Here is a 56,153-nt window from a genome sequence, read left to right as displayed (position 1 = left end):
GGCGCAGCGATGGGGTGCATTTCACCCTTGGCCAGGCTTGCGGCGAAAACATGCCCGGATCCGGGGGTCGCCTTGAAACCACCGGTGCCCCAGCCACAGTTGAAATACAGACCTTTAACCTTCGTTTTGGACAGGATCGGGCAAGCATCCGGGCAGGTATCGACGATGCCGCCCCACTGGCGGTTCATACGCACCCGAGAGAACATCGGGAACATCTCGACGATGGCCTGAAGGGTGTGCTCAATGGTCGAGTAGCTGCCGCGCTGGCCGTAACCGACGTAGCCGTTGATGCCCGCCCCGATGACCAGGTCGCCCTTGTCGGACTGGCTGATGTAGCCGTGAACGTGGTTGGACATGGTGACGGTATTGAGGACCGGCTTGAGCGGCTCGGACACTAATGCTTGTAGCGGATGGGATTCCAACGGCAGCTTGATGCCCGCCATGTTAGCCAATACGCCGGAGTTGCCCGCCGCCACGCAGCCCACGGTATTGGCTTCGATATCACCGCGGTTGGTGTGGACGCCCAGCACCTTGCCATCGCGAATCTTGAAGCCGGTGACCTCGGTATTTTGCAGAAGATCCACGCCGAGAGCATCGGCACCACGCGCATAGCCCCAGGCCACCGCATCGTGGCGCGCCACGCCGGCACTCTTCTGCCAGGAAGCGCCCATGATCGGGTAGCGGGCACGGCTGGAAATATCCAGTTGAGGCTCGATCTCCTTGATCTGTTGCGGAGTGACTACCTCGCTGTCGATACCGTTCAAACGGTTAGCATGAACGCGGCGCTGAATATCACGCATGTCCTGCAGGGTGTGGCCCAGATTGAGTACACCGCGCTGGGAAAACATCACGTTGTAGTTCAAATCCTGGGAGAGGCCCTTCCACAGATCCAGCGAGTGGTTGTAAAGCCGCCCTGATTCATCCCATAGATAGTTAGAGCGTACGATGGTGGTATTACGTGCGGTGTTGCCGCCGCCCAGCCAGCCCTTTTCAACCACGGCGACATTCTTGATGCCGAACTCTTTCGCCAGGTAGTAAGCAGTGGCTAGTCCGTGACCGCCACCACCGACAATGATGACGTCGTAGCGCTTCTTGGGCTCAGGGTTGCGCCACTGGCGCTCCCAGTTTTCGTGATGTCCAAGCGCATGTTTGACCAGTCCGAAGCCGGAATAACGTTGCATAAAGTTTCTCCTTGATCGGCTCCGCGGAGCCGGCTGGCGGCTATCGTCAGGCGATTGAGGCGCTATCGGCTACGTGCTCACTGGTGGTTTGGGCTTGGCCATATACCGGGTAGTGGGCACACAGGTCGGCGACGTTTTCACGTACCTGGTTTTCTACGTCAGTGGTGTCCTGCTGGTCGGCCAGTACGTCAAGAATGTCGCAAATCCAGCCTGCCAGGTGCTCACAGTCTGCCTCAACCATTCCGCGGGTGGTTACCGCCGGAGTGCCAATGCGCAGGCCCGAGGTAACGAAGGGGCTTTGCGGGTCGTTGGGCACGGTGTTCTTGTTGACCGTGATATGCGCGCGCCCAAGGGCTGCGTCGGCATCTTTACCGGTAATGCCCTGTTTGATCAGCGAGACCAGGAACAGGTGATCGTCGGTACCGCCGGAAACCACATCAAAACCACGCTCAACGAAGATGCGCGCCATCGCACGGGCGTTGGCGATAACCTGACGCTGGTAGTTAACGAAGTCCTGGTTCATGGCCTCTTTGAACGCCACCGCTTTGGCCGCGATCACATGCATCAGCGGGCCGCCCTGCTGGCCGGGGAATACCGCGCCATTGAGCTTCTTGTAAAGCGTCTCGTCGCCATCGGCGGAGAGAATCAGGCCGCCGCGCGGGCCGCGCAGTGTCTTGTGGGTCGTGGTCGTCACGACATGGGCATAGGGCAGCGGGCTCGGGTAGAGACCAGCAGCTACCAGGCCCGCTACGTGGGCCATATCGACCATCAGATAGGCGCCGACTTCATCGGCGATGTTACGGAAACGGCGCCAGTCGACCACGCGTGAATAGGCCGAGAAACCCGCAATGATCATTTTCGGCTTATGCTCTCGCGCCAGCCGCTCTACTTCGTCGTAGTCGATTTCGCCGGTGCCTTCGACCAGGCCGTACTGGATAGCGTTGTAGTGCTTGCCCGAGAAGTTGGGGGCTGCACCGTGGGTCAGGTGGCCGCCGTGGGCCAGGCTCATGCCCAGAATAGTGTCGCCAGGACTTACCAGCGCCATGAATACCGCCGCATTGGCCTGAGCGCCGGAATGGGGCTGTACGTTGGCATAGTTGGCACCAAACAGGCTGCAAGCCCGCTCGATAGCCAGCGCTTCCACCTTGTCGACGAATTCACAGCCGCCGTAATAGCGCTTACCGGGATAGCCTTCGGCGTACTTGTTAGTCAACTGGGTGCCTTGCGCTTCCATCACCAGCTTGCTGGTGTAGTTCTCAGAGGCGATCAGTTCGATGTGGGCTTCTTGACGCGCTGTCTCTTCAGCGATTGCCGAGGCAAGGGCCGTGTCGTAGTTGGCCAAGCGGGCTTCGGGAGAAAAGTTATTGTGAGTCATCTGGGTCTCCAGGCTAGTCGCTTATATTCGGTCTGGGAGTTTGTTAGCGTCAGGAATGGCATCACCATTCACGCTATCGTGCCGCGATAGTATCGCTGGGCTTGCCCCCCAAGATGCTTACCGACGTCACCGCTCGGCGTATTTGCGACATTGACGTGAATTTTTTATGGGCCTTTATAAGGCGTCGCTCATTTATTGCTCGACGTCGTTTATAAGTAATTGCGGGTAGGCCGGGTGCGTCATGCTGCGGCAACAGGCTAATCTTTAATTGGCCTGCTGATCAGGAAGCGTTTCTCGAAAGCGCTTCACATACGCCAGCTCGATTTAAAATAATGATGCCAGCGCAGTTGTTGGAGTGGCCCTTGATAGCGTCCTTGAGACCGCTCTCTGAGAAAACCTCTTGAGACTGCGCCAGCACCCGGAAGAGAGGATTTCGCATGTCCAACAATCGTGGTGTTGTTTATATCGGCGACGGTAAAGTCGAAGTTCAGGATATCGCCTACCCGAAAATGGAAACCCCCCATGGCAAGCCCATTGATCACGGTGTCATTCTGAAAGTAGTGTCCACGAATATTTGCGGCTCCGACCAGCACATGGTACGCGGACGCACCACGGCGCCTACCGGTATGGTGCTGGGGCACGAGATCACTGGTGAGGTGATCGAAAAAGGCAAGGGCGTCGAGTTTCTAAACATTGGCGATATTGTATCCGTTCCCTTCAACGTCGCTTGCGGCCGCTGCCGCACCTGTAAAGAGGGCCACACCGGTCTTTGCCTGCATGTTAACGATGACCGAGCGGGCGGTGCCTACGGCTATGTTGATATGGGTGGCTGGGTGGGCGGTCAGGCGCACTACGTAATGGTGCCCTACGCTGACTTCAACCTGCTCAAGTTCCCGGACCGTGATCAGGCCATGAGCCAGATTCGCGATCTAACCATGTTGAGCGATATTCTTCCGACTGGTTTCCACGGCGCCTTGAAAGCGGGCGTTGGTGCGGGTTCCACCGTGTACGTAGCGGGCGCAGGCCCTGTAGGGCTGGCCGCTGCCGCCTCGGCACGCCTGTTAGGCGCAGCGGTAGTGATGATTGGCGATTTCAACAAGGATCGCCTGGAGCACGCCCGCAAGATGGGCTTTGTACCGATTGATCTAAGCAAGCATGACCGTTTGGGCGAGATGATTGCCGCAGTGGTCGGCGAGCCTAGTGTGGACAGCGCCATTGATGCGGTGGGCTTTGAAGCGATCGGGCATGGCGGTAAAGAGCAGCCGGCAGTGGTGCTTAACCAGATGATGGAAGTCACTCGCGAAGGCGGTTCTATCGGCATTCCTGGTCTATACGTAACGGAAGATCCGGGTGCGACCGAGAAAGCTGCACAAACTGGTAGCCTGAGCCTGCGCTTTGGCCAGGGTTGGGCCAAGGGGCTCTCGTTCCATACCGGCCAGACGCCGGTAGTGCAGTACAACCGCCAGCTGATGCAGGCCATTCTGCACGGGCGTTTGAACATTGCCGAGATCGTTAACGCCCAGGTGATTTCGCTGGAAGATGCGCCAGCAGGTTACGAGCAGTTCGATGCGGGCGTGGCCAGCAAGTTCGTGCTTGATCCGCATGGATTGCTTGGTGTTGCCTGATTAAGCGCTAAAAGAAGCGGGTAACCAACGCTAATAACGCTCATGGCTACGTGCCATGGGCGTTTTTTTGTGTCCGCTTAAGGCGAGTGTACGGCACAAAAAACGGATACCGAGGAGCTCAGTATCCGTTTTGGGGTTGGGCTAGTGTTGTGGATGAATGAGGGGCTACCGCGTTAGAAATCGACCACGAGGTCGCCTTTCGGTTTGCTGCAGCAGGACAGAATGTAGCCCTCTTCAATATCTTCGTCGGTGATACCGCCGTTATGCTCCATTTCCACCTCGCCAGATTTCAGCTCCACTCGGCAGGTGCCGCAGATGCCCATACCGCACGCCTTGGGAATATGCAGCCCCAGCTTGGCGGCTGCGGCGTGAACCGTTTCGCCTGCTTGTATACGTACACTTTTGCCCGACTGGGCAAATTCGATGTTGATCAGATCCTCAGGCTCTGCTAGCTCGGCTTCCACTTCGGCCTGCTCGGCAAGCTCCAGGACGTCTTCCTGAACGTCAACCGGCGTCTCGCCAAACAGCTCTTCATGGTAGTGGTCCATGTTGTAGTTGTTGGCGCGCAAAATCGCTTTGATGGCATTCATATACGGTACGGGGCCGCAACAGAAGATCTCCCGCTCAAGGAAGTCCGGTGCCATTAGCTCAAGCATGGGCTGGGTTAGAAAACCGCGGTAGCCAGCCCATGCCTCACCGATATCTTCTTTCTTCTCGCACACGATATGGAGCTTGAATTCGGGGATGCGCGAGAACATGTGCACCAGCTCGCGATGGAAAATGACATCGCGCGGGGCACGGGCGCTGTGGATGAACTCCACATCGACGTTGGCGTTGGTATCGAAGAGCCAGCGCGTCATCGACATTAGCGGTGTGATGCCTACGCCGCCTGAGAGAAGCAGTACCTTTTCGGCAGGAAAGTCGATGGAGTTGAAGTTGCCCACCGGGCCATGGACCACTAGCTCGTCGCCGACCTTTAAATTGGCATGCAGCCAGTTGGAGACCTGGCCTCCCGGCACCTGTTTGACCGTGATTGAGAAGCTGTAAGGCACAGAGGGAGAGCTTGAAATCGTATAGGAGCGCATAACGGGCTGATTATCGATTTCGAGCTCTAGTGTCACAAATTGGCCCGGCTTGAAGAAGAACATTACCGGCTGTTCAGCCATAAAGCAGAACGTGCGAACGTCCCAGGTTTCCTGAATGATCTTGACGCACCGCACATGGTGGCGGCCGTTGGTCCAGGTTTGGGTCGTGACGGGATTAAAGAAGTTCGTTGTCATCGTCGTCTCAATATGGCCGTGCTATCGCGTTGCCTTCACCGGCCCGTCCTGTCTGCACGGTCCAGCACCATTAACCTGCATTCTGGGTACGCGCTTTATGACCAGCTTGCCTGTTAGCGACACGCACTTACCTTGCGGCACCTTCTGCCTATCAAAAATCTCCGCCCACGTCGTCGCCACGCCACATAGTGTCGTGGGCAGACAATTGAAAGCAAATGGCGTGGACCACAATCCATCAACAAGTAGCAAGCGCTGCGCGCTTCACACAATCGCCAGGTTCAGCAACTTAACAACAACACAATTACGTTTGGTTAATGACTCTGTCGCCACCCTGGGTAAGGGAGGCGGTATTTAAAAGGATATCTGGTATGAACAAGACAATGGATGACACACTCAACGACCCTCTGGCTGCCATGCGTGAAGCGACGGTTGATATGCTACAGTCCCGCGCGCACGCGTTTTCTCTACCCCAACCGTTCTATAACGACGCCCGCTTGTTTGCGCTCGACATGCAGGAAGTCTTTGAAAAAGAGTGGCTATTCGCAGGGATGACCTGCGAGATCCCGGCCAAGGGCAACTTTATGACCTTGGAAATCGGTGATAATCCCGTTGTGATTGTGCGTGGCGGTGAAGGTCAGATTCATGCTTTTCATAACGTATGTCGCCATCGTGGCTCACGGCTGTGCACCAAGGACAAAGGAAAAGTCGCTAAACTGGTATGCCCCTACCATCAGTGGACTTACGAGCTTGACGGTCGCTTGCTGTTTGCCGGAAGCGACATGGGTACGGACTTCGACCTTAACCAGTTCGGGCTGAAGCCGGTTAACGTGCGCACGGCGGGGGGCTTTGTATTTATTAATCTGAGCGATAACCCGCCCGCCATCGACGACCTCCTGGAGACGCTTGAGCACTACCTTGAGCCGTACCAGATGGATAACGTCAAGGTCGCTGTAGAGTCGAGTATTATTGAGCAGGCCAACTGGAAGCTGGTCATCGAGAATAACCGCGAGTGTTATCACTGTAATGGTGCGCACCCAGAGCTTTTGAACTCGCTAATCGAGTTTGACGATACCGAAGACCCGCGCGCGACGGACAAATATAAAGACCTGGTGACCCGCAAGCAGGCCGATTGGAACGGCGAGCAGGTGCCTTGGCGGCTCAAGCGCTTTGACAAGCGTAACCGCCTGACGCGCACACCGCTACTTGATGGCGTGGTGTCCATGACCATGGATGGCAAGCCAGCGTGTAACAAGCTGATGGGCCGGTTGACCAGCCCGGACATGGGCTCGCTGCGCATTCTGCACCTGCCCAACTCCTGGAACCACTTCATGGGCGACCATGCCGTCGTGTTCCGTGTATTGCCGCTTGGCCCGCAGAAAACCATGGTCACGACCAAGTGGCTGGTGCACAAGGACGCGGTAGAGGGCGTGGATTACGACCCGGAAAACATGCGTCGCGTGTGGGACGCCACCAACGATCAGGATCGCCAGCTGGCGGAAGAGAATCAGCGCGGTATCAACTCCAAGGCCTACCAGCCCGGCCCCTATTCACCAACCTACGAGTTTGGCGTCATCGACTTTATTGATTGGTACTCCGAGCGCATGCTCAGCAATCTGGGAAGCGATAGCGTATCGCTGCAGTTGGCGCAGGGCTAACTGCACGCTGATGATGGGCTGGCCCGCTTTGGCGGGCCAGCCTGCGTCTAGCAATTGCCAATCCGTTCATCAACGCATTAATCAATCAGCTCATGCCCTTACTCAAAGGGCAGAAAACGCTCAATAGCGTGGCGTACCGAAGGCAGCAGAATGTCCTTTTGATCGATAAGCTTGCGCACCAACGTTGGCAGCTCGACAATCTCCTGCTTGCGATGGGCCTCAGCGGCGATTTGAGCACATGTATCGGGGTCGGCGTTCTCTGGAATATCGATACCCAGCGCGGTCAGCTGTGCCCGAAAATCATCACCATCAATCAGTTCGACAATCATCATGACGGCATCCTCTCTTGTGTTGGTTGTTGGTCTGTCAGTGTACCTATAAATCGGCCGGCAATAGCGCTGGCAACGCGGCAATAGCTATGCCGGGGTCGGTTTTGAATAACTGCGCAAGTGAGTATCGCCTAAAAATTTAAACGCCCTATCCGCCACCTTGGCGGTTAGCGTACAGAAAAAAATAACAATGAGGATAACCTATGGACCATGATGATCCTGTTTTGACCCCCGGTCAGGATAACAAGCAGGTGATGGGGCTGGATTTCCATAACCCCGTCTTTCCGCTCTCCGCACTCGCCATTCTGCTGTTTATTCTTTATGCGCTGATCTATTCCGATGCTGCGAATACCCAGCTTGGCCTTGCCAAGAACTGGTCGATTGAGCATTTCGACTGGCTGTTCATGATTGCGGGTAATATTTTTGTAGTGTTCTGTCTGGCGCTTATCTGTCTTCCGGTTGGGCGGATACGCTTGGGCGGAAATGATGCCAAGCCGGAATACTCGCGCACCTCCTGGTTCGCCATGCTGTTTGCGGCGGGTATGGGTATCGGGCTGATGTTCTGGAGTGTTGCTGAACCAGTGGCCTACTACACCGATTGGTACGGTACACCCTTGAATATTCCCCCAGGTACACCGGAGGGCGCTAGCGCCGCTATGGGCGCCACCATGTTTCATTGGGGGCTTCATCCATGGGCGATCTATGGCGTTGTCGCGCTATCCTTGGCTTTTTTTACCTACAATAAAGGCTTGCCGCTAACCCTGCGCTCTGCTTTTTACCCGATTTTGGGTGAGCGAACGCGCGGCTGGGCAGGCCATGCCATTGATATTCTTGCCGTATTGGCAACCATCTTTGGCTTGGCAACGTCGCTTGGCTTTGGCGCTACCCAAGCGGCTGGCGGGCTTGCCTATCTTTTCGACATACCCAATACCCTTGGAACGCAGATGGCAATCATCCTGGTGGTTACAGTGATTGCACTGTTTTCGGTATGGCGGGGAATCGACGGCGGCGTCAAGCTGTTCTCGAACATCAATATGGTGGTCGCGGCAGTGCTGCTGCTGTTTGTGGTAATCGCCGGACCGACGCTGATGATTATAACGGGAATTGGCACCACGGCAGTGGACTATGTCAGCCATATCCTGCCGCTTTCGAACTGGATTGGCCGCGATGATGACGTCTGGTATCACGGCTGGACCATCTTCTACTGGGCGTGGTGGATCTCCTGGTCGCCGTTTGTGGGGATGTTTATTGCCCGTGTATCCCGGGGGCGCACGGTACGCGAGTTCCTGATTGCGGTGCTGTTGGTGCCGACGCTGGTCACGCTGGTATGGATGAGCACCTTTGGCGGCGCGGCACTGTTTCAGGCCGAAAATAGCATGGGCGAATTAGCCAACGGCATCAGCGACGTTTCGCTTGCCATGTTCCACATGCTGGAGCTACTGCCGTTCACTGGCATCACCTCGACGCTGGCGATTGTGCTGGTGCTGGTCTTTTTCATTACCTCGGCGGATTCTGGCTCCCTCGTCATCGACAATATCACCGCGGGTGGGAAAACCGATGCGCCCAAGGGGCAGCGGGTGTTCTGGGCCGCGCTTGAAGGTGTCATCGCTGGTGTGCTGCTTTACGGTGGCGGTAGCGCGGCGCTTAGCGCGCTGCAAGCAGGCGCGGTGGCGACAGGGTTACCCTTTACGCTGGTGCTTCTGCTGATGTGTTTCAGCCTTTACAAAGGGCTTCACAAGGAGTGGCGCGAGCTCAATGCGGTGCCCAAAATAGCGCGATAGTCAGGTTTGTTGCTGTACTTTGTTGTTGCCAATAGGGGCGCCATTTCAATGGCGCCCCTATTGGTTAGCGGATATCGTGTCGTGATTCCTGCATGCGTTGCCGCTAATAGCAAAGAGTAGACAGCCAAAGCATTGCACCATGGCTAAACAATATTAATAACCTGACGGCTATTCTCATGATTTACACCATCGCAATACTGCTCAGCCTGGTGGGCTACTTTGTTATCGGGCATCTCGCCGGACGGCGCGTCAAAGGTCTGGATGATTATCTGGTTGCTGGCCGCAATGCTCCCACGTTTTTTATCCTGGGTACGCTGGTAGCAAGCTATCTCAGCACCAGCGCGTTTCTCGGTGAAACGGGTTTTGCCTATCAGGGCTATCCGTTTGTGATGCTGATCTTCGCGGCCGTCAGCACCTCGGGATGCCTGCTGGGTGCGCTGGTGTTTGGGCGTTACCTTCGGCGCAGCGGGGCACGTACCGTGCCGGAATTTTTTGGCAAGCGCTTTGCCTCGCGCCGTGTTCAGGTGATTGCCGGGCTGACCACAATTATCGGCCTTGGCGCGTATCTGTTAGGCGTTATGCAGGGCGCGGGCATCATGTTCTCTGAGCTGACCGGTATGCCGTACTGGGTCGGGTTGGTATTGGTGTGGGCAACGTATACGGGTTTTATTCTCTATTCGGGATCGCCCGGTGTCATGCTCACCGACACCATCATGTTTGTGATCTTCTCGCTGGCAGCCTTGGGCGGTTCGATCTATGTGATTCAAGATTTGGGCGGGTGGAACGGTGTGGTGGAAGGCCTGCTTACCCAAACCGACAAGCCCGGCATTGCGCTATGGCACGGCGTGCTGGAAGGGCCTGAGGCCAACTTCTCCTCGCCTGGCGAGGCGCTTACCTGGGGACTAACACTCGGCCTTGTGTGGGCAGCGGTGCTGGCGGCGAGTCCTTGGCAATCCAGCCGTTACCTGATGGCCCGCAATGAGCACGTGGTAATGCGTTCGGCCATGTTGACGGCAGTGGCGCTGGCCATCTTCTACGCATTGATGATGATGACCGGGGCGGCCATCAATCTTTACGATGCCGGGCTGGACCCGGAGCGCTCCATGATTTGGGTGGCGCTCAACGTGCTGCCAACCTGGCTTGGTGTGGTCATTCTAACGGGCGTCTTTGCGGCGGGGCTATCGTCTTGCTCGACGTTTCTGTCGATCATCGGCTTTAGCCTCTCCAACGATATCCTCTCAGCCTCGCAAGATGAGACGTCGGCCATGCGAAAAAGCCGTATTGCGGTGCTCGCTGCGGGCTTGATAGCACTGCTGCTGGCGCTGTTTCAACCGCCTGCGGTTATGTCAGTGGTATGGTTTGCCGCCACGCTATTTGCCTCTTCCTGGGGGCCGGTTGCTTTGATGAGCATCTGGAGCAAGCGGATTACCGCCGCAGGCGCGGGCTGGGGCTTGGCGGTGGGCTTTGTGGGTAACGTCGCGCTGTCGATGATGATTCAGGCCGAGTGGCTTAGCCTGCCGGTATATTTGCACCCGGTACTGCTAAGCACCTTGATGGCGCTGGTGGCGATTACGCTGGCTTCCAGGTTTACCCATGTCAGCCAGGCCGAGAAAGAGTACCAGACGTTTCTGCATACATTTGATGCTCAGGCCGTCAGTGGCTGGGTGACAGGCACCCGTGTGATTGCCCTGTGCACCATGCTTTCCGGTGGCGCCATCGGGGTATTTCTCTGGCAACAGTACGCGGTCACGTTGGCCGGGTTCGCCGAGCAGTTTAGTGTGCCTGGCAGTGCCGTGCAGGGTGGCTATATGCTGGCGGTCGGCTGCGGGAGCATGTTGCTGATGGCGGGAGCCGTAGGGTTCTGGGTAGTTCGCCCTCGCCAGCAGAGGGCTTCAACTGCGCCGGTGGCCGTGTCACCTGGCCGTTAACACGGCCTGGGCCGTGAGCCTGCGCTCAACTGTTACGCTTAACCGCTCGCCCATGGGTGAGCGGTTATCTTTTTCTGCCAACCGGGAGTCAATATCATGCAGTTAAGTGGTTATCAGCGCGGTCTGTTGATGGTGGTACTGGGGGTGGTGTTTCTCAGTTTCGACGGCCTGCTGATCCGCCTTGCCGATACCGAGGGTTGGACCATCGTCTTCTGGCGCGGCTTTTTGATGTTCTGTGTGCTGGGGCTTGCGTGTTGTCGAGGCAACCGACTGGCCACGCTACGCGTGAACCCTTTTTCATCGCTGGTTTCGGCAATACTGTTGGGGCTGATTTCGGCGCTTTTCGTACTCGCGGTGATGAACGCCAACGTAGCCAACGTGGTGGTGATCCTTAGCACTGCGCCGCTGTTCGCTGCCCTGTTTTCACGGGTGTTTCTCAAAGAGCGTGTCGCTTTGCGCACGCTGGTTGCGATCGCCGTCTGCATGCTGGGCATGAGTTTGGTCTTTATGGGCGAGGGCGCTCACGGCATGCTGGTAGGCAATCTTTATGCGCTGGCGGCGGCAGCGGCGATTGGCGGTAATTTGACGGTGCTGCGCCGCTTTCCGAGCATTGATCGCATCGTGGTGATTGCTGGTGAGGGCTTGCTTTCTGCGGCAATCGCGCTGCCTTTGGCTTCGCCGTTTGCGCTGGATGCCCCGCGCTATGGCGTCCTCGCGGTGATGGGGCTTATTCAGATGCCGCTGGCCACCGTGCTGATCAACAGCGCGACCCGCTATCTGCCGTCGACGGAAGTGGCGTTGTTCTATCTGGTTGAAACCGCGCTGGGTACGCTCTGGGTATGGTGGTTGTTGGGCGAGCAGCCCACGGCCTCAACGCTTGCGGGCGGGGCGGTGGTGATCAGCGTGCTGATGGTACATGCGGGGATTGGCCTGCATTTGGAAAGGCAGCGCCTGCGGCTATACTCGGGCTTTATGGGAAAGTAGTACGTTTGCCGCTCATGAACCTGGACTAAAAAGCCCGCCGAGAAGGCGGGCTGACAGTATCGTTATCGTGAAGCAGTGCGCCTAGCGCAGTACTCCTTCCTCCTTGAGCAGTTTGAAGATCGCTTCGGCACCCTGTTCTGGGGTGACGTCGTTAAGCGTCTGCCCACCACCACCGCCGGACTTGGCAGCGGCGGCTTTGAAACGGTCACGCGCCGATGATGACTTAACGATCTTAAGCCGCTTGGGACGCTTGCGCGCTGGCTGGAACTGCCAAGTGCTTAGTGCTTCATCAAGCTCGCTGGCCGCTTTTTGATGGGCTAACTCGCCGCGCCTGGCGGGGCCAAAGGCACTTTGGCGGGCGGCGGGAGCGCTGCTGTCCACCGTGGCAAGCGCCGGTAGACGAATGCGCAGGCGCCGCCGCTTGCCGCGCGGCAATGCTTGCAGCACCGTGATCACTCCCTGCTCGACCTTTTCTACCGCCGCTAGACCGGTAATGATCGGCCAGCCAAGCGCCTCGGCCAGTAGGTAGGGCGTTACACCCGAGGCCTCGCCGGTTTCGGCGCGAGTACCGGTCAGCACCAGCTGCGGGGCGCTGGCGCGTAACGCGTTGGCCAGCGCGGGGATTACATCGGCGTGGGGTTGCTGCTCGATCAAGCCAACAGAGTTGATACCCATGCCGAGATAGCCGCGGATGGCCTCTTCATGATCGCTATTTTGCTGGCCGGCATGTAGCAGGCTGACCGAGGCGTTTTCCAGCGTCAGGGCCATTTCTACCGCTCGGGCATCCTGGTCGGCGCGGCGTGCGCGCGCGGTCAGTGGGTGTTGGCCTACCGAAACCAGTACAGCGACGTTCAGCGCGTTGGCGGTTGATTGCTTGGCACTTTTGTTACTGACATCATGCGGCATCGCGATTCTCCTGCTGTTCAGCGCGGTACTGCTCAACCTGTGTAACAAGGGCAGCGAGTATCTGGCTGGCATCGCCGATCACTGCCAGGTCGGCACGTTTGACCATATCGCAGCCTTCATCGAGGTTGATCGCCACCACCTTCTCGCAGCTCTGAATGCCCTGAAGATGCTGGATAGCGCCGGAAATTCCTACCGCTACATAAACGCGGGCAGAGACCCAGGTGCCGGTGGCGCCCACTTGGCGGTCGCGCGGCATAAAGCCGTCATCCACCACCACCCGTGAGGCGCCTTTGGTGGCGCCGAGCACCTCGGCAGCGTGATGATAGCTATCCCAGCTTTTCACGCCATTGCCAGCAGAAAGGATAAATTCTGCTTCCGCGAGCGATACGCTGGCCGGGTCCACCGCGACTTCGCCCATGTCCTCAATGCGGCCGAGTATTTCGGGAAGCCCGTTAGAAAGTGTGATCGGCTCAGCCGCGTGGCGGGTTTCGCTGACCGGGTCGGCGCACTCGGCCAAGGCCAGTACGATACGGGGCAGGACGCGGGTAATGTCGTTTCTACCTGCCGCACCACGTGCGGTACAGCGCCAGCCGGTTGCGCTTTCAGTGTCTGCCTCGACCTGCCAGACCTGAGCGGCCGGGCGCTCGCCAAGCCTTGTGGCGAGGCGCCTGCCGAGCTCACCGCCAACGCTTGAGTCGGGTAGCAGCCAGTAGCGGGGCATCATTTCACGATCTACGCTCTGCAAGGTGGCGACGCTAAGCTCCGGCAGGTAGCCCGAGAAACGCTCGCCTTCCAAGTGTAGTAGCCGGTCAATACCCGCCTCGTCAAAGGTGGTTTCTTTATGCTCGCCAAACACCACGGCCAGTACGGCACCAGGCTGGGCCGGGTCGGCATCGGCTAGCTGGCGGGCAAGCCCTAACAGATCACGGTCGTGGGAGGAAAGGCGCCCACCAGCCATATCCGGTACGACCGCCACCATAAAGGCGGGAGTGTCGATAGTGACCGGCGTCCTCGTATCCTTGGCCTCAACGCTGCGCCCTGGCGCCTGTGCCGCCTGCTGGACGCCGCTACGATCAATGCGCCGAATGCCGTTGGGACCGATGAAGCCGACCGCATGGGGGTTGCGGCGCATCACGCCGTTAGGCCCCATCCATTCGCTGGCTACTGCGCCGCCACCCAGTTCGGCGAGCATCTCAAGATGTTGCGGGTGCAGGCGGTTGCGGGCGATCCACTCTTTTCGAGGGTCACGACGAACAAGCTCGCTCATGGCATTACCTCCAGGGTGGCGCGCGGTGATGCTGGCGCGGGCTTACTTTGGGTCGCCTTTTCGTCAGGCGTTGTGATGATCAACGCGTCGGCGACCAGTTCGGCGATATCCTTGATGTCAGCGCGGGGTTCTACCACGCCTTCAAGCATCGCAGTGCACTGTGGGCAGCCTACCGCGACCAGGTCAGCACCGGCTTCGCGAACATCTTCCATACGCATATCGGGAATCCGCTGCTTGCCAGGAATATCGGTGATCGGTGCGCCGCCACCGCCACCGCAGCAGCGCGAGCGATAGCCAGAGCGAGCCATCTCCTTAACCTCAATCCCTAGCGCCTTGAGCACCGCGCGTGGGGCTTCGTATTCACCGTTATAACGGCCCAGGTAGCAGGGGTCGTGATAAGTCACGTTGCCGCCTTTCCAGGCTTTGAACGTGAGCTTGCCGTCGGTGACGAGCTGGTTGATATAGGTGCTGTGATGGAAAACCTCATACCGGGAAGGCATGTCGGCGGTGCTGAGATCGGCGTACTCGTTTTTCAGCACGTGGAAACTGTGCGGGTCACAGGTAACGATGCGTGCGAAGCGGTACTGGCTCAACGTCTTAATGTTGCGCCGCGCCAAACTCTGGAAAGTAGCCTCATCGCCCAGACGGCGGGCGACATCGCCGCTATCACGCTCTTCATTACCCAGTACGGCGAAATCGATCTCGGCAGCACGCAGCACACTGATAAACGCGCGCAGCGTGCGCTGGTTGCGCATGTCAAACACGCCGTCGCCCAGCCACAGAAGCACCTCGGCTTCGCGCTTGTCGGCCATCAGCGGCAGATTGAGGTCTGCCGCCCAGTGCAGGCGTGAGTCAGGTTCGAAGCCGCCGGGGTTGTCGGTCGCAATCAGGTTGTCTAGCACTTCGGCGCCCTTATTGGGCGTATTACCGTGTTCCAGGGTCAGAAAGCGGCGCATATCGACGATGGCATCAACGTGCTCAATCATCATGGGGCACTCTTCAACGCAGGCGCGGCAGGTCGTGCAGGACCACAACGTTTCGGCATCCACCAATGCGCTACCCGTGCGGGCAACAATCGGGTCGTGGGGGCTGCCGCCATGCTCGCCGACCGGCTTGCCGGGGTAGGGCGAGCCTGCATAGTGGGCGTCGGTGCCGCCTGCCATGCCGACTACCATGTCCTGAATCAGCTTCTTGGGGTTGAGCGGCTGGCCGGCGGCAAAGGCCGGGCAGACGGCTTCACAGCGCCCACACTGAACGCAGGCATCAAAGCCTAACAGCTGGTTCCAGGTGAAGTCAGCCGGTACCTCAACGCCGAGCTTGGCACTTTCGTCATCCAGCGCCAACGATTTGAGCCCGGTTGAGCGGTGCTCTCCGCCAGCGCGCTTGGAAAAACGCTCGGGGCGGCGATGGAAGGCCAGGTGCAGGGCGCCGGCAAAAGCGTGTTTCATCGGCCCGCCCCAGGTCATGCCGAAGAACATCTCGCCAAGGCCCCAGGTGATGACACCGGCCAGCACCAGTGCAGCCAGCCAGCCTGCTCCGCTTTGGAAAAAGCCTTCTGGCAGAATACCGGCAGTGGGCAGCGTCACCACGAACATGCCGATGGAGAACGCCATTAGGCTCTTGGGCAGGCGCATCCACGGCCCTTTGGAAAGCCGTGAGGGTGGCGGGCTGCGCCGCTTGGCAACCACTAAACTACCCAAGAACATGCTCACCGTGGCGGCCAGCAATACCCAGGCCAAGATAGTGCTATCAAGCCCAAAGCCATGTACCACAATTGCCAGTAATGCGGCCAGCACAAAGCCGCCCGCGGTGGCCACGTGGGTATGGGAGATGAGTTTATCCCGCTCGACAACGTGGTGTAGATCCACCAGGTAGCGCCTGGGTACCTGCATCAGGCCGCGGATAATCGGTGCAGGAGAGGGCCGCCCCTGGCGCCACAGACGCACACGGCGCACAGCACCAATGGCAGCCAGTAACAGCGCAGAAAACAGCAGTATCGGTAGGAGGGTATCAAGCATGGCGTCTCTCCTCTCAGAGACACCGTAAGTACGAAATGTCATGAGCCTGATGGCCCATGACATTCAGCTTACAGCGTTAGTGGGTCAGAAGTCCTTGCATAACCGCAGCGCGTCATAAATGGCGGCATGCGTGTTGCGTGGCGCGGTGCAGTCACCCAGACGGAACAGCACGAAGCCATCGCCGCTTTCAGACAGACAGGGCTGAGGCTTGATCGCGTAGAGCGCTTCGATATCGGTCTGGCCCTTGTTACGCGACTGCTCCTTGAGGCTGTAGTAGAGGGCTTCATCCGGGCGCACGCCGTTTTCCACCACCACCTGATCCACCACCCGCTCTTCTAGCGCGCCGGAGTACTCGTTTTCAAGCACCGCCACCAGTGAGTCGCCTTCGCGATATACCTTATGCAGGGCGAGATCCGAGGTCATGATCACCTCTTTCTCGTACAGGCTGCGGTAGTAGGTCGGGAAGGTGGTGCCACCCACCGCGGCACCCGGCTTGATATCGTCGGTAACGATCTCGACCTTTGATCCCTTGTCTGCCAGGTAGTCGGCCGCTGAAACGCCGGAGAACTCGCAGATAGTGTCGTAGACCAGTACATTCTTGCCCGGCGCTACGCTGCCGCTAAGAATGTCCCAAGTGCTGACCACCAAGCTCTTGCCCAGGTCGCTGTCGTAACCCCACTCCGGTACCTGGGAGAGGAACGGCTGCCCGCCGGTGGCCAGAATTACTATATCCGGGCGCAGATCAGCAATGGTCGCTTCGTCGGCACGGGTACTCAGGCGCAGGTCGATCTCAAGGCGTGCCAGCTCCAGCTGGTACCAGCGAGTGATGCCAGCAATCTGATCGCGCTGGGGGGCTTTCGAGGCCAGGGTTATCTGACCACCGAGCTGATCCTGGGCTTCAAACAGGGTGACATCATGACCGCGCTTGGCACATACGTGTGCCGCTTCCATGCCCCCCGGGCCACCGCCCACGATGACTATCTTGCGTTTGGGGCCTTCGCTTTTCTCGACAATATGCGGCAGCCCCATGTATTCACGTGCGGTCGCGGCGTTCTGAATACACAGCACGTCGAGTCCTTGGTACTGCCGGTCGATGCAGTAGTTGGCACCCACGCACTGCTTAATCTGGTCGATCTGGCCCATCTTGATTTTGGCGATGATGTGCGGGTCGGCAATATGAGCACGGGTCATACCCACCAGGTCCACGTAGCCACCTTCAAGAATACGTTGGGCCTGATTGGGGTCCTTGATGTTCTGGGCATGGATGACCGGCACGTTGACCACTTCCTTGATGCCCGAGGCCAGGTGCAGGAAGGGCTCGGGCGGAAACGACATGTTGGGAATGACGTTGGCCAGGGTGTTGTGGGTATCACAGCCAGAGCCTATCACGCCGAAGTAGTCGATCATGCCGGTGGCGTCATGATAGGCCGCGATGCGCTTCATCTCCTCGTGGTCGAGGCCATCGGGGTGGAACTCGTCCCCGGTAATGCGCAGGCCCACCACGAAGTCATTGCCCACCTCGGCGCGCACCGCCTTGATCACTTCCATGCCAAAACGCATGCGATTTTCGAAGCTGCCGCCCCACTCATCGGTGCGCTTGTTGACGCGCGGGCTCCAGAACTGATCAATCAGGTGCTGGTGTACGGCAGAGAGCTCAACGCCGTCGAGACCGCCTTCCTTCGCCCGGCGCGCGGCCTGGGCGAAGTCACCGATAATGCGCCAGATCTCTTCTACTTCGATCGTCTTGCAGGTCGAGCGATGCACTGGCTCGCGAATGCCCGACGGCGATACCAGCGTCGACCAGTCGAAGCCATCCCAGCGTGAGCGACGGCCCATGTGGGTGATCTGGATCATGATCTTGCCGCCATGCTTGTGCACGGCATCGGCCAGGTTCTGAAAGTACGGGATGATGCGGTCGGTCGAGAGATTGACCGAACTCCACCAGCCCTGGGGGCTGTCGATGGAAACAATCGACGAGCCGCCGCAGATGCACAGGCCGCAGCCGCCCTTGGCCTTCTCTTCGTAGTATTTGACGTAGCGGTCCGTGGTCATGCCGCCGTCGGTGGCGTGCACCTCGGCGTGGGCCGTACTGACCACACGGTTACGAATGGTTTGGTTGCCGATCTGGATCGGCTTGAACAGTGCCTCAAATGCCATGGCAGCGATCCTCAGTTCTTGGGCGTGACAACAAACAGGCCGTACTCACAGCCCTTTTCGGCGCCGCTTTGGGTCTGTTCGGCAACCGTGCGCAGCGAGCTTCCACGCGCACTCAGAATCTGGTCCATGGCACCGGCAAACCAGCCGGTGAACATGTACTCGATTTTACGGTCCACTTTGCCCATCTGATACACGAAGGCGCTGTGTTCAAGGCGCACGCGGGCCGTGCCTGCATTCAGGTCAATCTCTTCAGTCACGAAGATGCCCCAGCCGCGCTGCGAAAGACGCTTCATGTAGTGCTCGAACACGTCCACGCCTTCCATACCGTGGAGTTCGGCCTCTTTTTCACACCAGTGCCAAGCGCTTTTATAGCCCGCTTGGTAGAGGATGTCGGCGTATTTTTCAGCACCCAGGGCCTCTTCAATGGCGACGTGGTTGTTGACGAAGAAGTGGCGCGGGACATACAGCATCGGCAGCGCGTCGGTTGTCCAGATACCGGTTTCGCTGTCGACGTCAATCGGGAGCTCGGGGGCGGTTTTGGTCACGGTTGTATTCCTTACACTTATATTTATTCAAAAGACATTGAGTTATTCAGTGGCTTCCAGGATCTCGTCGAACGGCAGTACAGGCTGTGCATGTACTTATTCGCCCCACACATCCTTCAAGGTTCTAACCCAGTTCTCGCCCATGATTTTTCTGACCTGAGATTCGCTCAGGCCGCGCTTGAGAAGCGCCTCTGTCAAGTTGGGGAATTCGCCGATAGTACGGATACCTTCGGGATTAATGATCTTGCCGAAGCTGGTCAGGCGGCGGGCATAGCCCTTGTCGTGGGTCAGCCACTCAAAGAAGTTCTGGTCATGGCCTTGGGTGAAATCGGTGCCGATACCGATGGCGTCTTCACCCACGATGTTCATGATGTACTCAATCGCTTCGCAGTAATCGTCGATGGTCGAATCAACGCCCTTCTTGAGGAACGGGGTGAACATGGTGACGCCGACAAAGCCGCCGTGGTCGGCGATGAACTTGAGCTCTGCATCCGACTTGTTGCGCGGGTGTTCCTTGAGTCCGGAGGGCAGGCAGTGGGAGTAGCACACCGGCTTTTTGGACTCAAGAATGACTTCTTCAGAGGTCTTGGCGCCTACGTGGGAAAGATCGCACAGCATACCCACACGGTTCATTTCGGCAACGATCTCGCGGCCAAAGCCGGACAGCCCGCCGTCACGCTCGTAGCAGCCAGTACCGACCAGGTTTTGGGTGTTGTAGCACATCTGCACAATGCCTACGCCGAGCTGTTTGAAGATCTCGACATAGCCGATCTGATCTTCAAAGGCGTGCGCATTCTGGAAACCAAAGATGATTCCGGTCTTGCCCTCTTCCTTGGCGCGCATGATGTCGGCGGTGGTACGCACCGGGCGAACCAGGTCGCTGCACTCTTCCATCAGTTTGTTGGAGGCGACAATATTGTCCACCGTTGCCTTGAACCCCTCCCAAACCGAGACAGTGCAGTTGGCTGCCGTCAGGCCGCCACGGCGCATGTCTTCCAGCAGTTCGCGATTCCATTTGGCAATGATTAGGCCGTCAATGATGATGGCGTCCTGGTGTAATTCGGCAGGGTTCATAACGTGGCTCCTGAATTGTTTATGTAGGGAGCATAGCGCTGAGGTGGTGCCTATCTGCTCTTGGAAACGACGATGGAAATTCCAAAAGCGTCATCATGAGAAATGCAGGCGCAGGAAGCCTGGTGAATAAACAGAAAACACGGTACAAAAAAAGAGCCGCCTTGCGGCAGCTCTAGTTCAGCGGTGGTACACCCGTTTAGCCAAGAGGAACGCTGGCAAAGGTGGGTTCGCCCTGGGCATAGGCCAGAGCCAGCAGCGCGCTTGATGCCGGCTCGTTGCTGACAGGTTCTGCTCCCCAGCGCTTCAGCAGCGGAGGAATCTTTTCCGGCGCTTTTTGGCGTGTATGGATGCCCAAGCGCTCATCGCGTGGCGGAATACCAAAACATTCTCGATAGCACTTGGAAAAATGCGGGGTAGAAACAAAGCCACATACCGAGGCAATCTCAATGATCGAGAGAGGCGTTTGCTTGAGCAGTTGGCGCGCCCTGACTAGGCGCAGCTTTAGGTAATACCTGGAAGGCGAACAGTGTAAGTAACGCTGGAACAGTCGCTCCAGCTGGCGGCGGGAAACATCGACATAGCTTGCCAGCTCATCAAGCTCAAGCGGCTCTTCAAGGTTGGATTCCATCAACGCGACGATTTCCAGCAACTTGGGCTGCGTCGTACCCAGCACGTGTTTTAACGGCACGCGCTGCTGATCCTGCTCGTTGCGCATACGCTCATAGACGAACATTTCGGAAATACCGGCGGAAAGCTCCTTGCCGTGATCGTGAGTGATCAGGTTGAGCATCATATCCAGCGGCGCCGTGCCGCCCGAGGCAGTGAAACGGTCACGGTCAATGGAAAACAGCCGCGTCGTCAGGACGATTTTCGGAAAGGCTTCCTGAAGAGAGGCCAGGCACTCCCAATGAATGCTGATTTCATAATGATCCAGTAAACCCGCCTGACCCAGCGCCCAGCTACCGGTACAGATAGCACCCAAGCGTCGCAGCTGGCGCGACTGAGCCTGTAGCCATTGAATATGCTCGCGGCTAACGCTGTGCTGAGGAGCGACCCCGCCACATACGACTACCCAATCAAGTGAGAGCGGCGCATGGATAGAGGCGTCCGGCGTCACATTAAGGCCGTCGCTGGCGCGCACCGGTGCACCGTCCTGAGTCAAGGTATACCAGCGGTAAAGCTCTCGCCCCGCCAACTGGTTTGCCATACGCAGTGGTTCAATCGCTGACGCCAGCGAAATGAGGGTGAAGTTGTCCAGCAGCAGAAAACCGAGCGTTTGCGGTATGTGCGAGTGACCTACTGGCATGGTTTTTTGGGATTGATCGGTGGTCATGGTCTTTACCTCTATCACCTAACATCATTGATGTTCTTTTTATTATCGTTCTATGTCGCTGGTGTCTTGTTGTGAGCCCCTGCGCTAGATACGTGCTGCTTGCCTGCATATTGGCACGAATGACGCTTATACTGACAAAGCAATCTGAAAGGCAACTCAACGGGTGTCGCAAATAGAATGCTTGAGGTCGTTTTAAAGGCGGTAAATACCGATACTAAGCGGGTGTCAGTGATTAGCGAAACGTTTTTTCAACATTCAGCGTCGTTTTAATAAGTCATTGAACCCAAAGGCTTTGCACACAAAAACGCTATAAGCTCATAATCTGAATGCGTAAGGAGGCATCAATGGCCAGGTTTTTCAAGGAGTTCCGCGAGTTTGCCGTTAAAGGCAATGTGGTAGACATGGCGGTGGGCATCATTATCGGCGGCGCGTTTACACTGATTGTGCAAAGCCTGGTAAAAGATGTCATGAATCCGGTGATCGGCCTGTTGGTCGGCGGTATCGATTTCTCTAACTTGTTTGTCGTGCTCCGAGAGGGAGCAACGTCAGCATCGTACCCCACACTTGCGGCGGCTCAGGCAGATGGTGCGGTGACCCTCAACCTTGGCCTGTTTATCAATGCGGTCGTCAGTTTTACGATTGTTGCCTTTGTGGTCTTCATGCTGGTGAGAACCATCAACCGCTTAAAGCGTGAAGAGGTAGAGGCGCCCAAAAGTCCGGTCGAAAAACCCTGCCCCTACTGCTTTATGACGGTGCCTATCAAAGCGACCCGCTGCGGACACTGTACGTCAGAGCTGCCCGTACCCACGCAAGCTGAAGAGCAGTCTCTAAAGGCGGCAACGCCTCCACCGCAGGCGTGACGGGAAACGCTATTCAGGACGGATCAACGGCATAAAAAAGGGGCGCCTCGTAGGACGCCCCTTTTTTCGTAGTGTACCTTAAGCGCGTTTTTTGGTCGCTTGCGTATCCGATTTTTGGCTGTCGCTGGCATCGCTGGGCTGGGGGAGCGAAGGCAGTGACTGCGCTAGCATTTCTACGCTGTGACGGTAGTAAAGCTGGCTTTTATTGTGTTCGCCAAGGCTTGCGTAGAGACGCGCAAGCTCGGCGCACACCTCTCCATTGGGACGCTGGCGCTGGCTGGCCTCAAAGTACTCCAGAGCTTTTTCCCACTTACCGGTACGCAGGGAGAGGCGGCCACAGGTTAGCAGTAGCTCGGGGTCATTGGGGCGCTCTTGCAGCCACTTTTCAGCTTTTGTCAGTTGGCGCGCCGCATGCACGTTAAGCAGGCCATAACGCTTCACCAACCGGGCATCCCAGTGATGATCCAGCGAGTGGTTTAGCAGACGCTCGGCGATGCTCTCTTCGTTCGACTGGACCAGCGCATCGGTATACAGCACGACCAGTTCGGTGTTGCCGCGCAGGTACTCGGGCATGTCTGCCCAGAGGCCGCGAACACGCTCGATATTACCGGGATTTTTAGCTTCAAACAGAATCAGCTCACGGTACGCCTTGAATTCAAGCTGCTCGCGCTCCTGCTGGGCAATCAGCTTTTGGGCAGCCAGGCGTGGCAGCAGCCAGCGCAAGCCCTCCCAGTCGTTGACGCTCAGGTGTACCTGCTTGAGCAGTTTCAGTACCTGCGGGTGGTCGCTTAGTTTTCTGTCCAGGCGATTCAGAATTGCCAGCGCCTCTTCAGGCTGCTGTCGATCAATCATCAGCTGCGCCTGCATCAAGCCAATGGCCGTGTCGGCGCCTTCGGTGGTGAGCTGGGCCTGGTTCAGGTGCTCTTGAGATTTAGTGTGGTTACCCTGGTAATGTGCTGCCAGGGCGGCCGACAGGTAGTTAACTAGCGGCGTGCTGGAGTCATTGGCGGCGTGGACCAGGGTTTTTTCGGCTTTTTTCCAGCGGCCTTCCGTCAAGGCGACCAAACCACGCACGGTACGCTTCATGGCACGGCGATTACGCGCACGGCTGTTCCAGGTACGGAAACGGCCCACAGGACGAAGGATGCCGGTCAGCAGCCGCAGTGCAAAATGCACCACAATAAATGCGGCCAGCAGCAGAATCAGGCCAAACCAGAACGAGGTCTGGACCGAGGTTTCACCTACCCGAATTAACCAATAACCAGGTACTGACATCATCAGGTGCCCAAACAGGGCACCGACGGCTAGGCCCGCGACCAGCAGGAGAATAAGTTTTCTCATGCATCACCTCCCTCTTCGCCATTTTGCTGGCGCGTCCTGAAGCGGTTTTCAATAAAGTGGGTCATGGCCTGCTGGGAGGCGCTGATATCCGGCAGTTCGGGCTCAATATCCGCTTGCTTAAGCTCCTGAAGGCTTGAGATCACGCTTTGCGTGGCCTCGCTGTCCAGGTCGTAGTAGCCGTTAAGTAATTCCAGCGCTTTATCGATACTGGCTTCATACAGCGGCTGCTCCTCTTTCAACAGGGCAAGCTGGGCCTGCTCAAGAATCAAGCGCAGGCTTTGGCGCAGGTACGACTCTTGCTCGGGAGTGACCAGCATTTCCATCGGTTCGTCGTGATGACGAATCACGACCAGGTCTTTAAGCTCTTCACCAAAACGTGCCAGTTGACGCTGGAAGTTGCCGGTAGGCGGCTGCTCAATGCCGGAGGTGACGGCGCTTTCTTCCACTTCCTGCGAAAGACGCAGGCTGGAAACGCGTTCTTGCAGCGCATTAAGCGCTAGATAGAGTCCCGTACGATCCACACGCGGCACGCCATCCAGTTCGGCAAGCTCGTTAGCAATATCACGACGCACGGCGGTTAGCGCTGGGTTGTCAGCATCCGCCAGGCGGGCGTCGGCGGTACGCAGCAGCGCAGCAGCACCGTCAACATCGCCTTCAAGCTGGAGGCGCTGATTTGCCAGGCGCAGCAGATAGGCCGCTTCTGCATGTAGCCAATCGCGGTCGTCGGTGTCTTGCGTCTGGGAAAGCTGGTTCAGCACGTCATCCAGCGTGCTGTTGACGTCGCTGCGGTAGCTATCAAGCTCGCTGCGTAACTCTTCCAGCGTGCCATCAAGGGCCTGGGTACGTTCGCGTTCGCTGCTTTCAATGCGTGATTCAAGCTCGCTCACGGATTGCTGCGTCGCGCTGCTGTCAGTCTGTTGGCTTAACGCATTGATGCGCTGTTGCTGGCTATTAAGGCGTTGCCAGCCTTGCCAGGCCACCACAATAAGCGCCACGCCCAGCACCAGTACCAACACCAAGGCTAACAGGCCGCCTTTGCGGCCTTTATACTGCTCACCTCCACTTGGGGGAGGCGGCGTTGTGCCTTTTCCACCGTTACCGGAGGGGCGATTGGGCGTTGCCGTATTGCCATCGGGCTCTTTTTTAGCCGTGGCAGGTTCTGTAACGCTGGCTGTCGGTTTTTCGCTGTTAGGCGTCGTACTGGGAGGGGGGGCGGTGGCAGAGGCCGCGTCAGGTTTGCCGCTGTTTTTGCCACGCCGACGAGAGCTAGCATTTTTAGGCGCGTTGCTTGATGGTTCGGCAGCCGAGCTTGCGGGTGGGCTGCTTTCAACCGCGCTTGATGGCGAGGGAGTTGAGGTAGACGCGGCAGTTTCGCCCGGCGTGGCGCTTTTTTGAGGCGCGTCGGCGGACGCTTTTTGTACGTCTTCCTGGTCGTTTGGTTGTTTGCTCATCTGTCGCTAGCCCTTAATTAAGTTCCTTGATCGACATCGGCACCCATAGGATTACAGGACCTGCCCAACGCAGCTGCAAGGGCAGCTGGCGTTGCTCCCGACGCCACCTTGAGGTCACAAAAACCCAGTGTACCGGCCAGTGTAGCTAAACGCTGACTGGAAACGATTAGCGGTTGGTTCAACGCTGTTTGATCACACCATTTTGCCAGATGTTCGAGCAGTTCGCTGCTGGTGACGATGAGTGCTCGAAAATCTCCCGTAGCAAGGCGGGCCTGGAGTGAGGCCGAAGGCGGATGAAAAATGCGCCGATACACAGCGACCCGGGTCATCTGAGCACCGCGTTCTGTCAGCGTCTCGGCCAGTAGCGTTCGGCCACCTTCTCCCGCCACCAGTAATATCCGCTGATGTGCGACATTCTTCAGTGAGGCGAGCGCTAAAAGTGCCTCGCTGGTGTTATCGCCGCGCTCATTTCCAGCCTTTTGTTGGTCAGCACCGGGTCTGTCAGCCGCTGCTGATGGGATGCGTACCCGTACGCCCAACTGGTCAAACAGTGCCTCTGCCGTAGCGCTCCCCACGCCATAATAAGCAATGCCAGTGGGTAGCTGTGGCCAGTAGCGATCCAGCGCGTTACCTAAACACAGGGCCGCGAAGGGGCTAACCACTATTACCTTGTCGTACTGGTCAATATCCAGCCAGACGCGGCGCATCAGCGGGTCCTCTGGTAGCGCTTGAAGGCTCATCACCGCCATTGGCTCTACCCAGGCGCCCGTTGCGCGCAGCGTATTGGCAAGCACTTCACCGCGCTTGCCAGGTCGGCAGATCAGCACTGGCTGTGTCATACGTGGTTGCCGTAGACCTCGGCCAAAATATCGCCTGCACCCTGGTCAAGCAGCTCTTCGGCAATGCGAATGCCCAGTGCTTCAGGCTCGTACATTGAGCCGCGGCCTTCAGCACGCAATACTTCGGTGCCCTCAGGATTGCCCACCAGCCCGCGCAGCCACAGCGTCTCATTGGCCTTGTCGAGCACCGCGAAACCGGCAATCGGTACTTGGCAGCCGCCTTCCAGGCGCGTATTCATGGCGCGTTCTGCACGTACGCGGGTGGCGGTGTCCGGGTCATCCAGCGGAGCCAGCAGGCCGATCAGTTCCGGGTCATGCAGGCGGCACTCAATGCCCAGCGCGCCTTGGCCGCAGGCGGGCAGGCACACTTCTGGCGGCAGTGCCTGGGCAATACGCTCTTCAAGGCCCAAGCGTTTTAAGCCAGAGGTCGCCAGGATAATGGCATCGAATTCACCATCGTCTAGTTTGGCCAGCCGGGTTTGCACGTTGCCGCGCAGGCTGAGAATTTGCAGGTCAGGGCGAGCTTCACGAAGTTGGAGCCCGCGACGCAGGCTGGCGGTGCCTATTTTGGCCCCTTCAGGCAATTCATCGATGCTTTTATAATGGTTGGATACAAACGCATCGGTAGGGTCTGAGCCCTCTAAAATAACCGAAAGCCCTAAGCCTTCGGGGAAAAGCATGGGGACATCCTTCATCGAGTGGACGGCAATATCCGCGCGGCCATCCAGCATGGCGTCTTCCAGCTCTTTAACAAATAGCCCCTTGCCGCCAATTTTAGACAGAGGGGTGTCGAGAATTTTGTCGCCTTTAGTAGAGAGCGCGACCAGCTCAACCTCAAGGCCCTCATGGGCAGCCATCAAGCGGTCACGGACGTGCTCGGCTTGCCACATGGCCAACTGACTTTTCCGCGTAGCAATACGCAGTTTGGTGATGGATGACACGTTATTCTCCCTTTGCCGCTGACGCGGCGCGTCAAGCTATGATGTGTCTCATCATAAAGCACCCGGGCGCACAGTAAAAATAACTGGCTGTTTTTAAGAAGCTGTTTTAAGCCACTGTCTTCAAAAGCTGTCTCCAAGAGCAGTCTTAAAGAATTGCCTTAAAGATAAGTGCTCGGCGGGCCAAACGCCATTACTCTGCAAATGTAGGCGGCCCGAACTCAAGCCATAAGCGCAATGACTCTGTTACACTTTCCGCCATCGACTCTTTTGTTTTGTCAGCAGGATATACCTCCGATGAGCCAAGCTACGAATCAGTCCTGGGGCGGTCGCTTCAGCGAGCCTACCGATGCCTTTGTGGCGCGTTTTACCGCGTCTGTCACCTTTGACCAGCGCCTTGCGCGCCAGGATATTCAGGGCTCTATTGCCCACGCCACCATGCTTAGCCGCGTAGGCGTGCTGACCGACGAAGAACGCGACGCGATTATTAACGGTTTGACCGAAATTCAAGGTGAAATCGAGCGCGGCGAATTTAACTGGTCGGTGCCGCTTGAAGACGTCCACATGAATATCGAAGCACGCCTGACCGACAAGATCGGTATCACTGGCAAGAAGCTTCACACCGGTCGTTCGCGTAATGATCAGGTAGCGACCGACATCCGCCTGTTTATGCGCGACGAGATTGACGTCATTGAGGTGGAATTAAAGCGCCTGCGCGAAGGCATGATCGAGCTTGCCGACCGCGAAGCCGATACCATCATGCCCGGCTTTACCCACCTGCAAACCGCCCAGCCGGTCACCTTTGGTCATCATCTGCTGGCCTGGCAGGAAATGCTCGCCCGTGACCATGAGCGCCTGCTGGATTGCCGTAAACGCGTTAACGTACTGCCGCTGGGCGCCGCTGCGCTGGCGGGTACTACGTACCCGATTGACCGCCACGTCACCGCTGAGCTGCTGGGCTTTGAGCGTCCGGCAGAGAACTCGCTGGATGCCGTATCGGATCGCGACTTCGCGATTGAATTCACCAGCTTTGCCAGCATCTTGATGATGCACCTGTCGCGCATGAGCGAAGAACTGGTGCTGTGGACCAGCGCCCAGTTTGACTTTATCGACCTGCCTGACCGCTTCTGCACCGGCTCTTCCATTATGCCGCAGAAGAAAAACCCTGACGTACCGGAGCTGGTACGCGGTAAAACAGGCCGCGTATATGGTCATTTGATGGGCCTGCTGACGCTGATGAAGTCGCAGCCGCTGGCCTACAACAAGGATAATCAGGAAGATAAAGAGCCGCTGTTTGACGCGGTGGATACGGTGCGCGACTGCTTGAAAGCGTTCGCGGATATGGTGCCTGCCATTGAGCCGAAAAAAGACAGCATGTATGAAGCGGCGCGGCGTGGGTTCTCTACCGCCACCGACCTTGCCGACTATCTGGTCCGTAAAGGCGTTGCCTTCCGCGATGCCCATGAAATCGTCGGCCAGTCGGTTGCTTACGGCCTGAAAACCCAAAAAGATCTCTCGGAAATGAGTCTGGAAGAGCTTCAACAGTTCTCCTCTATCATCGAGCAGGATGTTTTTGACGTACTGACGCTGGAAGGCTCGGTGGCCGCGCGTAATCACATTGGCGGGACGGCGCCCAATCAGGTGCGTGCCGCAGCACAGCGTGCCCGCGAGGCGCTCTCGTTACTGCAGGGTCAGGCATGAAAACATTAGCGCTTATCGCGATCATCGCTTTATTCGTCGCGGGTTGCGGTCAGAAGGGACCGCTCTACCTGCCCGACGATAACTCACCCGATAACGGTGTGGCCGAACAGGCTGGGTAAGCGGCTGCAGGAGAGACGACATTATGGATCATTTTAACTACCGCGACGGCGTGCTTTACGCCGAAGATGTGCCGCTTTCGCAGATTGCCGCAGAGCACGGCACGCCCTGTTACGTTTATTCCAAGGCAACATTTGAGCGCCACTTTCGCGCTTACACCGAAGCGCTTGGCGGTCACCCGCATTTGATCTGCTACGCCGTTAAAGCCAACTCTAACCTGGCGGTGCTGGGCCTGCTTGCAAGGCTAGGCGCCGGGTTTGATATTGTCTCCATTGGTGAGCTTGAGCGCGTGCTGGCAGCCGGAGGAGACCCTGAAAAAGTGGTGTTCTCAGGTGTTGCCAAGCAGCCCCACGAAATGGCCCGTGCGCTTGAAGTCGGCATCAAGTGCTTCAACGTTGAATCTCGCCCTGAGCTGGAGCGCTTAAACGCTGTAGCGGGGGAACTGGGTAACGTTGCCCCGGTTTCGCTGCGCGTTAATCCGGACGTGGACGCGGGCACTCATCCGTATATTTCCACCGGGCTCAAGGACAACAAGTTTGGCATCGCGGTCGATGACGCGCTTGAGGTTTACGAGCTGGCGGCCAGCCTGCCGAATCTTGAGGTGAAGGGGCTGGATTGCCATATTGGTTCGCAGTTGACCGAAACCGCTCCGTTTTTGGACGCGCTGGATCGACTATTGATGCTGATGGAGCGCCTGCGCGAACGGGGTATCGAGATTGATCATTTGGATCTAGGCGGCGGTTTGGGCGTGCCTTACCGGGATGAAACGCCCCCGCAGCCGTTTGATTACGCAAGCCAGCTGTTGGCTCGCCTGTCGCGCTGGGAAGGCGGCGAAAATCTGACGCTGCTGTTTGAACCAGGCCGCTCTATTGCCGCCAATGCAGGCGTCATGCTGACGCGGGTTGAATTCCTGAAGCCCGGCGAAACCAAGAACTTCGCCATTGTTGATGCGGCCATGAACGACCTGATTCGCCCGGCGCTGTATCAGGCGTGGCAGGCTATCGTGCCGGTGGACACTCGTGAAACTCGCCCAAGTGCGGTGTATGACGTGGTCGGCCCGGTGTGCGAAACCGGCGACTTTCTGGGTAAAGAGCGTGAGCTTGCGATTGCCGAAGGCGATCTTCTGGCGGTGCGTTCAGCAGGTGCTTACGGCTTTGTTATGGCGTCCAACTACAACAGCCGTCCGCGTCCGGCCGAGCTAATGGTCGATGGCGATACGTGCCACGTGGTACGGCGCCGTGAAACGGTCGAAAGCCTTTGGGCGGGCGAAGCGCTGCTGCCTGAAGGAGCGCGCTAATGCTTCTGCATTTCACCAAAATGCACGGCCTGGGCAACGACTTTATGGTCGTTGACCTGGTAACCCAGCGTGCCCGGCTGCGTGAGGAGCATATCCAACAGCTGGCTGATCGTCGCTTTGGGATTGGTTTTGATCAGTTGCTGGTGGTTGAGCCGCCCCGCAACCCCGAGATGGACTTCCGCTACCGTATTTTCAATGCCGACGGAAGTGAAGTGGAGAACTGTGGCAACGGCGCTCGCTGCTTTGCGCGCTTTGTGCGCGACCAGCGCTTGACCCACAAACATGAGATTCACGTAGAAACAGCCGGTGGCCCGCTGGTTTTGCACGTACAGCACGATGGCCTTGTGCGTGTCGATATGGGGCGGCCGCGCTTTAGCCCGGCAGCACTGCCCTTTGAAGCCCCAGGCGACCAACCATTACACGAACTTGAGGTCGACGGTGAAACGCTTCACATTGGTGTGGTATCCATGGGTAATCCCCACGCGGTATTGCAGGTGGAAAGCGTTGAGCGCGCCCAGGTTGAGCGTTTTGGGCCGTTGATGGAAGCGCACCCTCGCTTCCCCAAGCGTGTTAACGTGGGCTTTATGCAGGTTCTTTCGGCTAACCAGATTCGTCTGCGGGTATTTGAGCGGGGCAGTGGCGAAACGCTTGCTTGTGGTACCGGTGCGTGCGCCGCTGTTGCTAGCGGAATCCGCCAGGGCATCCTGAAAAGCCCGGTGAGCGTTCACCTGCCCGGCGGCGAGCTGACGATCGAGTGGCCCGACCCGGAAGCGTCGCTGATCATGGTCGGCCCGGCTACACGCGTTTTTGATGGTCGCGTAGCACTTAATTGATAGTGACGCGTAACGGATACAAGGAGAACGGTGATGTCTCAAGCCCCTGAACCGCGCAAGACGCTCGATCCAGACCAGGTAGCATTTTGGCTTGCCCGGCATCCCGATTTTTTTGTAGGCCGTGAAGGGTTGTTGCAGCAGCTTAAAGTGCCGCACCCGCATATTGATGGTGCGGTATCGCTGCTTGAGAGGCTGGTGCTGGACTTGCGTCAGCGGGCGGAGAAGGCCGAAGATCGCCTGGAGCACTTACTGGAAACTGCTCGGCACAACGAAGCTCAGTATCGGCGCCTACGGGAAACCCTGATGGCGCTGGTCGAAGCGGATAGCCGTGACGCCTTAGCGCAAGCTCTGGCGACTCAGCTTAACGAGCGATTTGATACGCCCGCGATGGCACTTTGGTGCCCGGCGTCGTTAAGCGATAGCGAACCCACCATGCCCCAGCCTCCGCGCCATGTGCTGGACCAGCACGCCAGTACACGTTTGGCCGCGTTACTGGACGGTAAAACCAGCCGCTGTGCCAAGTTAAGCGTTAGCGATTGGAAGTGCCTATTGCCGCATACTAAAGCGCCACGTAAAGCGGGCTCCTGCGCTATCTCGCGCCTCTCGGCGGGCGAGTCGCTGGGATACCTGCTACTGGCAAGCCCCAACCCTGACTGCTATCGCGCCAGCATGGATACGCTGTTTACCGAGTATCTTGGGGATATCGTGGCACGGCTTTTAATTCGCTTGGAAACGTATGGCTGAGTCGCTTCTTGCCGCAGCGGTGGCACGCTATATCGGCGCGCTAGGCCAACATGCAAGCCCGGCAACCGTCGCCGCCTATCAGCAGGATTTAAGCGCCCTGTGCCGGTTTGCCGAGCAGCGCGAAATACAGGACCCAGCGCTGCTGGATACGGCGCTGCTGCGCACTTTTCTAGGCACAGAGCGCAGCCGCGGGCTTGGCGCACGCAGCCTTGCACGGCGCCGAGCGGCACTTTCGCGCTTTGCCGATGACCTGGTCAAGCAGGGGATTCTTGCCGATAACCCGGTCGCGCTACTGCGCACGCCTAAGCAACCCAGCCACCTGCCGCGCCCGGTCGATGTGGATGCATTGGCCCATTTTCTGGATAGCCCGCATGATGGTTCGCCCCTGGCCGTACGCGACCAGGCCATGTTGGAGCTTTTTTACTCCAGTGGTTTGCGCCTGGCAGAACTTGCCGCGCTGGACCTTCACGATCTGCAGACCAGCCGCGTACGTGTGATAGGCAAAGGCAGTAAACCACGCCAGGTGCCTGTCGGGCAGCGCGCCCAGCACACCCTGGCGGAGTGGATTGCCTGCCGGGCAACTATGGCACCTGAGGGTGAAACGGCGCTTTTTGTGGGCCAGCGTGGGGCGCGGCTGGGGCATCGAGCCATTCAAAAACGTCTTGCCCAACTCTCTGTTAGCCGGGGCTTGCCCGAGCACTTGCATCCTCACCGCTTGCGTCACTCGTTTGCCAGCCATTTGCTTGAATCAAGCCAGGATCTGCGTGCGGTTCAGGAGCTGTTAGGCCACGCAAACCTCTCCACCACCCAAGTATATACTCGGCTCGACTGGCAGCATTTGGCGACCAGCTATGACGCCGCCCACCCACGCGCCAAGCGCCGCCCTTCTGGAAACACACCATGACCGCACTAGCAGCTATCACGTTTGATTTAGACGATACGCTTTGGGATAACCAGGGCGTGATGCTACGCACGGAGGAGGGGCATTACGGCTGGTTACTTGAGGCGCTGAGTATCTGGCGCGCAACGCGTCAAGAGGCGCCGCTGTCGCTGGATTATGAGGCGGGCGTGGAGGACTATTTACAGCGCCGCCAGCAGTTCGCTAAAGATGTGCCCGAGCGGCGCGGCGACTTTACCTGGCTACGCCTGCGCGCTCTGGAGGCGCAGTTGGAAGCCGAGGGCCTGCCCCGGAGTGCGGCCATTTTGTGGGCGGCAGCGGCCATGAACGAGTTTCATCGCCTGCGTATCCAGGTTTCTCCGCATCCGGAAGCGGCGGGCCTGCTTTCCGCGTTAGGCGAGCGCTACCAGTTGGCGGCCATTACCAACGGCAATATTCATTTAAAGCGTCAGCCGTTGGCGGCGTATTTTCCGGTGGCGATTGCTGCAGGCGAGCTTCTGGCGCCCAAGCCGGAACACACGCCCTTTCTAACGGCGCTTTCAAGGCTTAATGTCACGCCCGAGTGCGCGATGCACGTCGGCGACTCGTGGGAAGAGGATATTTTACCGGCTCAGCAACTGGGCATGCACGCGGTGTGGGTCTCAAGCGACCAGAGCCAGGCGCTGCCGCCCAGGGTACACCGCATCGCACATATTAAAGAGCTGCCGGGTATATTGGATAAGCTGGACGGTTCAGTGGCCTGAGGTGTCTTCCGGTGGCGTATGCAACCACTGGTCAAGCTTTTGCGAAAGTGTATCGACGCCCTGGCGCTTGAGCGATGAGAAAAGCTGAACTGACACCAGGTCTTCCCACTCTTTTAAGCGAGAACGGACTTTTTGCAGCGAGGCACTTGCCGGGCCTTTTTTCAGCTTGTCGGCCTTGGTTAGCAGGATATGTACCGGCATATTGCGCTGGTCGGCGAAGCTCAGCATCATCTGGTCAAACTCGCTCAGCGGGTGGCGAACGTCCATCAGCAGCACCAGCCCGCGCAGGCTAAACCGGCCCCGCAGGTAGTCAGACAAATGCTGCTGCCACTCGATTTTGACGGCTTCTGGCACTTTCGCATAACCGTAGCCTGGAAGGTCAACCAGACGCCGCGCCTCGTCGTTCATGACGCTGAAAAAGTTGATCAGCTGCGTGCGCCCTGGCGTGCGCGAAGTGCGGGCGAGGCCGTTCTGTTGCGTGAGCGCGTTGATAGCGCTCGATTTGCCCGCGTTAGAGCGTCCTGCAAACGCCACTTCCGCACCCGTATCGTCAGGGCAGGTAGCCAGTGTTGGGGCGCTGATAACAAATTTGGCGGTAGGGTAGTTCAACCGAGCGACGGGGCTATCTTGAGGGGTGGACATGGAATGAATCCTGAAAATCGAACCTATAAAACAGTCTGCGTTAACCACGCGTATAATGACATGGCACGCCGCACTGCGACGAATTACCCCGTCAGTCAGGTCAAGCATTGTGCTAAAAAGCGGTGATACCTGTGACCTGGGGCGTTAGTGTACCACTGGGCTTAAGCCAACAGCGACTAATCGGTAGGTTGAGCACCCTATTTGACATGCCAGATAGCGCCCACCGTTATGAATAGCGTAGCCCTTGAATCGCATAGTGAGTCGTTATTAGAACCGTCCTTAGAGTCATCATGAGCGTCGTTATGAACGTCTTTACGAAAATCTTTACGAACATCTGTGTGAAAGCAGCGCTGGCAAGCTTGGCGGCTGCTTTAAGTGCCCCCGTTATCGTTTCTGCGCAGCCTGCTGACCCGCAAGCAACGGATATCACCGCCGGTCAACAGCGCGCGCAAACGTGTGCGGCTTGTCATGGGCAAACGGGCATCAGTCCGGCCAGTGCATTTCCGCATTTAGCGGGGCAGCAAGCCTCTTACCTGGCCAAACAGATTAGAGATATTCGTGATGGCGAGCGGGTGGTTGTGCAAATGACAGGCATGGTTGACGACTTTTCTGACCAGGATGCGTGGAACGTTGCCGCCTATTATGCAGCCCAGGAGGCTAATCTGGGCCATGCCAATGCGGAAGACGAGGCGCTATTGGCACGCGGAGAAGAGATTTATCGTGCAGGGGTGCGCTCGCGTGGTGTGCCTGCCTGCAGCGCATGCCATACGCCCACGGGTGGCGGTGTTGGCAGCGCCGTTTACCCGGCGATTGCTGGTCAGTACCCCGCCTATACGATGACGGCGTTACACGCGTTTGCTAGCGGTGAACGAACGAACGACCCAAGCGGTAGCATGCACGATATTGCGACTCGGCTAAGCGAGGAGGATATGCAGGCCGTGGCTAACTACCTCTTTGGTTTACACTAAGTGGTATCCTGAAAATGAATGCTCTTTCCTATCGGTGAGGGAACCTGATAGCGTTAGAGATAGTCCTATCTTCGCTTATCCCTTGGAGAATTGTCGCATGTTCAAAACGTTATTGGTTGCCCTGACCGGTTTAGGCCTTTCAGCATCTGTCAGCGCTCAGGAATTGGTAGAAGGTAAAGACTATACGCTGCTTGATTCACCGGTCGCGACTCAGGTCGATGAGGATCACATCGAAGTGACCGAAGTGTTCTGGTTCGGCTGCCCTCACTGCAACCGCCTTCAAGCACCCATCACTGAATGGTACGAAACACTAGATGATGACGTAAGTATTGTGCATATGCCCGCTGTCATGGGCGGAAACTCCAATGTTCACGCGACGGCTTTTTATGCTGCCGAGTCGCTAGGCATTGAAGACGATTTGCATGCTGATTTCTTTACGGCGATTCACCAGGATGACCGCGCGTTAACGGATGCGGACGATATTGCCGACTTTTTTGCCGATTATGGTGTCAGTGAAGAAGATGCCAAAAAATCCTTAACTTCGTTTGGCGTACGCAGCGAAGTTAACAACGCCCACGGTCGTATTCGTGAAATGCGCTTGATGGGTGTGCCCGCGCTGGTGGTTGATGGCCGTTACGTTATTACCCCCAGCACCGCAGGCAGCCTTGAGAATATGCCGCAAGTGGCAGAAGCACTCATCGAGCGCGTGCGTACTGAGCGCGCGCAGTAAGGTGTAAGGGCATGGGGTGATAAGCAGATGGTCAATCTGACAACAGTGAATCAGCCGGGCAAGTTATCGTCTCTGCTAGAAACGGGGCACCTTCGCTTGCTGACGTTTAATTTGCAGGTGGGCATCCAAACGTCTGCTTATCATCACTACTTTACCCGCAGTTGGCAGCACTTCTTGCCGAACCCTCAGCGCGTTAAACGTCTGGATATTATGGGCGATGTGTTGAGCCAGTTTGATGTGGTGGGGCTTCAGGAGGCCGATGGCGGCAGTTTTCGCTCCAGTCGTATCAATCAGGTGGAGTACCTGGCCGCTCAGGCCGGGTTTCCGCATCACTTTAAACAGTTAAACCGTAATCTGGGGCGTATCGCCCAGCACAGTAACGGCCTGCTTTCGCGTCTGACACCTACGAAGATTGAAGAGCACCGTTTGCCCGGTACGTTACCTGGTCGCGGGGCCATTCACGTACGTTTTGGTAACGGGCCGGATGCGTTACATATTTTTATTGCTCACTTGGCGCTTAGCCAGCGTGGGCGTGGGCGTCAGCTTGACTACTTGAGTGAAATTATTGAGCCGCTACATCACGTGGTGGTGATGGGCGATCTCAACTGCACGCCGGATCAGTTGCACGCCCATCAGCGGTTTAGTGCCTCGCTGCCGCTTCATCCGGTTAAACCGCTATTGAGCTATCCCTCGTGGCAGCCACGACGTGCGCTGGACCATATTCTGCTCTCGCAAACGCTGGAGGCCGCTGAGGTGCGGGTAATGGATCATCTGTTCTCTGATCACCTGCCTATTGCCGTTGATCTACCGTTACCTAACGCCTGTCTATTGGCGATTGAAAACGCCAACTAACGCTTAAGGCCGTCAAACGGGCGAATATGTGCGTTTTAAGCCGCTTTAACCGGTAGATAATTGCCTGTTTAGGGATGACGTTCGGCCTGGAATCAGCGATGATTCCAGGCCGTTTCTTTGTGTAGGACATTTAACATGCACGCCAATGCTCATGAGCCGCGGTTGCTCCGCTGGCTCGACTGCGTGACGGAGAGAGTTGGCCGGGCCATTGCCTGGCTGGTTGTGATCATGATGCTGGTTCAGTTCGCCATCGTTGTCATGCGTTACGCCTTCGGTATGAACAGTATTGTGATGGAAGAGTCGGTAATGTATATGCATGCCGCCGTATTTATGCTGTGCGCTGGCTGGACGCTGCGTCACGAGGGCCATGTGCGGGTGGATATCTTTTATCGGCGCATGTCCGACCGCGGCCGTGCCTGGATCGATCTTCTCGGTACGCTGTTTTTACTGATCCCGGTGATGCTATTTATTGCGATCACGAGCTTTCACTACGTTTACAGCAGCTGGTCGATCATGGAACGCTCCGCCAATGGCGGTATTCCTGCCGTCTTTCTACTCAAGTCAATGATCCTGGCGATGGTGGCGCTGATGCTTCTCCAGGCGGTAGCCCAGTTAATCCGCAAAATATTGATCATTCGCGGCAAACTGCCTGCGCCTATTTCTGAGCATGAGGAGATCATCTAGTGCTGGCGACTCTATTGGAAGGTATGCCGCTGATACTATTCGCCACGGTTTGCGTTGTTTTAATGCTGGGGTATCCGGTGGCGCTGTCGCTGGCGGGCACTGCGCTGGCATTTGCCGGGTTGGGATGGTTGCTTCAGTCGATGGGCGTTGCGGTGCCGTTTGAAGCGCGCTGGATGAACTCCATGCCCAACCGAATTTACGGCATCATGACCAATAGCACCCTGCTGGCGGTGCCTTTATTTGTGCTGATGGGTGTGCTGCTTGAGAAGTCCAAGGTCGCTGAAACACTGTTAGACGCGATGACCATGGCGTTTGGCGCTCTACGTGGGGGGCTGGGCATTGCCGTGGTCTTGGTCGGTATGCTGCTGGCCGCGTCTACCGGTATTGTAGGGGCTACTGTGGTCACCATGGGCCTGCTCTCGCTACCTACGATGCTAAAGCGTGGCTACTCGCCAGCGCTTGCGACCGGCACTATTTGTGCGACCGGAACGCTTGGTCAGATTATTCCACCGTCCATTGCGCTGGTGTTACTGGGCGACGTGCTCAACAATGCCTACCAACAGGCCCAGCTTGCCATGGGCGCCTGGAGCCCGAAAACGCTTTCCGTAGGGGATCTGTTTGTTGGCGCACTGGTGCCCGGCCTGATACTGGTGGTCGCATATATTATCTACTTACTGATGGTGGCGTGGCTTAAGCCGGGCGCCGCTCCTGCCGCTGATCGTCAGGCGTTGATGCAAGAGCTTGGGCATACCGGCAGTATCTGGCCGCTACTCATAAAAGGGCTTTTACCCCCGGTACTGCTGATCGTTGCCGTGCTGGGGTCTATTTTGGGCGGCATTGCGACGCCCACCGAGGCATCCGCCGTGGGCGCGTTTGGTGCCTTGCTGCTGGCCGCTTTTAATCGCCAACTGAGTGTTCCCATGCTGCGCGAGGTGGTGTACTCCACCGCTAAAGTCACCAGCATGGTGTTTTTAATCCTGATTGGGGCGGCGCTGTTTTCGCTGGTTTTCCGTGCCTTCGGCGGTGAAGAACTGGTGACCCACCTGTTTGAAGCGATGCCGGGGGGCGTTGTAGGCGCCACGATCGTGGTCATGCTGGTGATCTTCCTGCTTGGGTTTATCCTCGACTTTATCGAAATTACCTTTGTTGTGGTGCCGATTGTCGGCCCGGTTCTGCTGGCCATGGGCGTTGACCCCATTTGGCTAGGTATTATGATCGCCGTTAACCTGCAAACCTCGTTTTTAACGCCGCCGTTTGGGTTTGCGCTCTTTTACCTGCGGGGCGTAACGCCACAAAGTGTGCCGACCTCCGCCATCTACCGAGGCGTCATTCCGTTTATTCTTTTGCAACTGGGAATGCTATTGGCGCTGGCGCTGTTCCCCGAGCTTGCCACGTGGCTACCGTCGGTTATTTAGGAAACCCCATGACACGAAACGTAAATGTACTGACGATTGCAGGCTCTGATCCCTCCGGTGGCGCAGGGCTGCAGGGTGATTTAAAGACGTTCTCGGCGCTGGGCGTCTATGGCACCAATGTGATTACGGCGGTGATTGCGCAAAATACTTGCGGCGTTTCCTCGGTCTATCCGGTATCCCCCCAGGCGATCCGTGAGCAGTTGGAAACCCTGTTGGACGATGTGGAGCTGGATGCCGTCAAGATTGGCATGGTCGCAAGCCAGGATGTCGCTGACGTGATTGCTGATGTACTGCGCAAGCGCCGCCCACGCTGGATCGTGCTTGATCCGGTGATGGTCGCCAAAAGTGGCGATATTTTGGTAGACGATGTGGGGATTCGGGCGGTACGCGACATTCTGGTACCGCTGGCCGATGTGATCACACCTAACCTGCCAGAAGCCGCCGTGCTGCTGGATACCGCCTCACCTACGAGCCTGGACGCCATGGAAGCCATGTTGCCAGGCTTGGCCCAGCTGGGCGCGCCTTATGTCGTGTTAAAGGGGGGGCATTTGCGTGGCGAGACATGCCCTGACTTGCTGGCAACGCCGGATGGTCACGAGTGGCTACCTGCGTCACGTATCCAAACAGAGAACTTACACGGCACCGGCTGCGCCTTGTCATCCGCTATTGCGGCCTGCCTGGCAAAGCTGCCCATGGATGCGCCTGCCCAGGCCCCCGCTGCGGCTATTAGCGATGCTAAACGGTGGCTGCATGCTGCTCTTGAGGCCAGCGTTCAACTAAGCGTTGGCAAAGGGCGCGGGCCGGTGCACCATTTTCATGCCTGGTGGTAACGCGCTACACGCTAAAATGAATCGTTAGCTTGCGGGATATGGCTTCGCCCACCATGCTGAAGGGTGTCTGTGAAACGACTGCCTGGATGCTTGTCTGAGGAGCGTTATGCCATGACCCGCACGTTTGTGTTTGCCACTGACCTCTCTGCTGAAAATCGCGCTGGCTTTGCGCGCGCCTTGCGCCTTGCTTATACGCACAACGCCCATCTGGATGTTCTGCATGTGCTGGACCCCCATCTGCCGCATCGGCTACTGCAAGCAGTAGAGCATGCGATCAATGAAGATATTGGCGCCACGTTGACCGATATTCGTGAAGACTACGCGCTGGAAGCCCCCAAGACCGTGGTGCAAACCGTTACCGGCGAACCCCATGTTGAAATTGCACGCAAGGCCCATGAAGAGCAGGCCAGGTTGATTGTATTGGGGATGCACCGCAAGCGTGGCCAGAAAGCGCTGTTGGCGGGCACCACGCTAATGCGCGTCGTACGCAATGCGCCGTGTCCTGTGGTGATTACCCAGTACACGCCCACCCAGCCCTGGCAGCATATTGTGATACCCGTTGATGCCTGTTTGAGCGCTCGCCGCATGCTAAAACAGACGCTAAGCCACTTTCCCGATGCAAAACTAACACTGCTGCATGCCTGGACAGTGCCCGGTGAAGAGGCACTGGGTTCTGAGGTCACTTTTGCTCAGTGGCGTGAGCAGGAAGTGGCGCACCTGCGGGAGGCATTAAAACACCAGATTGATGAACTGGTGCGCGAGCTCGACGATGCCCCCGATATTGAGCTGGTGCTTGAACCCGGCACGCCGTGCGAGGTGACCCAGGACTATATCAGGTACCATTCGCCTGACCTGGCGGTGATGAGTAGCCGTAGCCAGCCTTTTCACTCCAGCCAGCTAACGCAAGCGCTGCTCAGCGAACCCCACTGCGATCTGATGTTATGCCGCGCCTGGTGACGTGAATAGGTACACTAGGCGCTGATATCGTCAGGAGAAGTGCAAGTGAAAGTACTGATACAGCGTGTGAGCCAGGCAAGCGTCAGTGTCGAGGGGCAAGCGGTGGGTGCTATTGAGCAAGGGTTATTGGCACTGGTGGGTGTTGAGAAGGGCGACACTGACGCCGCCGTTGAGAAAATACTTCACCGACTTTTGCACTACCGTGTCTTTAGCGACGCCGAAGGCAAAATGAACCTCAATCTTCAGCAGGTAGACGGTGGCTTGCTGCTGGTATCGCAGTTTACCCTGGCCGCTGAAACCCATAAGGGCCTGCGCCCGGGCTTTTCCAGCGCCGCTCCCCCTGCCGAAGGTGAACGGCTGTTTAATGCGCTGGTCAGCCAGGCCCAGTCGGCCTGGCCGAAGGTGGCCACCGGCCAGTTCGGCGCCGATATGCAGGTGGCGCTGGTTAACGATGGCCCGGTGACGTTCCTGCTGGAAAGCTAGCTATTTGGTTTCGCAGAGTACAAACATCCTGGCACTAAGCGTTTTCACTGGCCAACAGCTCAGCTTCCATGGCTTCCAGCGACTCTTCCGCTGCTAGCCACTGCTGCTCGGAACTGTCCAGGCGGGCCTTGATGGTGGCTTGCTGGGCCAGCGCATCGGTAAGCTCGGCCTTGCGGCTGCTGTCGGTATAAAGCTCGGGGTCGGCCAGCACAGACTCTACGTCTTCCAGTTCGGCCTGGGCTTTTTCCATGGCTTTTTCAGCCTGGTCGCGCTCTTTTTTCAGCGGACGCAGCTTTTCACGCAGCTCGGCAGCGGCCTTACGGGCTGCCTTGCGCGCGTCGCGGCTATCCCCGCTGGGTTGCTGGTTCTGACGTTCGTTTTTCTCGCTGCGCGAGTCGCGGCGGCTCTCCTCAAGGCGTGCCTTCAACCAGGCGCGATAATCCTCAAGGTCGCCATCAAACGGCTCTACACGGTTGTCCGCCACGCACCAGAACTCATCGACCGTAGCACGCAGCAGGTGGCGGTCGTGGGATACCAGAATCACCGTGCCTTCAAAACCGGCCAGCGCCTCGGTAAGCGCTTCGCGCATTTCCAGATCCAGGTGGTTGGTGGGCTCATCCAGCAGCAGCAAGTTGGGCTTTTGCCAGGCGACCAGCGCCAGTGCCAAACGCGCTTTTTCACCGCCTGAGAAAGTAGCCACTTTGCCAAAGGCGTCATCGCCTTTAAAACCAAAGCCGCCCAGAAAGTTGCGAATCTCCTGGTCGCTGGCTCTAGGTGAAAGGCGCTGGACATGCACAAAAGGGGTAGAGGTGACATCTAGCCCTTCCAACTGGTGCTGGGCAAAGTAGCCAATCGCCAAGTGCTCACCGGGAACGCGCTTGCCGTTTAGCAGCTCAAGCTCGCCGGTCAAGGACTTGATCAGCGTTGATTTACCCGCACCGTTAGGCCCCAGCAGGCCAATACGGCTGCCCGGCAGCAGCGTAATATTGACCTTGTCGAGCTGAACGGTGTCACGCTCTTTACCCTGATAGCCCAGCTGGGCCTGATCAAGTACCAGCAGCGGGTGCGAGGTTTTATCGGCGGCCGGTAGCGTGAAGTGAAAGGGCGAATCGACGTGGGCGATGGCAATATCTTCCATACGCTCCAGCATTTTTACCCGGCTTTGCGCCTGCTTCGCTTTGGTTGCCTGAGCTTTGAAGCGTGCAATAAAGCGCTCAATCTCTTCGCGGCGGGCCTGCTGCTTGGCGGCTTCGGCTTGTTGCAGGGCTAGCTTCTCGGCTCGCGTTCGCTCAAAGAGAGAGTAGTTGCCCCGATAAAGCTCAAGCGTCTGGTGGTACATGTGCACAATGTGGTCACATACTGCATCCAGAAAATCGCGGTCGTGGGAAATCAGCAGCAGGGTGCCTGGGTAGCGGCTTAGCCACTGCTCCAGCCACAGCAGCGCGTCGAGGTCCAGGTGGTTGGTGGGCTCATCCAGCAGCAATAAGTCAGAGGGCATAAACAGCGTACGCGCCAGGTTAACGCGCATTCGCCAGCCGCCTGAAAAGTCGGAAAGCGGACGGGAAAGATCTGGCTGGAAAAAGCCAAGCCCAACCAGTAACTGGGCGGCGCGAGACTCTGCACGGTAGCCATCCAGGGTTTCGATTAGCCCGTGAAGCTCGGCTTCGCGGTGCGCTTCGCCCGCCTCCTGGGCGGCGAGCAGTTCGGCTTCAGCTTGGCGCAGGGCCTTATCGCCATCCAGCACATATTCGATAATTGGCCGATCAAGCGCTTCAACTTCCTGGGCCATATGTGCGATGCGTTGCCCACCGCTCATTTCAACATCGCCCTGGTCGGGGCCTAATTCACCCAGCAGGAGCTTGAAAAGGCTCGATTTACCAGCGCCGTTTGCCCCGATAATACCCGCCTTGATACCGTCGTGCAGGGTCAAGTCGGCGTTCTCGAGTAGCGTTTGCGTGCCGCGTTGCAGGGCGACTTGGCGCAGTGCGATCATGCTCTCTCCCAATGAAAAGTGGGTAAACCAATGCTCGATTCTAACCGATTGCGCCGCCTGGAGCAGATGCCATTATGGGATTTTGCCCTCTCGTTTTATAAAGCCCCCGGCGTTGAAGACGCCTGCCTGACGCTACAGGACACATTAGGCGTCGATGTGTGCGAGCTGTTATTTCACGGCTGGCTGTTTGTGAATGGGCTTGAAGCACGCCCAGAAGCGCTGGCGCCACAGCGTGAGCGGCGTCAGCTATGGCAGCGTGAGACCACAGAAGTGCTGCGTCATTTACGCCGCACGTTAAAGCCCCAGGCACGACACAGCGCCTCTGTTTCCGCTCTGCGTAAAACGATTCAGCAGGCTGAGCTGCAGGCCGAACGTGAAAACCTTCAACGTTGGCAAAGGTGGGCGATCGAAAATTCTGACAGCGACCAGCGATTAACAAACTGCGCGTTGTTTTCGAACGATAGCGAGAAATGGCTGCAAGATAAGCTGTTTTTTGCCGAACTTGACAAAGGTTGTCAGGGTGAGCCAAGCGCGCGCGAAAGCGTGGTTAACGCTTGGCAAACCCTGGCAGCCCGGCTTGACCACTTCGAGTCACCGCGCTAGCCTGAAAATAAGCTGCTTTTGAATAATCTTTCGTTATGCGTCCGCTGACCCACAGCAATGGATAACGTTTTTGCGTGTCAGCGAATGTTAAAAAGCGAATGTAAAAAAACAAAGGCAGAATTTTTGCGCACTCGTACGGCGCGCTTACCACTGCAAGGGGAACATCGCATGAAGGCAAGCAAGTTAGTAACGACGGCTAGCGTTGGCGCACTGTTGCTGGGCATGACCGCGGCTGCCCAGGCAGACAACTGGCGCTACGCTCACGAAGAGTACGAAGGTGATGTACAGGATGTGTTCGCCTACGCATTCAAAGAGTATATCGAAGATAATTCCGACCACACCGTTCAGGTTTATCGCTTTGGCGAACTGGGCGAGTCTGACGACATCATGGAGCAGACTCAAAACGGCATTCTCCAGTTTGTTAACCAGTCACCGGGCTTTACCGGCGCGCTGATTCCAGAAGCTCAGATTTTCTTTATTCCTTACCTTCTGCCTACCGATCAAGATACGGTGCTAACGTTCTTCGACGAAAGCGAAGCGATTAACGAGATGTTCCCCGAGCTTTACGCTGAGCAGGGGCTTGAACTTCTTAAGATGTACCCAGAAGGCGAAATGGTGATTACCACCGATGAGCCGGTCAGCTCGCCCGAGGATCTGCAGAACAAGAAAATCCGTACCATGACCAACCCGCTGTTGTCAGAAACCTACAGCGCGTTTGGTGCAACACCCACTCCGCTGCCGTGGGGTGAAGTGTACGGTGGTCTGCAAACCGGGATTCTTGACGGCCAGGAAAACCCGATCTTCTGGATCGAGTCGGGCGGTCTCTATGAAGTCTCTCCGCACCTGACGTTTACCGGCCATGGCTGGTTCACCACCGCCATGATGGCGAACCAGGACTTCTATTCAGATCTTTCTGAAGAAGACCAGCAGCTGGTTCAAGATGCCTCTGAAGCTGCTTATGACCAAACCATGGAGCACATCCAGGGCTTGGCCGACGAAGCGCTGGAGAAAATCCAGGCGGCTTCTAGCGATGTGACCGTTACGCGTCTGAACGAAGAGCAGATTCAGATGTTCCGTGAACGGGCGCCACAAGTGGAAGAAGCCTTCCTCGAAATGACGGGTGAGGGTGGCGCTGAACTGCTGGAGCAGTTCAAAGCCGACCTGGAAGCCACAAACCCGTAATGTTGAGTTGCCGTTTAAGGCAGAAAGGGTGACTCATATCAGGGGCAGCCACGGCTGCCCCTTTTCTATTGTTTATCGATACCTTTAAGGGGAGCAACGTTGGTGGATAGTAGCCCCATACAAAAGGCGAAAAGCTTGAGTACCCCCTACGCTAAACGTATGTCGGTACTGCTCTCTCACCCTTCAACTTTGAACGTGGAATAACCTTGATGACTAGCATGTTATTGGCCGTTGCTAGCCATCGTCATGCCGCTAAACATGCCGTTAAAAAGGAGTCCGGCCATGACCGATGAAGAATCCGAAAAGAGCTATCATTCTGGTTTACCCGGCGTGTTGGGAGTGATCGACACTGCAATTAGCAAAATCGAGTCAGTGATATTGGCGCTAGGGGTTTTGCTAATGGCGCTGAATACGGTCACCAATGTGATTGCCCGCTTTGTATTTGGCAATAGCATCATGTTCTCCGGTGAATTAAACCGCATTTTGATCATCATGATTACGTTTGCTGGTATTGGCTATGCGGCGCGCCATGGGCGTCATATACGCATGTCGGCAATTTACGACGCTTTACCGGTGGGTGGGCGTAAAGCGTTGATGATCTGCATTTCGCTCGTCACCTCTTTCATTATGTTCTTCCTGTTTTACTACTCGATCGTTTATATCCTCGACTTGTATAGCAAAGGACGCGTGCTGCCTTCGTTAAGTTTGCCGGTCTGGATAATTTACCTATGGGTGCCGATGGGCTTTTTCATCACGGGTATTCAGTACCTGCTAACCGCCATTAAAAACCTCACGAGTCGGGATGTGTATCTCTCAACGGGTGTGGTCGATGGTTATAAAGATACCGAAACTGAAGTTTGACGCAGGGCATCGTATCCTGAGGAAAGAGCTATGACGACAATAATGATAGTCACCATGATTGCCCTGCTACTGCTGGGCTTTCCCATGATGGTGCCGCTCATTGCAGCGGCGATCATCGGTTTTTACATGATGTTTAACGGCTTCGGCCAGATGGATACGCTGATTCAGCAAATGATGGCAGGCATACGGCCAGCCTCACTGATCGCGGTACCCATGTTTATTTTAGCGGCCGATATTATGACCCGCGGCCAATCGGCTAACCGTTTGATCGCGATGGTAATGTCGTTTATCGGCCATATTAAGGGCGGGCTTGCGGTCAGTACCGCGGCCTCTTGTACGTTGTTTGGCGCTGTTTCAGGTTCAACCCAAGCAACCGTGGTCGCGGTGGGTTCGCCGTTGCGGCCCAAAATGCTTAAAGCCGGCTACTCCGACTCCTTTACGCTGGCGCTGATTATTAATGCCAGCGATATCGCTTTTTTGATTCCGCCGAGTATTGGCATGATTATCTACGGGGTCGTGTCGGGCACATCGATTGGTGAGCTGTTTATCGCCGGTATTGGCCCCGGTCTTCTGATTCTGTTGATGTTTTCAGCCTACTGTATTACCTACGCCATCGTTAAGGATGTACCGACTGAGGCGAAAGCCAACTGGAGAGAGCGTGGCGTTGCGGTTCAAAAAGCGCTCTGGCCGTTGGGTTTCCCGGTTATTATTGTCGGTGGTATTTATGGCGGTATTTTTAGCCCTACGGAGGCTGCCGCAGCGTGTGTGCTGTATGCGGTGCTGCTGGAATTTGTGGTGTTTCGGTCCCTCAAAATGGCCGATATCTACACGATTGCCAAATCTACCGGCTTGATTACCGCTGTGGTGTTTATCCTGGTAGCAGTCGGTAATAGCTTCTCCTGGATTATTTCCTTCGCTCAAATTCCCCAAACGATCCTGGAAGCCGTAGGCGTGAATGATGCCGGGCCGACCGGTGTCTTGATCGCGATTTGTATCTCCTTCTTTATCGCCTGCATGTTCGTTGACCCTATCGTGGTTATCCTCGTGCTTACGCCTATCTTTGCCCCTGCCATTGCCGCAACAGGACTCGACCCGGTACTGGTCGGCATCTTGATTACCCTGCAGGTGGCGATTGGCTCGGCCACACCACCGTTTGGCTGCGACATCTTTACCGCGATTGCGATCTTTAAGCGGCCTTACTGGGAAGTTATTAAAGGCACGCCGCCGTTTATCTTTATGCTCATTCTGGCGGCCGCGCTTCTCATCATGTTCCCGCAGATTGCGCTGTTTCTACGCGACCTGGCGTTCCGCTAGCCTTCCATTAAGGAGAACTGCATGTTTAACCGCATTTTAGTCCCAGTGGATGGCTCGAAAGGCGCCATTAAGGCGCTCGATAAAGCAGTAGGGTTACATCTGCTAACGGGCGCTGAGCTCTATTTCTTGTGCGTATTCAAGCACCACAGCCTGCTTGAGGCGTCACTTTCCATGGTACGCCCCAATCAGTTGGATATTCCCGACGATGCGTTAAAAGAGTACGCCACCGAGATCGCTATACACGCGAAAAACCATGCCATTGAGCAAGGCGCGGACAGCACGAGCGTGCGTGCTTTTGTTAAAGGAGGTCGGCCTTCACGTACCATTGCACGCTTCGCCTGGAAGCGAGAGTGCGATTTGATCGTGATTGGTGCTCAAGGCACTAACGGCGAAAAAAGCATGCTGCTGGGCAGTGTATCTCAACGGGTGGCCGGTGCGGCGCATTGTCCCACCTTGGTGGTGTAGCTTCGTTGTAGGCATCACGATTGACGTAAGCATTGCTGCACAAGGTTAAACCTCTTGGTAAAAGCGAGGTCGTAACAGGCGTAGCTACAGTCTTAACTATGGTTTTAACTACGGTTTTAACTACGGTCTTAACTACGGTCTTAACTACGGTCTTAACTACAGTCGTAACAACAGCACCCGTTTCAGGTAGATACACCCTGAAGCGGGTGTTAGGCTTTGAAGCACTTAACATCTGGCGTATTGCGCCGTCGAATAAGGTTACTTTTTTATGAAAACATTGCTCTCCTCAACGGCTCTGACAGGTCTGCTTTTAGTGGCACCGTTTGTTGCTGCGGCCCCTGAAACTGACGATCAGCGCCTTGCCTACAGCCTTGGGGTTACGCTGGGTGAAAGCATGAAAGCGGATATCGGCGACCTTGACCTGGATGCGTTTAACGACGGCATGCGCGATGTTTTCGAGGACAATGAGTTGGCGCTCGACGAAGAGCAAATGGTTGAGGCCATTATGGCCTTCCAGGAGCGCTCTTTGGAGGCGCGTGAACAGGAAGCCGCTGAGATCGGCCAGGCAAACCTCGAGGAAGGCGAAGAGTTCCTGGCAGAAAACGCCGAGCGTGAGGGCGTAGAGGTGACGAATTCTGGCCTGCAGTACGAAGTGCTTGAGTCGGGCGATGGTGCAACGCCCGGGCCTGAGGACACTGTTGAGGTGAATTACGAAGGCATGCTGCTGGATGGCACGATATTCGACAGCTCGTTTGAGCGCGGCGAGTCGGTTAGCTTCCAGGTCAATCAAGTTATTGAAGGCTGGCAGGAAGGCCTGCAGATGATGAGCGTTGGCGATAGCTGGATGCTGTATATCCCTGCTGACCTGGCTTACGGCGAAAACGGCCAAGGCCCGATTGGCCCCAATGAAATGCTCACGTTCCGGGTTGAACTGTTAGGCGTTGAATAATCCATGCCTATGGCCCTGCGGGTTGCTCACACGCTAAGTGCGTTGTTGTTGCTAAGCGGCCCGCTGGCAGCCAGTGCAATGGCTGAAACGCCTGAGCGTTTGCCCGCGCTGAATGCCATGTCAGAGCAGGCAAGCGTCGTTGGCGTTTCATCAGGCGGTTATATGGCAACCCAGCTAGCGGTTGCCTGGCCTGAGCGCTTTAGCGTGTAGGCGTGCTGGCGGCAGGGCCTTGGGGCTGTTCGCAGGGCTCCTTAAATCTTGCGCTTAATCAATGCATGCAAACCCGTGCAGGCCAGCCAGCCTTGGACAGGCTAGACGCACGTTGGGCGGGTTATGAAAGGCATGACCGGGTCGGTGCTCGTGAAGACCTGGCTCAGCTCCGTGCCTTTATCTGGTATGGCGATGCTGATGATGTCGTACAGCCCGAGCTGGCTGAGCTATTGGTCAAGCAGTGGCTGGGCTGGCTGACATCACCTGAGCAACTGCAACGGGTACGTAGTCAGGCAGCGGGGCATGGCTGGCCAGTCCAGCTACGCGAGGAGGAGGCCGTTGGTCCGCAGGAATTGGGCAACTGCCGCCAGGGCGGTGGTAGCCATGTGCTGGCCTGTGATGAAGATGTTGCGCAAGAAATGCTTGCCTGGTTATATCCCGAACGTGACGCTTCTATTTCCGCAGCTACTTCCACAACTACTTCCGCAACGGGAGAGCTGGTCGCTTTCGATCAGTCGGAGTTTGCGGTTAAAGGGCTAGCGGACACGGGGTATGTATTTATTCCCGCGGCATGTGAAGAGGGAGCATGCCCGGTCACTATTGCGCTGCACGGCTGCCAAATGAGCGCTAACGCTATTGGTGATACCTTTGTTAGCCATAGCGGTTTGAATCATTGGGCCGCCAGCCACCAGCAGATAGTGCTTTACCCACAAGCTGACAGCAGCTTGTCGAACCCGCAAGGGTGCTGGGATTGGTGGGGGTATGCAGAAAGCCTCTGGCAGAAAAATCCGCTGCACGATACCCGTGAAGGCGTCCAGGCGAGCGCGCTCATGCGTATGCTTGACCGTTTGGAAGCCGCGCCGGTTATGCCGGTTCTGTCTGACTAGTTCTGCCTGGCTAGCTCTTCTTTACCACTTCAAAGTCAAACCAGCTCCCCATATCTCCCTCCGGTGTTTCAAGAATCACGCGTGCCCGCCAGGGCGTAGCAGTTTGCACCTCTTTATCCACTTGGCCTTGACCACGAAAACGGCTTGGCGTGATGGCATCCAGCACAAAGCGCTCAATCCTCGAATCTCGATAGCGGTCAACCAAATCCACGTTGACCTGATGGGCTGGAATGCCTTGAATATCGACTTCCAACGGTAAAGCAGCGTGCGCTTCTATAGGGCCGTTGATATCAATATGAAAGGTCAACTGGCGCCCACTGCCCAGTGCGACTGAACAAGGGTGAGCATGGACATCGCAACTGGCGGCGGAAGGGAACCAGGTAACGTGGCTGTTATCGTGATATTGATGAAAAAATACGTACCATGTAGACATCGCCAGTGCTAAACCGGTGACTAAAATCAGCACCTTGAGTCCCTGTAAACCTGAAAAACCAGCAGTTTTAGGTAGTATCTTCATGGCAGAATACCGCTACGCAGGCCGTGAGGCGGGGTGTCGTTTCATGGTAACAGTAAACGTGTCGATGTCGTTGTGCTGTGATGTCGCAGTCACTAAGGAAAACCCATGGAGAGTATTACCACTGCGTTAGGGCCCCTGTTCCTACTCATTCTATTAGGAGCGGGCATGGGCTACTGGCGCTGGCCCGGTGCAGATTTTTGGCCGCAAATGGAGCGGCTAATTTACTTTGTGCTTTTCCCGGCCATGCTGGTGGGAACGCTGGCCACCGCCGATGTCAGCCAGGTACCGGTAGGGCGCTTGGCCCTGGTGCTATTAGGCGCCATTGCGTTTTTTGGGCTACTGATCTGGTGGTTTCGCCATTGGCTACAGCTAACGCCTGCAGCGTTTACCTCGGTGTTTCAAGGCGCGGTGCGCTTTAACACCTATGTAGGCGTAGCGGGGGCCGCGGCATTGCATGGCGAGTTAGGTGCAACCACGGCAGCGGTTGCCGTAGCGCTGATGGTGCCCGTGGTGAACATCATGTGTGTGGCAAGTTTTGTGGCTGCTGGCACATTAGGCAGTGCGAGCATGGGTAAAAGCGTCATGGCGCTGGTGAAAAACCCGCTGATCCTCGCCTGCCTGGCAGGCATAGGATTAAACCTGAGCGGCATTGGCCTGCCAGGGTGGAGTGAGGACACCGTCGGCCTGCTAGGGCGTGCCGCGCTACCACTAGGGCTGGTTGCCGTGGGGGTGGCACTACGCCCGGCCGCGTTGTTACGCATTGACCGTGGCCTGCTAGCGACCAACAGCGTCAAATTGTTACTAATGCCAGCGCTGGTATTGGTGCTGGCGTGGGCGCTAGGCCTGGATACCGTTAGCCGGGACGTGGCGCTGCTGTTTGCAGCACTTCCCACGGCAACCTCGGCCTATATTCTGGCCCGCCAGTTAGGCGGTGACGCTGAGCTAATGGCAGCCATTATCACCGGTCAAACGCTACTCGCCATGCTCACGCTTCCGCTCTGGTTACAGCTCTCAGGGTAAGATGTAAAAATAAATAAAAAGTATTCGCATTTGTATTGACGAGTTAAATGATAATGATTATATTGTGCTTGTAGCGTTTAATGAGTCGCTACAGACCACGACAGCGAGCCGCCAGTTTGTTGTCATGGTTTCTCCCTCTCATTGCTAGTCACGGTCTTTTGCCACTCCTTTGGAGTGGCTTTCTTTTTTGCACATTACGTAAATTATTTTTTGTAATAAGTGCAGGATGGTGAATTAAAGTAATGCCGCCAGTTGGGGCCAAGTCAAATAAAATCAATCCTGTTACAGCAGTCTTTACCCATCAATTCAACGAATTCTGGGCTGTTTTGGATGTATAACCACTACTGCTTGTTCAGTCCTCATTATCTCATCCAAGCGTTTAATTTATCGAAGAAAGCGAGACATTGGTTGAGTTGCTCTATTTCTATAAATTCGTCGGGCTTATGGGCTTGCCGAATGGAGCCAGGCCCAAGTATTACGGAAGGTATACCGCCATCAACTTCGAAAACGCCACCTTCAGAGCCATAAGACACTTTTCCTCCACGCTCGGGAAGAATGGGTTCAAGTTGTTTAAACATCTCGCTGTCAGTGGCATCGCCCATGGCAGGGTAGGCAAACAACTCTTGCCACTCAATGGCGGAATCTGATGATTGGCGCTGCATTTCGGGCAGCAGGGCCGACTCGATATCGTTGATCAGCGTTTGAATATCCGTGGCGGCCGCATCTTGATCAATGCTACGCAGCTCGAAGATAAAGCTACACATGTCGGGGGTAACGTTGGTTGCTACACCGCCTTCAATAATGGTGGTAAGGGTGGTGGCATGAGGAACGGTAAAATCGTGATCGAAGGGGCCATCCTGCTCATATCGTCGTGCTCGTTCAGCGATCATGGTGATGATACGTGAGGCATACTCGACAGCGTTGACGTGCTGGGGAGAAAACGATGAGTGCCCCCCTTCACCGCGCACCGTCACTCGCATGGCGATCTTGCCTTTCTGGCCGTTGATCAGCTTCATTTCGCTGGGCTCACCAATAATCGCCAACGCCGGTGGTACTTTCAGTTCTGATAAATAGCGTGCGATGGCGGGCGCCCCCAGGCAGCCCACTTCTTCATCGTGAGAGAAGCAGAAATAGACGGGGCGCTGTAGTTCAGCGTTGGCAAACGCCGGTGCTGCCGCCATGACGCACGCTGCAAAACCTTTCATGTCGCAGGTGCCGCGACCAAACAGGCGGCTGCCGCGCTGCTCCATTTTGAAAGGGTCACTTAGCCAACTCTTCGGGTTGGCAGGAACCACGTCGGTATGGCCAGAGAGAACGATGCCAGGTAGGTCGGCCGGGCCCAAACGAGCGACCAGGTTGGCTTTCTCACCGCTCTTATCCGGTAACACCGTCACATCCGCGCCTAGATTGGTGAAGAATTTCTCCATGTAGTCAATAAGTTCGAGGTTGGAGTACGCACTCGTTGTGTCGTAAGCGATCAGGTCGGCAAGGTGTGATATTGAAGCTGCCAACTGCGGGTGAGCGTTCGGCGTGGTACTAGCTTGCATGGTGTTAAATCCTCGGCAATAGGGGAGTCGTTGGCTCAAACCTGGGCTTTTTTAAGTTGCTGACGAATCGTTACTACCACCACAAATATCGCCAAAGACGCGAACAACCAGGTGATCGGCGATGACACCAGAATGCTGGGATCACCACGAGATAGGGCAAGGGCGCGACGCAGGTTTTCTTCCAGCATTGGGCCAAGAATGAACGCGATTAAAAAGGGCGCGGCGGGAATGGCGAACAGGAACATGAAAAAGCCAAATACGCTCATCGCCAGCAGCACGATGACGTCATACATGCTGTTGGAGATCGAAAAAATACCGAATACGCACAGGGCGAGGACAATCGGCGCCATCAAGCCAGGCGGAATACGTGAGATATGCGAGAAAAAGCGCATCGTTGCCTTGCCGGCCCCAAACAGCAAAATGGATGAGAACAGCATGCCAATAAACAGCATGTAAACTTCATGAAGGTTGTTCTCAAACAGCATGGGGCCTGGCGACATACCGTGAATCATAAAAGCGCCCAGCATTACGCCTGTAATCACGTCACCCGGTACGCCTAGTGCTAGCAATGGAATCATGGTGGAGCCACAGCAGCCATTATTGGCAGACTCTGATGCCGCGATGCCTTCCAGCTCGCCTTTACCAAAGTTTTCGCGGTTCTTTGAACTACGCTGTGCTTCGCCGTAGGAGGAGAAGGCCGCCGCCGAAGGGCCAATGCCGGGAATGGCCCCCATCACAACCCCAATCATGCTGCCTTTGAGCATTGCTTTTAAGGAACGGCGCAGCTCATTGCGTGTTACGCGGTTATCGCCCAGCTGCATGGGCTTATGGTTTTGGTTGTGACGAAACACAATAATCTTAAGAAGCTCGGGAATCGCAAACAGGCCAATCAGCACGGGTGCCACGGCCAAGCCGCTCTGCATATCCACTGTCAGGTCAAAGCGGAACGAGCCGTACATATCTTCACCCACGGTGGCCAACAAAAGCCCCAGGCATGCAGAAACCAGCCCAAGCAGTAGCGAGCGCCCGGATACGCCCGCCACGGTAGTGAGCGCAAAAATCATCAGCATGAAATATTCGGGAGGACCGATACGCAGTGCGAGAAGTGCCAGTGGCGCGGCGATAAAAAACAGTGAGAGATTGGAAATAAAATCCCCGGTACATGAGGAGTAGAGCGCCATGTTAAGGGCTTTGCCCGCCTTTCCCTGTTGGGCCAGAGGGTAGCCATCAAGGGTGGTGCAGGCGGCTGAAGCAGTACCTGGGGTTTTGATCAATATCGCCGATACCGAGCCGCCATAGGTCGAGCCTTTATAAAGCGCGACAAGCAGCAAAATACTCGGGATAGGCTGCATGTAAAAGGTGAAGGGCAGCGCCAGCGTAACGGCCATGGTGCCGGTCATGCCGGGAATCGCGCCAATAATCACTCCACCCCAGATACCGGCGGCCATGATCAGGAAATTCTCAAAGGTGGCCACCGCCTGAAAGGCAACCAGCAGATCGTTGAGCATAGTGGTCAGTCCTGTACGCGACAGTTAAATTCCGAGAACCCTGAAAAGGCTACCAACCGGGAAACGCGTATTGAGAGCGCTGGAGAAAAACAGGTAGAGAAGCATTGGAAGTATGATGGCTACGATGGTTGCCACTATTTTGTGGCGCCAATAACCCGTCAGTACCAGCATCGCCATTAACAGCAGGATGCTCGATAACAAGAACCCTAATAGCGTCACCGCGCCGATAAAGAGCGCAAAGGCCAGTACTGTCCAACCGAAGCGAGTGAGCAACGTGACAAGAGGTGTACCGCCGCGAAGGGCGCTGGCATCTTCAGGGTCAGCGAGTGCTTCGGTTTTACGGGAAAACGATAGCCCGACAAGCAGCACTCCCAGCGCCATGCCCAGCATGGAAACCGTTCGTGGCCACATATCAGGCGGTGGTGCAAACCCCGGAATAAAGCGTGGGCGGGGCACATAGGCGGGGATCAGTAAAAAAAGCACGATCCCGAACAGCACTGTAATAACCAAGCCGCGTGTTATACCCATGACCCCTCCAGCGATGAAGTGATATATACCGTCGTTACGCGATGTTTAGCGTGTATTTATTCCAGATAGCCAAACTGTTCAGCCAAGGAGCGATAGAACTCGTATTGCTCTTCTGCATACGTCTCCATATCGACACTGCCGATGGTAGAAATCGAGCCACGGCCTTCGGCACGGCTGAGCCACGTCTCATCTTCGGCAACCTGCTCCATTACCTGGCTCCAGGTATCCATCACTTCTTCGGGCAGGTCAGGCGGGCCGTACAAAGCGCTCCAGCCAATAACCTGGCCTGCCAGCTCATAGCCCAGCTCTTCAGCGGTGGGCACTTCCGGTAATGCTTCCATACGCTCGGGTGAGAACACCATTAACGGGCGCATATCGCCACTCTCGATATGCGGCATCAGTGACGCTGCCGCGATGGCGAGAAAATCAACGTGCCCACCTAGCAGGGCCGTTGCCAGCTCGCCGCCGCCCCGATAAGGAATCAATGTTGCCGCCGTCAATGGGTCCATTCCCGCATCAGCAAGCAGTGATTGCACCGTAAAACCATCAATGGCGGTGGCGCCAGAAGCGGCGTAGCTCATTGCTCCAGGGTTGTTTTCGATGCCTTCCAGCAGATCCTCAACGTTTTCGTAGGGGGAGTCATCGGCCACGGCCAGAATCATGGGAGTGGCTTCAAGTGGGCTGATAAACGTGTACTCATCCCAGTCAACACTGCTGTTTTCATTGACCGCCGGTGACAGCGCCATGCCGACGCGGGCCAACAGCAGGGTGTAACCATCGGCCTCGGCCTGTGTCACATCGCGAGCGCCGGTCATTCCACCGGCGCCGGCCTGATTGACGACGGTGACAGGCTGGCCTAGATATTCGCGCGCAGACTCCGCCAAGGCCCGGCCCGCAAGGTCAGAAGCGCCGCCCGGGCCATAAGGAACAACGAGCGTGACGGGTTCGGAAGGATAGCTTTGAGCATAGGCGGTGGACGCAGCGAGAAGCGTTGCCGCCGTTAAGCTTAGGGTGAGTTTCATACTTATCTCCGCAGCAGTTGTTAGAAGTTTTATTAAACGGCGTTGCCAGCAGCAGTTTTAAACCCAGCTTATTCAACATAGACAAGTATGAAATTTGTTTCAATGATTCTATTTAGTATGCATTAATGTTCTAGTGGTGGGCCAAAATTGCAAGCTTATGGTTTATAAAGTTCGTTTTTATCTGTTAATGATTTAGCGAAGGTTTTTAGAGTGAGTTCAAGATAATGAAAATAAAAGAGATTGAAGCATTTGATGCATTTATGAAGCACGGCACCACCAAGGCGGCTGCAGAGATGTTGGGCATTAGCCAGTCAATGGTGAGTCGATTACTTACTGGGCTTGAGGAAGCGTTGGGTTTGGTAGTGTTCAGAATTCTGTGTCACTTCTACCCTAAGAGGAAAGAGGTGATGTATGACACAACCAACATTTGACATGGACGCGGCGCTGAAAGCCCTGCGAGAAGGGAAAGATCTCACCGGCAAGGAGGGCATTCTGACGCCGCTCATCAAGCAGTTGACCGAGGCTGCCATGCAGGCGGAGCTCGACGCGCATCTCGACAATCAAGAGGAGGGTGTTCAAAACTTTGTGTCAGTTTGGTCATTATAGGTCGATATGACCGTCCAGGCGTTTTGGGAAATGTATCGCCATTTGCGACAGCGTCAGGTTCCAATTTTGCACAGGGTGAGTCCAGCGTTCAGAGGCCTTGAGAATACCCGCATACAGCAGTTTCAACAGGCTATTTTCGTTGGCAAACCCACCCTTGGTCTTGGTGAGTTTTCGGAACTG

General features: G+C 56.5%; 53 protein-coding genes and 2 pseudogenes (1 of these 55 running past the window's edge). 32 read left to right on the top strand and 23 right to left on the bottom strand.

The features are described 5' to 3' along the window. Window positions 1-1,181, bottom strand: partial view of a sarcosine oxidase subunit beta family protein gene (locus tag INT20_RS12295; RefSeq protein ID WP_192526867.1) — the 5' portion only. Its footprint begins 70 nt before the window's first position; 1,181 of the gene's 1,251 nt are visible here — the first part of the coding sequence; the start codon lies at window positions 1,179-1,181; its stop codon lies beyond the left edge, outside the window. A gap of 46 nt (window positions 1,182-1,227) precedes the next feature. Further along, on the bottom strand, window positions 1,228-2,556 hold the full coding sequence (gene glyA, locus INT20_RS12290) for a serine hydroxymethyltransferase (protein WP_192526868.1): 1,329 nt from the start codon (window positions 2,554-2,556) through the stop codon (window positions 1,228-1,230). A 437-nt stretch (window positions 2,557-2,993) separates the two neighbouring features. Here glyA and fdhA point away from each other — a divergent pair, with 437 nt between their 5' ends. Next, on the top strand, window positions 2,994-4,181 hold the full coding sequence (fdhA, locus tag INT20_RS12285) for a formaldehyde dehydrogenase, glutathione-independent (protein WP_192526869.1): 1,188 nt from the start codon (window positions 2,994-2,996) through the stop codon (window positions 4,179-4,181). Window positions 4,182-4,354: 173 nt separating this feature from the next. On the opposite strand, the gene INT20_RS12280 is transcribed toward fdhA, so the two are convergent. Continuing rightward, window positions 4,355-5,461: a hybrid-cluster NAD(P)-dependent oxidoreductase gene (locus tag INT20_RS12280; RefSeq protein WP_192526870.1), complete on the bottom strand. Its 1,107-nt coding sequence runs from the start codon at window positions 5,459-5,461 to the stop codon at window positions 4,355-4,357. Window positions 5,462-5,829: 368 nt separating this feature from the next. Here INT20_RS12280 and INT20_RS12275 point away from each other — a divergent pair, with 368 nt between their 5' ends. Further along, the gene (locus INT20_RS12275; RefSeq protein WP_193054061.1) at window positions 5,830-7,116 is read left to right on the top strand and encodes an aromatic ring-hydroxylating oxygenase subunit alpha; all 1,287 of its coding nucleotides are present in this window, start codon (window positions 5,830-5,832) and stop codon (window positions 7,114-7,116) included. 98 nt (window positions 7,117-7,214) lie between these two features. Here the strand turns inward: INT20_RS12275 and INT20_RS12270 are convergent, their stop codons facing one another. Beyond that, window positions 7,215-7,448: a hypothetical protein gene (locus tag INT20_RS12270; RefSeq protein ID WP_193054060.1), complete on the bottom strand. Its 234-nt coding sequence runs from the start codon at window positions 7,446-7,448 to the stop codon at window positions 7,215-7,217. 200 nt (window positions 7,449-7,648) lie between these two features. Here INT20_RS12270 and INT20_RS12265 point away from each other — a divergent pair, with 200 nt between their 5' ends. The 3 genes from INT20_RS12265 to INT20_RS12255 all read left to right on the top strand — a co-directional run bounded on the left by INT20_RS12265 (window position 7,649) and on the right by INT20_RS12255 (window position 12,138). Then, the gene (locus INT20_RS12265; protein WP_193054059.1) at window positions 7,649-9,226 is read left to right on the top strand and encodes a BCCT family transporter; all 1,578 of its coding nucleotides are present in this window, start codon (window positions 7,649-7,651) and stop codon (window positions 9,224-9,226) included. 176 nt (window positions 9,227-9,402) lie between these two features. Then, on the top strand, window positions 9,403-11,154 hold the full coding sequence (locus tag INT20_RS12260; protein WP_193054058.1) for a sodium:solute symporter family protein: 1,752 nt from the start codon (window positions 9,403-9,405) through the stop codon (window positions 11,152-11,154). A 96-nt stretch (window positions 11,155-11,250) separates the two neighbouring features. Further along, complete coding sequence (locus tag INT20_RS12255) at window positions 11,251-12,138, top strand: DMT family transporter (protein WP_193056987.1); 888 nt, start codon at window positions 11,251-11,253, stop codon at window positions 12,136-12,138. A gap of 81 nt (window positions 12,139-12,219) precedes the next feature. Here the strand turns inward: INT20_RS12255 and etfB are convergent, their stop codons facing one another. The 7 genes from etfB to gbdR form a co-directional block, all read right to left on the bottom strand. Beyond that, the gene (etfB, locus tag INT20_RS12250; RefSeq protein WP_192526875.1) at window positions 12,220-13,044 is read right to left on the bottom strand and encodes an electron transfer flavoprotein subunit beta; all 825 of its coding nucleotides are present in this window, start codon (window positions 13,042-13,044) and stop codon (window positions 12,220-12,222) included. Beyond that, window positions 13,034-14,311: an electron transfer flavoprotein subunit alpha gene (etfA, locus tag INT20_RS12245; RefSeq protein ID WP_193054056.1), complete on the bottom strand. Its 1,278-nt coding sequence runs from the start codon at window positions 14,309-14,311 to the stop codon at window positions 13,034-13,036. The genes etfB and etfA overlap by 11 nt, the downstream gene beginning before the upstream one ends. After that, window positions 14,308-16,329, bottom strand: a complete 2,022-nt coding sequence (locus INT20_RS12240) for a (Fe-S)-binding protein (protein WP_193054055.1) — start codon at window positions 16,327-16,329, stop codon at window positions 14,308-14,310. Before INT20_RS12240 ends, etfA begins: the two co-directional genes overlap by 4 nt. 84 nt (window positions 16,330-16,413) lie before the next feature. Beyond that, window positions 16,414-18,486, bottom strand: a complete 2,073-nt coding sequence (gene dgcA, locus INT20_RS12235; protein ID WP_193056986.1) for a dimethylglycine demethylation protein DgcA — start codon at window positions 18,484-18,486, stop codon at window positions 16,414-16,416. A gap of 11 nt (window positions 18,487-18,497) precedes the next feature. Next, window positions 18,498-19,031 (bottom strand): DUF5943 domain-containing protein, encoded by a 534-nt coding sequence (locus tag INT20_RS12230; RefSeq protein ID WP_192526879.1) that lies wholly within the window; start codon window positions 19,029-19,031, stop codon window positions 18,498-18,500. 96 nt (window positions 19,032-19,127) lie between these two features. Then, window positions 19,128-20,105, bottom strand: a complete 978-nt coding sequence (locus INT20_RS12225) for a dipeptidase (protein WP_193054053.1) — start codon at window positions 20,103-20,105, stop codon at window positions 19,128-19,130. Window positions 20,106-20,301: 196 nt separating this feature from the next. Further along, complete coding sequence (gene gbdR, locus INT20_RS12220) at window positions 20,302-21,438, bottom strand: choline metabolism transcriptional regulator GbdR (RefSeq protein ID WP_193054052.1); 1,137 nt, start codon at window positions 21,436-21,438, stop codon at window positions 20,302-20,304. Window positions 21,439-21,782: 344 nt separating this feature from the next. On the opposite strand from gbdR, the gene mscL reads away from it, so the two are divergent. Next, complete coding sequence (gene mscL / locus INT20_RS12215) at window positions 21,783-22,298, top strand: large-conductance mechanosensitive channel protein MscL (protein WP_193054051.1); 516 nt, start codon at window positions 21,783-21,785, stop codon at window positions 22,296-22,298. 78 nt (window positions 22,299-22,376) lie between these two features. On the opposite strand, the gene INT20_RS12210 is transcribed toward mscL, so the two are convergent. The 4 genes from INT20_RS12210 to hemC are packed head-to-tail and all read right to left on the bottom strand — an operon-like array spanning window position 22,377 to window position 26,870. Further along, on the bottom strand, window positions 22,377-23,639 hold the full coding sequence (locus INT20_RS12210; RefSeq protein WP_193054050.1) for a heme biosynthesis HemY N-terminal domain-containing protein: 1,263 nt from the start codon (window positions 23,637-23,639) through the stop codon (window positions 22,377-22,379). Then, window positions 23,636-25,090: a uroporphyrinogen-III C-methyltransferase gene (locus INT20_RS12205; protein WP_193054049.1), complete on the bottom strand. Its 1,455-nt coding sequence runs from the start codon at window positions 25,088-25,090 to the stop codon at window positions 23,636-23,638. The genes INT20_RS12210 and INT20_RS12205 overlap by 4 nt, the downstream gene beginning before the upstream one ends. 17 nt (window positions 25,091-25,107) lie before the next feature. Beyond that, entirely contained in the window at window positions 25,108-25,929 is an 822-nt protein-coding gene (locus tag INT20_RS12200; RefSeq protein WP_193054048.1) for a uroporphyrinogen-III synthase, read from the bottom strand. After that, the gene (gene hemC / locus INT20_RS12195; RefSeq protein WP_087110446.1) at window positions 25,926-26,870 is read right to left on the bottom strand and encodes a hydroxymethylbilane synthase; all 945 of its coding nucleotides are present in this window, start codon (window positions 26,868-26,870) and stop codon (window positions 25,926-25,928) included. The genes INT20_RS12200 and hemC overlap by 4 nt, the downstream gene beginning before the upstream one ends. 294 nt (window positions 26,871-27,164) lie before the next feature. Here hemC and argH point away from each other — a divergent pair, with 294 nt between their 5' ends. The 7 genes from argH to INT20_RS12160 are packed head-to-tail and all read left to right on the top strand — an operon-like array spanning window position 27,165 to window position 33,200. Then, the gene (argH, locus tag INT20_RS12190; protein WP_193054047.1) at window positions 27,165-28,568 is read left to right on the top strand and encodes an argininosuccinate lyase; all 1,404 of its coding nucleotides are present in this window, start codon (window positions 27,165-27,167) and stop codon (window positions 28,566-28,568) included. Continuing rightward, window positions 28,565-28,687 (top strand): LPS translocon maturation chaperone LptM, encoded by a 123-nt coding sequence (gene lptM / locus INT20_RS12185; protein ID WP_087110450.1) that lies wholly within the window; start codon window positions 28,565-28,567, stop codon window positions 28,685-28,687. The genes argH and lptM overlap by 4 nt, the downstream gene beginning before the upstream one ends. A gap of 23 nt (window positions 28,688-28,710) precedes the next feature. Then, window positions 28,711-29,982, top strand: a complete 1,272-nt coding sequence (gene lysA / locus INT20_RS12180) for a diaminopimelate decarboxylase (protein ID WP_193054046.1) — start codon at window positions 28,711-28,713, stop codon at window positions 29,980-29,982. Further along, window positions 29,982-30,815 carry a diaminopimelate epimerase gene (dapF, locus tag INT20_RS12175; protein ID WP_193054045.1) on the top strand — a complete coding sequence of 278 codons (834 nt, stop codon included), beginning with the start codon at window positions 29,982-29,984 and terminating at the stop codon, window positions 30,813-30,815. The genes lysA and dapF overlap by 1 nt, the downstream gene beginning before the upstream one ends. A 33-nt stretch (window positions 30,816-30,848) precedes the next feature. Then, window positions 30,849-31,559 (top strand): DUF484 family protein, encoded by a 711-nt coding sequence (locus INT20_RS12170; RefSeq protein ID WP_087110456.1) that lies wholly within the window; start codon window positions 30,849-30,851, stop codon window positions 31,557-31,559. Continuing rightward, entirely contained in the window at window positions 31,552-32,463 is a 912-nt protein-coding gene (locus INT20_RS12165) for a tyrosine recombinase XerC (protein ID WP_087110458.1), read from the top strand. The genes INT20_RS12170 and INT20_RS12165 overlap by 8 nt, the downstream gene beginning before the upstream one ends. Continuing rightward, window positions 32,460-33,200 carry an HAD family hydrolase gene (locus INT20_RS12160; protein WP_087110461.1) on the top strand — a complete coding sequence of 247 codons (741 nt, stop codon included), beginning with the start codon at window positions 32,460-32,462 and terminating at the stop codon, window positions 33,198-33,200. Before INT20_RS12165 ends, INT20_RS12160 begins: the two co-directional genes overlap by 4 nt. Here the strand turns inward: INT20_RS12160 and yihA are convergent. Beyond that, window positions 33,189-33,842 carry a ribosome biogenesis GTP-binding protein YihA/YsxC gene (yihA, locus tag INT20_RS12155; RefSeq protein ID WP_087110463.1) on the bottom strand — a complete coding sequence of 218 codons (654 nt, stop codon included), beginning with the start codon at window positions 33,840-33,842 and terminating at the stop codon, window positions 33,189-33,191. The genes INT20_RS12160 and yihA overlap by 12 nt on opposite strands. Window positions 33,843-34,180: 338 nt before the next feature. On the opposite strand from yihA, the gene INT20_RS12150 reads away from it, so the two are divergent. The 8 genes from INT20_RS12150 to dtd all read left to right on the top strand — a co-directional run bounded on the left by INT20_RS12150 (window position 34,181) and on the right by dtd (window position 40,761). Beyond that, on the top strand, window positions 34,181-34,810 hold the full coding sequence (locus INT20_RS12150; protein ID WP_407647901.1) for a c-type cytochrome: 630 nt from the start codon (window positions 34,181-34,183) through the stop codon (window positions 34,808-34,810). Between the two features lie 97 nt (window positions 34,811-34,907). Continuing rightward, window positions 34,908-35,540, top strand: coding sequence for a thiol:disulfide interchange protein DsbA/DsbL (locus tag INT20_RS12145; RefSeq protein WP_087110468.1), 633 nt, complete (start codon window positions 34,908-34,910; stop codon window positions 35,538-35,540). Window positions 35,541-35,567: 27 nt separating this feature from the next. Further along, entirely contained in the window at window positions 35,568-36,392 is an 825-nt protein-coding gene (locus INT20_RS12140) for an endonuclease/exonuclease/phosphatase family protein (RefSeq protein ID WP_087110470.1), read from the top strand. A 135-nt stretch (window positions 36,393-36,527) separates the two neighbouring features. After that, window positions 36,528-37,076, top strand: coding sequence for a TRAP transporter small permease subunit (locus INT20_RS12135; protein ID WP_087110472.1), 549 nt, complete (start codon window positions 36,528-36,530; stop codon window positions 37,074-37,076). Beyond that, window positions 37,076-38,491, top strand: coding sequence for a TRAP transporter large permease (locus INT20_RS12130; RefSeq protein WP_087110474.1), 1,416 nt, complete (start codon window positions 37,076-37,078; stop codon window positions 38,489-38,491). The genes INT20_RS12135 and INT20_RS12130 overlap by 1 nt, the downstream gene beginning before the upstream one ends. Window positions 38,492-38,499: 8 nt before the next feature. Continuing rightward, window positions 38,500-39,321, top strand: a complete 822-nt coding sequence (gene thiD, locus INT20_RS12125; protein WP_087110476.1) for a bifunctional hydroxymethylpyrimidine kinase/phosphomethylpyrimidine kinase — start codon at window positions 38,500-38,502, stop codon at window positions 39,319-39,321. 111 nt (window positions 39,322-39,432) lie between these two features. Beyond that, window positions 39,433-40,278, top strand: coding sequence for a universal stress protein (locus INT20_RS12120; protein ID WP_193054044.1), 846 nt, complete (start codon window positions 39,433-39,435; stop codon window positions 40,276-40,278). 45 nt (window positions 40,279-40,323) lie between these two features. Then, window positions 40,324-40,761, top strand: coding sequence for a D-aminoacyl-tRNA deacylase (dtd, locus tag INT20_RS12115; RefSeq protein WP_193054043.1), 438 nt, complete (start codon window positions 40,324-40,326; stop codon window positions 40,759-40,761). Between the two features lie 34 nt (window positions 40,762-40,795). Here the strand turns inward: dtd and INT20_RS12110 are convergent, their stop codons facing one another. Continuing rightward, window positions 40,796-42,754, bottom strand: a complete 1,959-nt coding sequence (locus INT20_RS12110; protein ID WP_193054042.1) for an ATP-binding cassette domain-containing protein — start codon at window positions 42,752-42,754, stop codon at window positions 40,796-40,798. 30 nt (window positions 42,755-42,784) lie between these two features. On the opposite strand from INT20_RS12110, the gene INT20_RS12105 reads away from it, so the two are divergent. The 8 genes from INT20_RS12105 to INT20_RS12075 all read left to right on the top strand — a co-directional run bounded on the left by INT20_RS12105 (window position 42,785) and on the right by INT20_RS12075 (window position 49,225). Next, window positions 42,785-43,357: a TIGR02444 family protein gene (locus INT20_RS12105; protein ID WP_193054041.1), complete on the top strand. Its 573-nt coding sequence runs from the start codon at window positions 42,785-42,787 to the stop codon at window positions 43,355-43,357. Between the two features lie 168 nt (window positions 43,358-43,525). Beyond that, window positions 43,526-44,539 carry a TRAP transporter substrate-binding protein gene (locus tag INT20_RS12100; protein WP_193054040.1) on the top strand — a complete coding sequence of 338 codons (1,014 nt, stop codon included), beginning with the start codon at window positions 43,526-43,528 and terminating at the stop codon, window positions 44,537-44,539. Between the two features lie 282 nt (window positions 44,540-44,821). After that, a complete protein-coding gene (locus tag INT20_RS12095) occupies window positions 44,822-45,400 on the top strand; it encodes a TRAP transporter small permease (protein ID WP_192526888.1) in 579 nt (192 codons plus the stop codon). Between the two features lie 30 nt (window positions 45,401-45,430). Continuing rightward, a complete protein-coding gene (locus INT20_RS12090) occupies window positions 45,431-46,714 on the top strand; it encodes a TRAP transporter large permease (RefSeq protein ID WP_192526889.1) in 1,284 nt (427 codons plus the stop codon). 21 nt (window positions 46,715-46,735) lie between these two features. Then, window positions 46,736-47,179 (top strand): universal stress protein, encoded by a 444-nt coding sequence (locus INT20_RS12085; protein ID WP_172116854.1) that lies wholly within the window; start codon window positions 46,736-46,738, stop codon window positions 47,177-47,179. Window positions 47,180-47,447: 268 nt separating this feature from the next. After that, entirely contained in the window at window positions 47,448-48,128 is a 681-nt protein-coding gene (locus INT20_RS12080; RefSeq protein WP_172116855.1) for an FKBP-type peptidyl-prolyl cis-trans isomerase, read from the top strand. 3 nt (window positions 48,129-48,131) lie between these two features. Beyond that, entirely contained in the window at window positions 48,132-48,338 is a 207-nt protein-coding gene (locus INT20_RS18305) for a hypothetical protein (RefSeq protein ID WP_319022141.1), read from the top strand. 65 nt (window positions 48,339-48,403) lie between these two features. Beyond that, window positions 48,404-49,225, top strand: a complete 822-nt coding sequence (locus tag INT20_RS12075; RefSeq protein ID WP_319022140.1) for a PHB depolymerase family esterase — start codon at window positions 48,404-48,406, stop codon at window positions 49,223-49,225. 10 nt (window positions 49,226-49,235) lie between these two features. Here the strand turns inward: INT20_RS12075 and INT20_RS12070 are convergent, their stop codons facing one another. Further along, a complete protein-coding gene (locus INT20_RS12070; protein WP_193054039.1) occupies window positions 49,236-49,742 on the bottom strand; it encodes a hypothetical protein in 507 nt (168 codons plus the stop codon). Window positions 49,743-49,847: 105 nt separating this feature from the next. On the opposite strand from INT20_RS12070, the gene INT20_RS12065 reads away from it, so the two are divergent. Further along, a complete protein-coding gene (locus INT20_RS12065) occupies window positions 49,848-50,762 on the top strand; it encodes an AEC family transporter (RefSeq protein WP_193054038.1) in 915 nt (304 codons plus the stop codon). A gap of 362 nt (window positions 50,763-51,124) precedes the next feature. Here INT20_RS12065 and argE read toward each other — a convergent pair whose 3' ends face one another. Genes argE through INT20_RS12045 form a run of 4 tightly spaced genes read right to left on the bottom strand, consistent with a single transcriptional unit; the run spans window position 51,125 to window position 55,367 of the window. Continuing rightward, a complete protein-coding gene (gene argE / locus INT20_RS12060) occupies window positions 51,125-52,309 on the bottom strand; it encodes an acetylornithine deacetylase (RefSeq protein ID WP_193054037.1) in 1,185 nt (394 codons plus the stop codon). Between the two features lie 35 nt (window positions 52,310-52,344). Next, window positions 52,345-53,817 (bottom strand): tripartite tricarboxylate transporter permease, encoded by a 1,473-nt coding sequence (locus INT20_RS12055; protein WP_193054036.1) that lies wholly within the window; start codon window positions 53,815-53,817, stop codon window positions 52,345-52,347. Window positions 53,818-53,841: 24 nt separating this feature from the next. Further along, a complete protein-coding gene (locus INT20_RS12050) occupies window positions 53,842-54,345 on the bottom strand; it encodes a tripartite tricarboxylate transporter TctB family protein (RefSeq protein ID WP_193054035.1) in 504 nt (167 codons plus the stop codon). A gap of 56 nt (window positions 54,346-54,401) precedes the next feature. Then, window positions 54,402-55,367 carry a Bug family tripartite tricarboxylate transporter substrate binding protein gene (locus tag INT20_RS12045; RefSeq protein WP_193054034.1) on the bottom strand — a complete coding sequence of 322 codons (966 nt, stop codon included), beginning with the start codon at window positions 55,365-55,367 and terminating at the stop codon, window positions 54,402-54,404. A gap of 224 nt (window positions 55,368-55,591) precedes the next feature. Between INT20_RS12045 and INT20_RS12040 the strand changes: the two genes are divergently transcribed. Together INT20_RS12040 and INT20_RS12035 are read left to right on the top strand one after the other, a co-directional pair. After that, window positions 55,592-55,798, top strand: coding sequence for a LysR family transcriptional regulator (locus INT20_RS12040; protein ID WP_226912159.1), 207 nt, complete (start codon window positions 55,592-55,594; stop codon window positions 55,796-55,798). Continuing rightward, window positions 55,779-55,934: pseudogene (locus tag INT20_RS12035) on the top strand (IS256 family transposase); the annotation flags it as partial. The gene INT20_RS12040 and the pseudogene INT20_RS12035, both read left to right, overlap by 20 nt. A gap of 33 nt (window positions 55,935-55,967) precedes the next feature. Here the strand turns inward: INT20_RS12035 and INT20_RS12030 are convergent. Beyond that, window positions 55,968-56,153 (bottom strand): annotated as a pseudogene (locus tag INT20_RS12030) (IS256 family transposase); the annotation flags it as partial.

The sequence above is a fragment of the Halomonas citrativorans genome (assembly GCF_014898005.1).
Taxonomy (GTDB): domain Bacteria; phylum Pseudomonadota; class Gammaproteobacteria; order Pseudomonadales; family Halomonadaceae; genus Vreelandella; species Vreelandella citrativorans.
The sequence above is the reverse complement of the archived record's forward strand: the minus strand, read 5'-3'. Positions and strand labels throughout refer to the sequence as shown.

Bases quoted from the DNA above. Each gene is read 5' to 3' on its own strand.
- INT20_RS12135 (WP_087110472.1), top strand. From the start codon at position 36,528: ATGCACGCCAATGCTCATGAGCCGCGGTTGCTCCGCTGGCTCGACTGC.
- INT20_RS12100 (WP_193054040.1), top strand. From the start codon at position 43,526: ATGAAGGCAAGCAAGTTAGTAACGACGGCTAGCGTTGGCGCACTGTTG.
- INT20_RS12170 (WP_087110456.1), top strand. From the start codon at position 30,849: ATGTCTCAAGCCCCTGAACCGCGCAAGACGCTCGATCCAGACCAGGTA.
- glyA (WP_192526868.1), bottom strand. From the start codon at position 2,556: ATGACTCACAATAACTTTTCTCCCGAAGCCCGCTTGGCCAACTACGAC.
- INT20_RS18305 (WP_319022141.1), top strand. From the start codon at position 48,132: ATGCCTATGGCCCTGCGGGTTGCTCACACGCTAAGTGCGTTGTTGTTG.
- etfB (WP_192526875.1), bottom strand. From the start codon at position 13,044: ATGCCGCATGATGTCAGTAACAAAAGTGCCAAGCAATCAACCGCCAAC.
- INT20_RS12225 (WP_193054053.1), bottom strand. From the start codon at position 20,105: ATGAACCCTGCCGAATTACACCAGGACGCCATCATCATTGACGGCCTA.
- INT20_RS12065 (WP_193054038.1), top strand. From the start codon at position 49,848: ATGGAGAGTATTACCACTGCGTTAGGGCCCCTGTTCCTACTCATTCTA.
- INT20_RS12240 (WP_193054055.1), bottom strand. From the start codon at position 16,329: ATGCTTGATACCCTCCTACCGATACTGCTGTTTTCTGCGCTGTTACTG.
- INT20_RS12050 (WP_193054035.1), bottom strand. From the start codon at position 54,345: ATGGGTATAACACGCGGCTTGGTTATTACAGTGCTGTTCGGGATCGTG.
- INT20_RS12145 (WP_087110468.1), top strand. From the start codon at position 34,908: ATGTTCAAAACGTTATTGGTTGCCCTGACCGGTTTAGGCCTTTCAGCA.
- INT20_RS12055 (WP_193054036.1), bottom strand. From the start codon at position 53,817: ATGCTCAACGATCTGCTGGTTGCCTTTCAGGCGGTGGCCACCTTTGAG.
- argH (WP_193054047.1), top strand. From the start codon at position 27,165: ATGAGCCAAGCTACGAATCAGTCCTGGGGCGGTCGCTTCAGCGAGCCT.
- fdhA (WP_192526869.1), top strand. From the start codon at position 2,994: ATGTCCAACAATCGTGGTGTTGTTTATATCGGCGACGGTAAAGTCGAA.
- INT20_RS12120 (WP_193054044.1), top strand. From the start codon at position 39,433: ATGACCCGCACGTTTGTGTTTGCCACTGACCTCTCTGCTGAAAATCGC.
- INT20_RS12095 (WP_192526888.1), top strand. From the start codon at position 44,822: ATGACCGATGAAGAATCCGAAAAGAGCTATCATTCTGGTTTACCCGGC.
- INT20_RS12110 (WP_193054042.1), bottom strand. From the start codon at position 42,754: ATGATCGCACTGCGCCAAGTCGCCCTGCAACGCGGCACGCAAACGCTA.
- INT20_RS12260 (WP_193054058.1), top strand. From the start codon at position 9,403: ATGATTTACACCATCGCAATACTGCTCAGCCTGGTGGGCTACTTTGTT.
- thiD (WP_087110476.1), top strand. From the start codon at position 38,500: ATGACACGAAACGTAAATGTACTGACGATTGCAGGCTCTGATCCCTCC.
- INT20_RS12270 (WP_193054060.1), bottom strand. From the start codon at position 7,448: ATGATGATTGTCGAACTGATTGATGGTGATGATTTTCGGGCACAGCTG.
- INT20_RS12045 (WP_193054034.1), bottom strand. From the start codon at position 55,367: ATGAAACTCACCCTAAGCTTAACGGCGGCAACGCTTCTCGCTGCGTCC.
- INT20_RS12070 (WP_193054039.1), bottom strand. From the start codon at position 49,742: ATGAAGATACTACCTAAAACTGCTGGTTTTTCAGGTTTACAGGGACTC.
- dgcA (WP_193056986.1), bottom strand. From the start codon at position 18,486: ATGGCATTTGAGGCACTGTTCAAGCCGATCCAGATCGGCAACCAAACC.
- INT20_RS12105 (WP_193054041.1), top strand. From the start codon at position 42,785: ATGCTCGATTCTAACCGATTGCGCCGCCTGGAGCAGATGCCATTATGG.
- INT20_RS12040 (WP_226912159.1), top strand. From the start codon at position 55,592: ATGAAAATAAAAGAGATTGAAGCATTTGATGCATTTATGAAGCACGGC.
- lysA (WP_193054046.1), top strand. From the start codon at position 28,711: ATGGATCATTTTAACTACCGCGACGGCGTGCTTTACGCCGAAGATGTG.
- INT20_RS12075 (WP_319022140.1), top strand. From the start codon at position 48,404: ATGCAAACCCGTGCAGGCCAGCCAGCCTTGGACAGGCTAGACGCACGT.
- yihA (WP_087110463.1), bottom strand. From the start codon at position 33,842: ATGTCCACCCCTCAAGATAGCCCCGTCGCTCGGTTGAACTACCCTACC.
- INT20_RS12080 (WP_172116855.1), top strand. From the start codon at position 47,448: ATGAAAACATTGCTCTCCTCAACGGCTCTGACAGGTCTGCTTTTAGTG.
- INT20_RS12160 (WP_087110461.1), top strand. From the start codon at position 32,460: ATGACCGCACTAGCAGCTATCACGTTTGATTTAGACGATACGCTTTGG.
- INT20_RS12200 (WP_193054048.1), bottom strand. From the start codon at position 25,929: ATGACACAGCCAGTGCTGATCTGCCGACCTGGCAAGCGCGGTGAAGTG.
- INT20_RS12085 (WP_172116854.1), top strand. From the start codon at position 46,736: ATGTTTAACCGCATTTTAGTCCCAGTGGATGGCTCGAAAGGCGCCATT.
- INT20_RS12275 (WP_193054061.1), top strand. From the start codon at position 5,830: ATGAACAAGACAATGGATGACACACTCAACGACCCTCTGGCTGCCATG.
- INT20_RS12265 (WP_193054059.1), top strand. From the start codon at position 7,649: ATGGACCATGATGATCCTGTTTTGACCCCCGGTCAGGATAACAAGCAG.
- INT20_RS12165 (WP_087110458.1), top strand. From the start codon at position 31,552: ATGGCTGAGTCGCTTCTTGCCGCAGCGGTGGCACGCTATATCGGCGCG.
- mscL (WP_193054051.1), top strand. From the start codon at position 21,783: ATGGCCAGGTTTTTCAAGGAGTTCCGCGAGTTTGCCGTTAAAGGCAAT.
- etfA (WP_193054056.1), bottom strand. From the start codon at position 14,311: ATGAGCGAGCTTGTTCGTCGTGACCCTCGAAAAGAGTGGATCGCCCGC.
- INT20_RS12140 (WP_087110470.1), top strand. From the start codon at position 35,568: ATGGTCAATCTGACAACAGTGAATCAGCCGGGCAAGTTATCGTCTCTG.
- INT20_RS12090 (WP_192526889.1), top strand. From the start codon at position 45,431: ATGACGACAATAATGATAGTCACCATGATTGCCCTGCTACTGCTGGGC.
- lptM (WP_087110450.1), top strand. From the start codon at position 28,565: ATGAAAACATTAGCGCTTATCGCGATCATCGCTTTATTCGTCGCGGGT.
- INT20_RS12205 (WP_193054049.1), bottom strand. From the start codon at position 25,090: ATGAGCAAACAACCAAACGACCAGGAAGACGTACAAAAAGCGTCCGCC.
- INT20_RS12210 (WP_193054050.1), bottom strand. From the start codon at position 23,639: ATGAGAAAACTTATTCTCCTGCTGGTCGCGGGCCTAGCCGTCGGTGCC.
- INT20_RS12280 (WP_192526870.1), bottom strand. From the start codon at position 5,461: ATGACAACGAACTTCTTTAATCCCGTCACGACCCAAACCTGGACCAAC.
- gbdR (WP_193054052.1), bottom strand. From the start codon at position 21,438: ATGACCACCGATCAATCCCAAAAAACCATGCCAGTAGGTCACTCGCAC.
- argE (WP_193054037.1), bottom strand. From the start codon at position 52,309: ATGCAAGCTAGTACCACGCCGAACGCTCACCCGCAGTTGGCAGCTTCA.
- dapF (WP_193054045.1), top strand. From the start codon at position 29,982: ATGCTTCTGCATTTCACCAAAATGCACGGCCTGGGCAACGACTTTATG.
- INT20_RS12255 (WP_193056987.1), top strand. From the start codon at position 11,251: ATGCAGTTAAGTGGTTATCAGCGCGGTCTGTTGATGGTGGTACTGGGG.